Here is a 41,554-nt window from a genome sequence, read left to right as displayed (position 1 = left end):
GGCACTGTGCTCGGGGCCCCCCACCCCGGCCTCCGCTTCGCTCGGCCGACCCTACCCGCAAGGGGGAGGGGTTTCGCGGCCGCCGCGTGACAAATGCTACCAGCTCGCCGTGGCCTTCATCGTCGGCACGCCATCGGCATTGGCGGTCCACAGGTCGAGGCCGGTTGCGGTCTCGTTGGCGTTGACGCTGAAGTCGGCGCCGTCGAACAGCGGCTGCACGCCGCGATAGCTGAAGGTCTTCGGTACACTGCCTTTGAGCTTGGCGGCGAATTCGACCAGCAGCGCGGCCTGCATCGGGCCGTGCACGATCAGGCCCGGATAGCCCTCGACCTTGGTGACGTAGTCGCGGTCGTAGTGAATGCGGTGGCCGTTGAAGGTCAGCGCCGAATAACGGAACAGCAGCACCGGGTCGGCGAGATGGCTCTCGCGATGCTTGGCCGTCGGCGGCGCAGCCGCGGGTTTGGCTGGCGCTGCGGGAGCGGACGAGGGCGGCGGCACGTCGCGATAGACGATGTCCTGGCGGTCGCGGATCGCCACGCCGCGGAGCGTCGTGATCTCATGATTGACGGTGACGAAGCACAGCGTGCCGGTCGAGCCCTGCTTGATCGTCACGTCGCCGATCGTCGAGGTCCGGGTCACTTCGTCGCCAACCTTGAGCGCATCGAGGAACTGCAGTTCGCCGCCCGCCCACATCCGGCGCGGCAGCGGCACCGGCGGCAGGAAGCCGCCGCGGGTCGGGTGGCCGTCGGGGCCGAGCTGATCCATCGGGTACACCGGCTGGCCGAGGCACCAGTGCGCAGTGAACGGCGCGGCATCGCCGGTCTGCGGCTTGCCGATGTCGAGGAACAGCGTCGCGCGCAGCCCCTTCACGAGTTGCGGAGTGACGAGGTCAGTGGCCTGTTCGCTGCGGCCGATCCATTGCCGCAGATGATCGATGTCGAGCGCGTCGGTCATGTTGGTCCTCGCTTACTTGCGCTTGTCGCCGATGCCCGGCACCGCGCCGTAATGACGATCCTCGCCGACGACGATCGCCGCCGGCGCCGGATAGGTCACCTTGCCGTTCGGGGTGTCGACTTCGATCCGGCGCAGATGCGGATGGTGCGACAAATCTTCCATCGCGTTGACTTCGGCGAACGCGATGTCGGCGGCGGCCAGATGCTCGAGCAGATCGTCCCGGGTCAGCGAGCCGAAGATGTCGGCCACGATCTTGTCGGTGTAGGCGCGGTTCTTGACCCGCTCGACGCCGTTGCACAGGCGGGGATCGTTCGGCAGGTCCGGCTGGCGCAGCACGTCCGAGCACAGCTTCTTCCACTCTCGCTCGCTCTGGATCGAGATCAGGATGTCCTTGCCGTCCTTGGAGGTGAACACGCCGTAGGGCGCGATCGACGGATGGGCGAGGCCGAGACGCTTGGGCGGATTGCCGGCCTCGGCGTTGAGCAGCGGCACGGTCAGCCAGTCGGCCATCACGTCGAACATCGAGATCCGGATGTCAGCACCCTGGCCGGTGCGGCCGCGGCCGATCAGCGCTTCGAGGATAGCCGCATGCGCGGTGGCGCCGGTGGCGACATCGACGATCGACATGCCGACGCGCGAGGCGCTTTCCGGGCCGCCGGTGATCGAGGCGAGACCGCTCTCGGCCTGGATCAGGAGATCATAGGCCTTGCGATGGGCGTAGGGGCCGTCGTCGCCGTAGCCGGAGATCGTGCAGATGATCAGCTTCGGATAGTCCTTGCGCAGCCGCTCGCGGGCAAAGCCGAGCTTGTCCATCGAGCCGGGCTTGAGGTTCTGCAGCAGCACGTCGGCCGAGGCGATCAGCTTCTCCAGCTCGGCGCGGCCCTCTTTGGTCGAGAGGTCGACCACCGCGGATTCCTTGCCGCGGTTGAGCCAGACGAAGTAGCTGCTCTGGCCTTTGGCGGCGGCGTCGTAGCCGCGGGCGAAATCGCCTTCGGGCCGTTCGATCTTGATGACGTGCGCGCCGGCATCGGCGAGCCGCGAGCTGCAATACGGCGCCGCGACCGCCTGTTCGACGGCGATGACGGTCAGTCCTTCGAGCGGAAGCATCAATAGTCCCCACAGTGGTCATTCCGGGGCGCCGCGCAGCGGCGAACCCGGAATCCAGATGTTATCTGCGTGTCAGATTCCGGGTTCGCGCGTTCCGCGCGCCCCGGAATGACAAGCGTGTTGTCCGGCGGCGGGCGCACGCCGTGGGCGGCTGGCAATCAGTACGACCGCGGCATTCCGAGCACGTGCTCGGCGAGATGCGACAGGATCAGGTTGGTCGAGATCGGAGCGACCTGATACAGCCGGGTTTCGCGGAACTTGCGTTCGACGTCGTATTCCTCGGCGAAGCCGAAGCCGCCGTGGGTCTGGATGCAGGCGTTGGCCGCCTCGAACGATGCGTCGGCCGCGAGCATCTTGGCCATGTTGGCCTCGGCGCCGCAATCCATGCCGGCTTCGTACTTGCGGGTGGCTTCCTTCACCATCAGCTCGGCCGCGCGCATGGCGGCGTAGGCCTTGGCGATCGGGAACTGGATGCCCTGGTTCTGGCCGATCGGACGGCCGAACACGGTGCGGTCCTTGGCGTAGGCGCTGGCCTTGGCGATGAACCACTTGGCGTCGCCGACGCACTCCGAGGCGATCAGGATGCGCTCGGCATTCATGCCGGAGAGGATGTAGCGGAAGCCCTTGCCCTCTTCGCCGATCAGGTTCTCCTTCGGCACCTTCATGTCGGTGAAGAACACTTCGGTGGTGGCGTGGTTCATCATGGTGCGGATCGGGCGGATCTCGAGGCCATGGCCGCGCGCCTCGCGCATGTCGACCAGGAACACCGAGAGGCCCTCGGTCTTCTTGGTCACCTGATCCTTCGGCGTGGTGCGCGCCAGCAGGATCATCAGGTCGGAATATTCGGCGCGGCTGGTCCAGATCTTCTGGCCGTTGACGACGTAGTCGCCGTTCGCGTCCTTCTTGGCGAAAGTCTTCAGCGAGGTGGTGTCGGTGCCCGAGGTCGGCTCGGTGACGCCGAACGCCTGCAGGCGGAGTTCACCGCTGGCGATCTTCGGCAGCCATTTGGCCTTCTGCTCGTCGCTGCCGTGCCGCAGCAGGGTGCCCATGGTGTACATCTGGGCGTGACAGCCGCCGCCGTTGCAGCCGGCGCGCTGGATCTCTTCCAGGATCGCCGCCGCGGCCGACAGCTTCAGGCCGGCGCCGCCGTATTCCTCGGGGATCAGCACCGAGAGGTAGCCGGCCTCCGTCAGGGCGTCGACGAACGCCTTCGGATAGGCCATTTCGCGGTCGAGCTTACGCCAGTACTCGCCGGGAAACTGCGCACACAGTTTGGCGACGGCGTCGCGGATGTCGTGGTATTCGTCCTGCTCCGCGGCATGGTGTTTCATCGGCTGCGTCTTCTTTTTGGTTTTGGGGGGAGGGTCATGAGACCCGGACCGGCAAGGACTCGTAGCCCTTGACGAAGCTCGAATACACCCGCTTCGGCTCCCCGACAACTTCAATACGCTCGAAACGCTTGAGCATCTCCTCCCATACGATCCTTAGTTGCAATTCGGCCAGGCGCATCCCCACGCACCGGTGGATACCGAAACCGAACGAGAGGTGAATCTTCGGCCGCTTGCGGTCGATGATGAACTCGTTCGGTCGCTCGATCACCTCGTCGTCGCGGTTGCCGGAAACGTACCACATCACCACGCGGTCGCCCTTTCGGATGGTCTTGCCGCCAAGCTCTGTGTCGACGAGGGCGGTGCGGCGCATGTGCGCCAGCGGCGTCTGCCAGCGGATCACCTCCGGCACCATGGTGTCGATCAGCTTCGGGTCGGCTCGTAGTTTTTCGAATTCGTGCGGGTTCTCGTTCAGCGCCAGCACCGAGCCGGTCATGGTATTGCGGGTGGTGTCGTTGCCGCCGACGATCAGCAGCAGGATGTTGCCGATCAGATTGTCGCGGTCCATCGCGCGGGTGGCGTCGTGATGCGCCATCATCGACAACAGATCATTCCGCGGATCGGAATTCACCCGCTCGTTCCACATTCGGGCGAAATATGCGGCGCAGTCGTTCAGCTCGTCGCGGCGCTGCTGCTCGGATTCGACGACGCCGCTCTTCGGCAGCGCGGTGGCGACATCCGACCAGCGCGTCAGCTTGCGGCGCTCGTCGAACGGAAAATCGAACAGCGTCGCCAGCATCTGCGTCGTCAGCTCGATCGAGACGCGGTCGACGAAGTTGAAGGTCTCGCCCCGCGGCAGGCCGTCGAGCACCTTCTGGGTCCGGCCGCGGATCAGCACGGCGAGTTCGTCCAGATGATCCGGCGTGAACATCGGAGACACCGTCTTGCGCTGCGCCGAGTGCCGCGGCTCGTCCATCGCGATGAAGCTCGGCCAGTCGTAGCCGACCGGCGCGTCGCGGATCGAGATGCCGCCGAGCGTGGAGTCCGACGAGAAGATCTGGTGGCTGGTGTCGACATGCATGATGTCGTTGTACTTGACGACGCTCCAATACGGCTCGATCGGCGCGTTGGTGCAGTAATGCACCGGTTCTTCGGCGCGCAGCCGTTCGAACCACGGCCACAGCGTATCGTCGCGGAAGTGCCGCGGTGCGCCGGGATGGAAGTCCTTCAGCGGCGTCGCATAGGCTTCCTCGCGTGCCGCCCGCAGCCGCGCCGCTTTTCCGGTCTCGATCGTGCCGTGCATCGTCGTCCTCCCTGGCAATGTCATGGACGCGCCGCCGATCGGCGGCGTCGGTCGCGGTCGGATTGTTGGGTCCCGCCATGGTTGGGTCCGGCGGGTTCGGCCGTCCGATCAGATCGTCAACGGACGGCGGCGGCAAGGTGCCTTCGCGGCTCTTAATCCAGCCGTTCGGAAAAAATTGACGTGACGGTAGAAAGGCGGTCGGCCGCCGACTTGCGTCGACAAGCTGTGCGACTTGCTGCGGCGCCCACCTTTGGAGCCTTCTCAGGCTCGCGGCAGCGTGACATGGTGGGTGCAAACAAACATGGCGGTGCTGCCAGGCGCCGCTGAGCGGAGCGAGCCCCCAGCATGATTGCCAACGCGCAGAGCCTGTTCAATTTCGATCTCGGCGAGACCGCCGACGCGATCCGGGAGACCGTTCGCGACTTCGCTGCCAACGAAATTGCGCCGCGCGCCGAGGCCATCGACAAGACCAACACGTTCCCGCGCGACCTGTGGCCGAAGCTCGGCGCGCTCGGTCTGCACGGCATCACCGTCGAGGAAGACTACGGCGGCGCCGGGCTCGGCTATCTCGAGCACTGCATTGCGATGGAGGAAATCTCGCGTGCCTCGGCTTCGGTCGGGCTGTCCTATGGGGCGCATTCCAACCTCTGCATCAATCAGATCCGCCGCAACGGCAACGAGGCGCAGAAACAGAAATATCTGCCGAAGCTGATCAGCGGCGAGCACGTCGGCGCGCTGGCGATGAGCGAGCCCGGCGCCGGCTCCGACGTGGTGTCGATGAAGACCCGTGCCGACAAGAAGGGTGATCGCTTCGTCCTCAACGGCAACAAGATGTGGATCACCAACGGCCCGATCGCCGAAACCCTGGTGGTCTACGCGAAGACCGATCCGAACGCCGGTCCGCGCGGCATGACGGCGTTCCTGATCGAGAAGGGCTTCAAGGGCTTCAGCACTGCGCAGAAGCTCGACAAGCTCGGCATGCGCGGCTCCGACACCTGCGAACTGGTGTTCGAGGAATGCGAAGTGCCGGAGGAGAACGTGCTCGGCGAGATCGGCCGCGGCGTCAACGTGCTGATGAGCGGGCTCGACTACGAGCGCGCGGTGCTGGCCGCCGGCCCGCTCGGCATCATGCAGGCCTGCATGGACGTGGTGCTGCCCTATGTGCACGAGCGCAAGCAGTTCGGCGAGCCGATCGGCAACTTCCAGCTGGTGCAGGGCAAGGTCGCCGATATGTATGTGACGATGAATGCCTCGCGCGCCTACGTGTATGCGGTGGCGAAGGCCTGCGACCGCGGTGAGACGACCCGCGAGGACGCCGCCGGTGCCATCCTGTACGCTGCCGAACGTGCCACCCAATGCGCGCTCGACGCCATCCAGTTGCTCGGCGGCAACGGCTACATCAACGATTATCCGACCGGCCGCCTGCTGCGTGACGCCAAGCTCTATGAGATCGGCGCCGGCACCAGCGAGATCCGCCGCATGCTGATCGGCCGCGAGCTGTTCACCAAGACGGCGTGAGGCGTCACGCGTTGCAAGGGTGCCATCTTGGCGCCCTTGCTTTGACACCTGTAATCCCTATGGCTCCGCCCCTCGCTTGAAATCGGAGGGACAAAATGGACGCCAAGGAGGTCTCCGCGCACTGGGAGAGCAACGCCGAGACGTGGACGATGCTCTCGCGAGCCGGCCATGACCGATATCGCGATGCGCTGAATACGCCGGCTTTCCTCGCGATGTTGCCGCCGGTCGCTGGTCTGAAAGGGCTGGACCTCGGCTGCGGTGAAGGCACCAACACGCGCGCCGTCGCGCGGCTCGGCGCCTCGATGACGGGCCTCGACATCGCTCCGACCTTCCTGCGCCATGCTCGTGACTCCGAACGATGTGATCCTCTCGGCATCGACTACGTGCTGGGAGACGGCCTCACATTGCCGTTCGCAAACGGCAGTTTCGATTTCGTGACGGCCTTCATGTCGATGATGGACATGGTCGACCAGGCGGCTGTGCTTCGGGAAGTTGCGCGAATCCTGAAGCCGGGCGGGTTCCTGCAGTTTTCCATCCTTCATCCCTGCTTCGTTCCGCCGACACGCCGCAACATCCGCGATGCGCAGGGCGCTCCGGTGGCCGTCGAAGTGGCCGATTACTTCGACGAGAGCGACGGCCGTGTCGAACGGTGGTTGTTTTCCAGTGTTTCGCCCGAGCAGCAGGCCGCGCTGACGCCGTTTGCGGTGCCGCGCTTTCACCGCACGTTGTCGACCTGGGTCGCGATGATCGTCGGGGCAGGGCTGGTGATCGAGGCGTTCGGTGAGCCGATGGCGTCGGAGGAGGTCGCCGCGGCCGAGCCGATCGTGGCCGACACCCGCGTCGCGCCGATCTTTCTGCATGTCCGAGCGAGGCTTCCGAAGGCACCTTAGCGCGTCAGCCGGTTCACCTTGGCGACGTAGCTTCGGACGTCGGTGAGGACTTGCGGTAGCACGGCCTTGACTTCCGGCACCGTCATCCCCGGCCTGATCGCCGGGTGGTACAGGATGTTCAACAGGTACTGATCGTAGACGTCGAAATAGCCCTTCTGCACGTCGTCGTTGAACATCGTCCACGGCACCTTGTCGGTGTCGTTGATCGGGCCGAGCGATTGCAGCAGTTCCTCGTAGGCGCAGTCGCGGAACACGAAGTCGCCGTTGTCGATGGTGAGGATGACGTCCGAGCGCTCGATCTCGTACCGGTCGTTCTTGCGGAAGCCAGACAGGCACTGCGGATCGAGGCTGTCGCGGATCTCGCGGGCGCGCTCTTCGCCGTAGAACGTCGCAATGGTCTTGCCGAGATTGCGGTCGCGGACGAGGTGAACGGTAACGTTGGCCTCGTCGGGGTCGTCGGTCATCGCGATGTCGAGATGTTCGACCCGGCCTGCGATGTCCCTCACGATCCGCGCGAGTTCGGCGCGGCGGTGGGCTTGGCCGTCGCCCTCGGCATAGACCCGCACAGGGGCTTCGTACTTGCGGATGCGGTCGACCCGTCCCGCCATGTGGAATTCGGCGCCGAACGCAGTGCGGAAGAAGCCGTCGATGATTTGCTCGTCGGTGAAGTCGGTCTTCTCACTGCGCTGATGGCCGGAGAAGTCGGTCGCCTCGGCGGCGTCGGCCGGCGCCGCGGTGAGTTGGGCAATTGTGGCGACTACGACGTTCGCGGCGAGGGCCGCCGCGAACGCAAGTCGGAGATGCCGGGCATCGTATCGCATTGCGAAAGGCTGCCGCATTCCGGTCCGCGGCACAACCGGCAATTCAGCAGAGGCCGACTGTGCACGCGAATAATCGCCCGGATGCGTCAGTTCTTCACAACCACCACGGTGCCGACGCGGACCCGGTCGTACAGGTCCTTGACGTCGTCATTGGTCATGCGGAAGCAACCCGACGACACCGCCTGGCCGATCGTCTCCGGCTCGTTGGAGCCGTGAATCCGGTACAGCGTCGAGCCGAGATACATCGCCCGGGCGCCGAGCGGATTGTCCTCGCCGCCGGCCATATAGCGCGGCAGGTCGGGGCGGCGGCGCAGCATCTGGGCCGGCGGCGTCCAGCCCGGCCATTCCTTCTTGGCGGTGATGCGGTGGGTGCCCGACCAGCGGAAGCCGTCGCGGCCGACGCCAATGCCGTAGCGCAGCGCGGTGCCGTCGCCCTGGACCAGATATAACCGTCGCTCCCGGGTGCTGATCACGATGGTTCCGGGGGCGTAGTTGCCCTGGAACATCACGGTCTCGCGCGGGATCGGGTTGGCGCTGGGACCGGAGCGGTAGAACGGTCCGAAGCCCATCACCTCGCGCAGATCCATTTCCTGCGCCGAAGCTGTCATCGGTGCAGCGGTGGCGATCGAGAGCAGCGCAAGTGCGCTGGCGGCTAGTCGACGAACCATTCCGAACCTCGCAATCTTCGTTTCGCTCAGAACTGGCCACAATCGCGCCGATTGCGCAAGCCGGTGACGGTACGCCGCAGCACGCCGCGCGCCCGCCGCAGTCCTGCCGCGCGTCGTTCCCCTTTGACGAAGCGATGGAACAATGATTGATCGGGCGCAGAAATTGCAAATCGGGAGCGAAATGATGAATGGTGCCGAGAGTCTGGTGCGGACGCTGGTCAAGGGCGGCGTCGATGTGTGTTTCACCAATCCCGGCACGTCGGAAATGCACTTCGTCGCCGCGCTCGACCGGGTCGAAGGGATGCGCTGCGTGCTCGGCCTGTTCGAGGGCGTGGTCACCGGCGCGGCGGATGGTTACTACCGGATGAAGGGCAGCCCAGCCTCGACGCTGCTGCATCTCGGCCCCGGTCTCGCCAACGGCCTCGCCAATCTGCATAACGCCAAGAAGGCGGCCTCCGGCATCGTCAACATCGTCGGCCAGCACGCCACCTACCACATCGATTACAACGCGCCGCTGACCTCGGACATCGAGGGGCTGGCGCGGCCGATGTCGGCCTGGGTCCGCACCTCGCCGGACGCCAAGTCGGTGGCGCGCGACGGCGCCGCCGCGATCGCCGCGGCCAAGAGTTCGCCGGCGCAGATTGCCACCCTGATCCTGCCGGCCGACACCGCCTGGAACGAGGCCGACGGCGTCGCCGACGTGCCGGCCGACAGCCAGCGCCCGAGCTATTCGCCGCAAGCGGTCGAGGCCGCCGCCAAAGTGTTGCGTTCCGGCGAGCCGACGCTGCTGCTGCTCTCCGGCAATGCGCTCACCGAACAGGGCCTGGCGCTGGCGCAGCGGATCGCCGGCAAGACCGGCTGCAAGGTGATGGGCCAAACCTACAACGCCCGCATGGCGCGCGGGCAGGGGCGCTACTGGATCGAGCGGATTCCTTACGTCGTCGATGCCGCGCTGCCGATCCTGAAGCAGTTCCGCCACATCGTGCTCGTCGAGGCGATGGATCCGGTGGCGTTCTTCGCCTATCCGGACAAGCCGAGCCTGCTCAAGCCCGAAGGCTGCGAGGCGCATCGCGTTACCGAGATCGGCGACAATTCGGTCGCGGCGCTGGAAGCGCTGGCCGGCGCGCTCGGCGCCAAGGCGAGCGACGCGGCGCCGCAGAAGCTGGTGGAGATCGCCAAGCCGACCGGCGCGCTGACGCTGGACAACATCGCCCAGGCGATCGCGATGGCGATCCCGGAGAACGGCATCGTGATCGACGAATCGATCACCACCGGCCGCGGCTTCTTCCCGCCGACGGCTGCTGCCGCGCCGCACGACTGGCTGCAAAATCTCGGCGGCTCGATCGGCTTTTCGCCGCCGGTCGCGGTTGGTGCCGCGGTGGCGTGCCCGGACCGCAAGGTGATCTGCATGGTCGGCGACGGCAGCGCGATGTACACCGTACAGGCGCTGTGGACGCAGGCGCGCGAAAATCTCGACGTCACCACCGTGGTGTTCGCCAATCGCAAATATCAGATCCTGCGCGGCGAGTTCGACGGCGTCGGCGCCGGCAAGCCCGGCCAGCGCGCCGAGGACATGCTGACGCTGGATCGGCCTGACCTCGATTGGGTGGCGCTGGCCAAGGGCATGGGCGTGCCGGCCAAGAACGTGTCGACCGCCGACGAGCTGAACGCGGCGCTCGCCGCCGGCCTCGCCAGCGGCGGACCGAACCTGATCGCGGTGCAGATGTAACCGTTGCGGGCGGCGATGCCGCCCGCCGCATTCGCGTTTCGGGCAGTTGTCGAACAGGTGGCCGGCGGCGTAGCCTGCCCCTCGCGGTCGGGCATGTCCGCGGGTGGAGCAGGCATGAAGCGCTATCTGATCTTTGCGGCGATCGGTCCGTTCATCGGCGGTCTATTGCTGTTGTTCGCGTCGACCTATCAGTCGGGCTATTGGGCACACACCAACCTGACCGAGGTGCAGAAGTTCTTCGTCGTGTTGTTCAGGTCGCTGCAATACAGCTATCTGTTCGGCCTGCTGCCAGCGCTGATGATGGCGGCGATCGACGAGATCGTCTGCCACATCCGCCGGATCGGTCCGGTCGGCCGGGTGGTGATCGTCGGCGCCATCGGTTTCCTCGCCACCGCCTTCATGTACGGCAACCGTGGCGGCGACGCCGGCGTGCTGCAGTTCGTGCTGTACGGCCTCGTCGGCTTGGTGCCCGCGACGCTGTCGTCCTGGCTGGCATACAAATACTGCGCCCCCGTCGCTCCCGAGACCAAGCAGGCCTCGGCGTAAAAGCATAGCCGCGAGCCGTCCAATCTGAGCTGACGCCCGTGGCGCTTAGGATGGGGTGAGCGCCGGCAAAACCGATCCGGCTCATCGCCAGGCCAGCGATGAGCGTTTTCTGCCGAACTGACTGACCGGCGGCGGAGGAGATAACGACGGCTGGTCTGCGCCGCAGCGAGTACTCCGCCGCCCAGCGCTCAGCGTGCCGCCGCCGCTTCGCCCCAGCCGCTCAGTCCTTCGATCGCGTTGTCCTGCAGTGCGCTTTCCAGCTTGGCCTTCAGCTCGGCATGGCGTGCCCGCGCCGCGGCGGCGTGGTCGGACGTCATGCCGTTGTCGCGGGCGTGGACCAGCGGGCTGAGCAGCAGAAAGTCCTCGGTTTCCTTCTGCGTCAGGCCGGCGATCACCGTGGCGCCGCGGGCGTCCTTGGTCAGCGCTCGGATCTGTTCCAGCCAGTGCCGCAGCGAGCTCTGCTGCTCGAGCAACGCGTTGATCTTCTGATCGATGGTATGAGGCATGGACCGCTCCCTTCCCGACGATGGACAGATGCCATCTATCATCGTCGCTAAACGAGCGTGCAGTGCGGCCGCATTGTGCCAGATCAATTGGTGCGGTGCAGTGGTATGCGGCGTTGCGGCGCGGACGATGGTAGTCAGCTACGCAGATGAATAAGTCGGCGCGTGAACAATCGCCCGAGTGATCTTTCAATCAGATACCATCGACGGTCCAAGAACGAGCGGCGTTCCATGTAATCAATCTTCTGACTTTACAAAACGGTCATGTTCGTTTCCGATCTTGCTATCGATCATTTCTGCAATCTCGAGGCACGCCATCCCAAGGATGCGGACCGTCGTCGTCAGATCAAGAGCAATAGCCTGCTCCCGAGCGCCATCGACGGACCTTCGAAGCTGATTCAATTGATCAACGGTAGCCATTTTTAATCTCGGGGACTGTGGTGGCTCATGACGATTTGAAATACGAGCAGCCCGCCAATAGTCTTGGAATCGAGCTTGCCGCGCCGGCAGCAGGGTATTTTGCCTCACCGCGAGAGAGCCTCGAATTGGTTCGGGCGTTCTGCAAAATTTCATCGCCGCTCGAACGCCGCCGGGTGATCGAGTTCGCGCTAAGCATCCTGTCATGCCAGAAGTAAGTGCTCGGCAGGATTTGACCGCAGCTGCTCGGAATGCGCCACATGCCGGCGCTGCGGGCCACGACGCTTCAACACGCCGGCTTCGCCGATCATTGTTTGAACGGTCGACAGGGCGCTTTCGCTGATGTCGATCAGTGTCGCGATCGTCCAGGCGTTCTCCACCAGTGCCGGGACGCCGAGAGGTTTCAAGGCGAAACCCGCCTGCTGAAAGCGTGGCAGCCACCACATCTCGATAACCGCGCTGACTTGCGAGATCCCTTCATCCAGGCCGAACTCCTGAACGGCAGCCATCAGGCGAAGGTTCAAATCGCTGTCCCGCCGCTCGGGAACAATGAAATACCGCGACCACTCCCAAATATCCGGCGCCGATGGGCAGCCGCCGACGGTCGCGAGGTGAGGGAATACTTCGCCGATCATGGTGGGCTTCGTGGTGGGGTAGAGGCGGTGCCCTCCGATGACTCTCCCTTCGTCCATGGCCAGCAAATAGATCGTATCGTCGTCGTCATATTGATCGATTTCGCGGCCGTCCGGTCGCGCGAGTGTTTTCCACCCGCGCTCTTCGACGAAGATCTCGTGTCGGATCTGGAAGTGTTGCTCGATAGCGTCCTGGTATAGATGGCGGTTGCTCGCCGAAATTACATGAATCATTTCCACCTCCCCTGGATGAGCGAAGTGGAATGTCGAACAACAATCGCAGTATCGATATTGGGAAAAATCCCAGTGTCGTTCGCGCTAGGGAACGATCAAATTCTGACGAATGGCGATGGCGACGGCGTGGGTTTTGTTCGCGGCGCCCAGCTTTCGTCCGGCCGTGGAGATGTGCTCTTCGGCGGTGCGTTGCGCAATGCTCAGGATTTCGCCGATCTCCCACGCAGACTTCCCTCGCGCGGTCCAGATCAGCGCTTCACGTTCCCGATGCGTCAGTCTTGGCCCTGGCGGCGCCGGCGCGGCCAGAGTCCGAATGCGATCAAAGGCGTACATCGCCATCAGATGCAGCAAAGGCTTTGTGCGGGAGTTGAGCTCGATATTCGATCCGCCGAATGAGATGGCGGCTTCGTAGCCGGCAAGGCCGTGGATCGGGACGATGAAGCCGCGGACCATCCTGAAGTCGGCCGCGCGGTCCATGACCTCCGCAGCCCGCCGATCGTCTTCGCGATGATACGGCGCTTCCGACCATTCGAAGGGATTGATCGTCTGTCGCAGATGTCTGACGACTGGGTCGAAGCGGTCATAATTCCTTTGCGTGTAGAGTCTGAACCACTCGTCCGGCCAGCGCTTCGCCATCACCATCTGCGAGAACCGCTGATGGTGGTTGGGGAGAGCTGTGATGATAATGGTCTCGAAGCCGAAGGCGCCGAATCCGGATTCAATCGCCTGGAATGCTTCTGTGAGTGTCGTGAGGCCAGAGAGGCCTTCAATGAAGTCCAAGGCGTCGCGCCCATAATCGCCGCTGATCATGGTATTCCTGCACTGGACAGCTGCTCGAGGAATGGTTTGATGAGTTGCAGCGTACCATGGTGCTCACGAGGTGGGAAGCGACGGCGTCACAGCGCGTGCAGAAGCGTTCCAGGCCAATGAGCGCGGTGCACAAATGTGAGTTTGTTTGACCGACGTAGTTATCTAAATACCAGTTCGCCGGTCGGATGAGAATACCACTGGTGTCTCCTCGACCGTTTGCGGACCACGGGGCGCGCGGCTCGGCCGGAGTCGGTATTTACGCTATTTGTCCGCTACGTCGCGACGCTCAGAGCGAATCTATTTTTGATGGACGCGCGGCCGTGCCTCGGAGTCTCAAACAGGTACAACCTCATCGAGAGGGCGCGAAGCGCCGTCTCGAACCATGCGCTGCACCGCTCCGAGATCATCTCGCCTTCAATGATCGTCGCGGGCTGGTTCAGTCCCTGAACACAACGGTCTTGACGCCGTTGGGAATGACGCGGCCTTCGGTGTGCCAGAATACGGCGCGTCCCAGCACGCGGCGCTCGATGTCGCGGCCCTTGCGGACCAGATCGTCGGGCCGGTCCTGGTGGGAAATGCGCTCGACGTCCTGTTCGATGATCGGTCCTTCGTCGAGATCCGCGGTGACATAGTGCGCGGTCGCGCCGATCAGTTTGACGCCGCGGCTGTGTGCCTGGTGATACGGGCGCGCGCCCTTGAAGCCCGGCAGGAACGAATGATGGATGTTGATGCAGCGTCCGGCCAGCTTGGTGGAGAGGTCGTTCGAGAGGATCTGCATGTAGCGCGCCAGGATCACCAGATCGACGTTGCGCTCCTGGATGATCTTCCAGACCTCGGCCTCCTGCTGCGCCTTGGTCTGCGCCGTCACCGGTAGATAGTCGAACGCGATGCCGGTCAGGTCGTGGTGCAGATAGGTCTCGCGCGGGTGGTTGGAGACGATGCCGGCGAGATCGATCGCCAGCTCGCCGATCCGCCAGCGATACAACAGATCCGCCAGACAATGATCGGAGCGCGAGGTCATGATCAGGACGCGCATCTTTTGCGAACGTGCGCGCAGCGTCCAGCGCATCTGTAGCTCGTTCGCCAGCGGCGCGAACGCCTGTTCGAACGGCTCGATCGCGCCGTCCATGAAGTTGAAGCGGATGCGGGCGAAAAACTGATTGCTTTCGATGTCGTCGTATTGATGCGCTTCCTGGATGTTGCCGCCGTTTTCGAACAGGAGGCGCGCCACGGCCGCGACGATGCCGGGCCGGTTCGGGCAGGACGAGGTGAGGATGTAGCTGTCGTTGGACATGAGGAGAATCGGGCTCAGCGGGAGGGAGAGGTGGAGGCTCGCGGGGGCTGCGCATCCCAGCGGCAGCCGAATTCCGCAGCGCTGTCCCAGAAGCATTCGAGGAAGCTACCGGCGAGGCTACGGAACACGCTGAGTTCGAAGACCTGCTCGCCGTCGAGCCCGTCGGGACAGCGCCACAGCGTGACTCCGACATGGGCGGCGACCGTGGTGGCGGCGTCGCCGACCTTGAACGCGGCAGGATCGAGATCGATTGGAACGAGCTTGGCGAGGGTCGCCCCGACCGCGCGTCCGCCGACTCGAAAGATCGCGTGACCGCCGCTCTGATCCGATACCGACGCTAGCCCGGCGACGTCGGCCTTGAGCGAGCGGACGAATGACGGCCCTCCGTCCGGGGCGATCACCAGCCAGGTTTCGGGTCCGACGCCGACGAAGGACACCGATTGGGTGCGGCCGACCGCCGGCCGCTGCGGCAGATCGACGTGGAATCGGGCGGCGACGCGGGCACGCAGCGCGGCGTGCTGACCGCGGCGAGTCTGCAAGGTCGCCAGCGTGAGATTCTGGCGTTCGGTTATGACGACGCCGTCGCCCGAGGCCGATCGGGGCGGCACGAACGATGCCGAAGCCGGCTGCGCGGCGAGCTCATCCATGAAGCCGTTCTCCTTCCGGATCGAAGAAGACAGGAGCGACGATCTCGACCTCGGTGTCGCCGCGGCGCAGCGGGTCGTAGGCGCGCACGCGCTGGCCGATCCGCTGTGGGCCGTGTCTCAAAAAGCCCAGTCCGATCCAGTGGCCGCACATCGGCGAGAACGCCACCGACGTGACGTAGCCCTCGTCGTTCGCCATCGTCGGTGCCGCGCCGATCCCGAGGAAATGCGCGCCTGCGCGCAGCCGCTGCGAGCGATCGACTGGAACAATGCCGACCAGGGCGGGGCGGTCGGCGGCGATCAGCCCGGGTCGCTCCGCCAGCACGCGGCCGATGAAGTCCTTCTTCCGCGACATCATCCGTCCCAGCCCGAGATCGGCGGCGGTGGTGGTACCGTTGAGTTCGTTGCCGGCGACGTGCCCTTTCTCGATCCGCATCACGCCGAGGGCCTCCGTGCCGTAGGGCACCGCGCCGAAGGCGGCGCCGGCCTGCATCAGAGCCCGGATTGCGGCATCGCCGAACTGCGCCGGGACGGCAAATTCGTAGGCGAGTTCGCCGGAGAACGACACCCTGTAGATCCGCGCGGTAACTCCGCACCAGACGAATTCGGCGCAACCGAGATACGGCAGCGCGGCGTCGGACAGGTCGATCGAGCCGCCGAGCAGCCGCTCGAGAAGGTCGCGCGAGCGCGGGCCGGCGACGGCGTATTGCGCCCATTGTTCGGTGACCGAGACGAGCTGGACGTCGAGCTGCGGCCACAGCACCTGGCGGGCGTGCTCGAGATGCTGCATCACCGCACCGGCGTTGGCGGTGGTCGTCGACATCATGAAATGATCGTCGGCGAACCGTGCACAGGTACCGTCGTCGAAAGCGATGCCGTCCTCGCGCAGCATCAAGCCGTAGCGCACCTTGCCGACCGGCAGGGTTGAGAACGTGTTGGCGTAGATCCGGTCGAGAAAAATACCGGCGTCGCTGCCCTGGACGTCGATCTTGCCGAGCGTCGAGACATCGCAGACACCAACATTATCGCGCGCAGCCCGAACCTCCCGCCCAACAATCTGCAGCCAGTCGGTTTCGCCGGCTCGCGCGAACCATTGAGCGCGCAGCCACTGTCCGGCCTCGACGAAGCTCGCGCCCTGCTGCTCGGCCCAATGGTGGCCGGCGGTGCGGCGCGTCGGTCGAAACCGCTGGCCGCGGTGATGGCCTGCGAAGGCGGCGATCGCGACCGGCACATGAGGCGGCCGGAACATCGTGGTTCCGACCTGCGCCATCGAGCGGCCCGTCAGTCGGGCCATGATCGCCTGACCATTGACGTTGGAGGTCTTGCCTTGGTCGGTGGCCATGCCGAGCGTCGTGTAGCGCTTCAGCAGCTCGACTGACTTGAAGCCTTCCCGCGCCGCCAATGCGACGTCGTCGCTGGTAACGTCGTTCTGCAGATCGACGAACGCCTTGGATCGCGACGAGGCGACATGCCAGATCGGTGTGATGCCGGTGGGCTCGGCATCGGTCACAGGAACATCGACAGACGACGGCGTGAAGCCTGCCGCCTCGGCCGCAGCGGCACCCGCCGCCGCGCCGTCGCGGAGCGCGTCGCTCAGACCGAAGCGTCCGGCGGCGGCACCGACCGCCGCCATCCCAGGCGGCAACGTGCCGGGCACGAAGCTCGCCAGTGCATCGGACCATTCCGGGCGGCTGCCGAGATGCGTCGTCAGCCCGAGATTGGCGCTCCATCCGCCGGAGACTGCAAGCAGGTCGATCGCGTGCCGGCTGATCCGTCCCGCAACGTCCCGAACCGTGATGCCGTCGAGACGGAGCCGGCCGCTGGTGTCGATCACTTCGGCTCCCGGCATCACCGGAATCTGCGCCTCCTGCGCCCTGGCGATCAGCTGCGGCGAAATTTCCTTCCGACTGTCGACGATCGCGGCGACGTCGACGCCGGCACGCACCAGGTCGAACGCCGTTGTCCATGCGTCGTCGTTGCAGGTGAATACTGCGCAGCGGCGGCCGGGCGCGACCGCGAACCGGTTGAGATAGGTCCGCACTGCGGACGCGACCATCACGCCGGGGCGGTCGTTGCCGCCGAACACGATCGGTCGCTCGAGCGCTCCGCCGGCCAGCACGCTGCGGCGGGCGACGATTTTCCAGTAACGCTGCCGCGGCTGATGCGGCGCCGGCACAGCAAGATGGTCGCCGACGCGTTCCAGGGCGCCATAGGTGCCGCCGTCATAGACGCCGAACACCGTGGTCCGGCGCAGCATTCGCACGGTCGGCAATGCTCGCAATTCGGCGGCCACGTTCGCGGCCCACTGTGCGCCGCTGCGGCCCGCGATGTCGCGGACGTCGCCGTTCAAGCGTCCGCCGATCGCAAAGTCGTCGTCGCAGAGAATGACGCGCACGCCCGCGCGCCCGGCGGCCAGTGCCGCCATCAGTCCTGCCGCGCCACCGCCGATCACCAGCAGGTCGCAGAAGGCGTGGCATTTGTCGTAGCCGTCCGGATCAGCCTGGCCGCTGGCGCGGCCGAGGCCGGCGGCACGACGGATCGCCGGCTCGTAGATTTTCTCCCAGAACGAGGCCGGCCACATGAAGGTCTTGTAGTAGAACCCGGCGGCGAGCAGCGGCGACAGCAGCGAATTCACCGAAGTCACATCGAATGCCAGCGACGGCCAGCGGTTCTGGCTGTGCGCCTTCAACCCGTCGAACAATTCGACCGTCGTCGCTCTGGTGTTGGGCTCCCGCCGCGCGTCCTCGCGCAATTCGACCAATGCGTTCGGTTCTTCGGCCCCGGCGGTGAAGATCCCGCGCGGCCGGTGATATTTGAACGACCGGCCGACCAGCGTGACGCGGTTCGCGAGCAGCGCCGAGGCCAGCGTGTCGCCCGCAAAGCCCTGGTAGGTCGTTCCGTCGAACGCGAACGACATCGGCTGCGAGCGATCGATCAGGCCGCCAGCCGCCAGCCGCGCTGCTGCTACCTCATGCGCCGCGCCGCTCATGCTGGGTCACTCGCGAATGCGCTACCGAGCATAGCATGAGTGCGGGTGTCGCGCGTGACGCGCAGCCAGCCGCGGCAACCGTAGGCATGGTACCAGAGTTCCTGATGCGGTCCTGCCGGGTTGTCGCGCAGATAGACCGAGTCGTGGAAGCGCTGCGCCGCATCGGCTGCGGAGGGATCTGGGCGCGGCACCGGGTCGCCGAAGTACACGAACTCGCCGAGGTCGCGCTCGCCGCAATAGGGACAGTTGATCCGCATGGTTGCTTCTCAATGCAAATTGGGTTGGGCGCCACGGCCCTTTTCGTCGATCAGGTGCCCGGCCGCGAAACGATCGAGGCGGAGTTCGGTCGCGACCGGGTGGCTCGAGCCATTGGCGATCAGATGTGCGAAGCAAAGGCCCGAGGCGGGCGTCGCCTTGAACCCGCCGTAGCACCAGCCGGCGTTGAGGTAGACGCCTTCGATCGGAGCGCGGTCGATGATCGGCGAGCCGTCCATCGACATGTCGAGCAGCCCCGCCCAGTTGCGCAGGATGCGCACTCGGCCGATCGACGGCATCAGCGCCATGCCTCCTTCGCAAACGTCTTCGATCACCGGCAGATTGCCGCGCTGGGCGTAGGAGTTGTAGCCGTCGATGTCGCCGCCGAACACCAGGCCGCCTTTGTCGGACTGGCTGATGTAGAAGTGCCCGGCGCCGAAAGTAACGACGCCCGGAATCAGCGGCTTAATACCCTCGGAGACGAATGCCTGGATCAGGTGGCTTTCGATCGGGAGCCTCAGCCCGAGCATTTTGGCGACGCGCGAGGAGCTGCCCGCCACCGCCAGGCCGACCGAGCCGCAGCCGATCCGCCCGCGGCTGGTCTCGACCCCGACGACGCGGTCGCCGTCGCGGACGAAGCCGGTGACCTCGCAATTCTGGACGATGTCGACGCCGAGCTCGCTGGCGCCGCGCGCATAGCCCCACACCACGGCATCGTGCCGCGCGGTGCCGCCGCGGCGCTGCAGCAGGCCGCCCTTGATCGGAAACCTGGCGTTGTCGAAGTCGAGCAGCGGCAGCATTCGCCGCACGTCGTCCGCGTCGAGCAGTTCGGCGTCCGCGCCCGACAGCAGCATCGCGTTGCCGCGCCGGGCGAAGGCGTCGCGCTGCGCGTCCGAATGAAACAGATTCAGCACGCCGCGCTGGCTGACCATCGTATTGTAATTGAGCTGCTGCTCCAGGCTTTCCCAGAGTTGCATCGACAGTTCGTAGAACGGCTGATTGCCCGGCAGCAGATAGTTGGAGCGGATGATGGTGGTGTTGCGGCCGGCGTTGCCGGAGCCGATCCAGCCCTTCTCCAGCACGGCGACGTTACGGATGCCGAAGCGCTCGGCGAGATAATACGCGGTGGCGAGGCCGTGACCGCCGCCGCCGACGATGATCACGTCGTAGTGCGGGCGCGGCGCGGCATCGCGCCAGACCGGTTGCCAGCCGCGATGGCTGCGGAAGGCTTCGCGGGCGAGGGCGAAAAGCGAGTAGCGCATCGGGACCGCCGTTTCGTGCAACTTGTCGCGTGGAGCATCCGCTGCTATCCATCCCAGCGGATGGCAAGAAACGACCAAAAATTGACCGTGAGCGACAAAACGCAACGGCCGCTGCGCGTCGGGTTTCTGCTCGTCCCTGGTTTTGCGCTGATGTCCTACGCGTCCGCGATCGAGCCGCTGCGCGCCGCCAACGCGCTGGCCGGCCGGACGCTGTATCGCTGGCGCCACCTCGCCCTGCAGGGCTCCGGTGTGACGGCGTCGAACGGCGTCCGCATCGAAGCCGACGTGACCGCTTCCGAGGCCGGGCGACTCGACATGATCGTGGTGTGCGCCGGCGGCAATCCGCAGAGCTTCCAGCATGCGCCGACACTGGCATTCCTGCGCAAGGCTGCGCGTCACGGCGTGCGGCTCGGCGGCGTCTCGGCCGGCCCGTTTCTGCTCGCCCAGGCAGGTCTGCTCGACGGCTATCGCTGCACCGTGCATTGGGAGCACATCCCGGCTTTCGCCGAGACGTTTCCATTTCTTCGGCTCAGCCATTCGCTGTTTGAGATCGATCGCGACCGCTTCACTTGCGCTGGCGGCATCGCGGCGCTCGACATGATGCACGCGCTGATCCGGCTCGATCACGGATCCGCACTTGCGGCCGCCGTCAGCGACTGGTTCCTGCAGACCGACGTCCGGCGCGGCGAGGCGGCGCAGCGGCTTTCACTGACCGACCGGTTCGGCGTCCACCACCCGAAGCTGATCGAAACGATGGCGTACATGGAGCGCAATATCGAAGCCCCGCTCAGCCGCGCGAAACTGGCGCAGATCGCCGGGATGTCGCTGCGGCAGCTCGAGCGGCTGTACAGGAACGAACTGCGGACGACGATCCTGCGGCACTATGCGCGATTGCGCCTCGAGCAGGCCCGCCGGCTGCTGCGGCAAACCTCGTTGTCGATCGGGGAGATCGCGGTGGCGACCGGATTTGCCAGCGCGTCGACCTTTACGCGGCATTATCGCCGGCAGTTCGGATTGCCGCCGCGACACGAGCGTGTGCAGTTCTCCGGCGGTTCGCCGCCGTCGCGCGATGAGGGCGAGACGTAACGGGGGTACGGCCGGCGCGGCGCACGCCTCAATCGTTCTCGCGGACGTAGCAGATGATCGACAGAAAGCGGATCGGCAGCGTCACCATCTGCTCGGGCCCGTGCGGGGCGTCTGCATCGAAGAACAGGCTGTCGCCGGGCAGCATCGTGTAGCGCTTCTCCGCGTGCCGGTACACCACCGAGCCTTCGAGCATATAGAGAAACTCCATGCCGGGATGCTGGAACAGCGGGAAGACGTCCGACTCGCTGGTCAGCGTAATCATGTAGGGCTCGACGACCAGACGCGAGTTCTGGTCGCCGTTGTAGCCGAGCAAGTGATACTGGTGGCCACTGCGGGTGCCGCGCCGCTCGATCGCCAGGCCTTCCCCCGCCTTGACGAAGCTGACCGAGCGCCGCTCTTCGTATCGGCGGAAGAACGAGCTGACCGGAACGCTGAGCGCGCGCGCCAGCGCCTGCAACGTCGTCAGCGACGGTGACGTCATGCCGTTTTCGATCTTGGACAGCATGCCGAGCGAGATCCCGGCGGCTTCGGCGAGCTCCGAGATGTTGATGCCGAGCTGATTGCGGAAGTTGCGCACCTCGCGGCCGATCGCGACTTCCAGAATGTTATCGCGAGTTTGGTCGAGCGCGTGCGGGTCGGGGCTGTTGAGCACCTTGGCGGAGAGCAGCGGCGCTTTGATGCCGTCCGAGCGTTTCCAGTTGGCGACGTCGGTCGCCTCGCGCTTGGCTGCCGCCTTCGACGCCGGCTTCTTGGGGGATGACTTGATCGGTGACTTGGCCATGCTGTCGACTCCGCTGGGGACGAACTTCCGACATCCGTCACGCTGTCGTGCACCCGGCGGAATCCGAAGACGACGATAGCACGGCGCCGCGCCCGGACGAACCGATACCGCCGTCACGCGGCGCGAGTTTCATATAAGGAAATTTTGTTTATTGGTATTGAAATCGGCTGCGAGGCCTGTTAGGACTCCTTCGCATCGTCACCATGGCGTGCGGCGGGAGTGGGCTTCGATGTGCGGGATTGTCGGTCTTTTCATCAAGGACAAGGCGCTCGAGCCGCAGCTCGGCGAACTGCTCGCCGAGATGTTGTCGACGATGTGCGACCGCGGCCCGGACAGTGCAGGCTTCGCAGTCTACGGCGCCGACGAATCCGGGCTTTGCAAGATCACGCTGCAGTCGCCGGACCCTTCGGCATTTGCGGGACTCGACGTCGCCCTCGGCGAGGCGCTGGGTGGCAAGGTCGGCATGACCGTGCGTGATACTCACGCGGTGCTTCGCCTCGATGCCGCTCTGGCTGGCGCGGCCCGCAAGCTGCTGCGCGAACGCTATCCGCATCTACGGGTGATGGGCGTCGGCGAGCGCATCGAGATCTACAAGGAGGTCGGCTACCCGACCAGCGTCGCCGACCGGTTCGGCTTGGCCGGGATGCAAGGCAGTCACGGCATCGGCCATACCCGCATGGCGACGGAGTCGGCGGTGACCACGATGGGCGCGCATCCGTTCTCGACCGGAAGCGACCAATGCCTGGTCCACAACGGCTCGTTGTCGAACCACAACAATCTGCGCCGCGAGCTCAAGCGCGAGGGCATGACCTTCGAGACCGAAAACGACTCCGAGGTCGCGGCGGCCTATCTCACAGCGCAGATGGCCGGCGGCCTCAGTCTCGGCGACGCGCTGCAGAAAAGCCTCGGGGACCTGGACGGCTTCTACACCTTCGTCGTCGGCACCCGAGACGGGTTCGGGGTGCTGCGCGACCCAATCGCCTGCAAGCCGGCGGTGCTCGCCGAGACCGATCGATACGTCGCCTTCGGCTCCGAATATCGCGCGCTGGTCGGGCTGCCCGGCATCGATGACGCGAAGGTGTGGGAGCCCGAGCCGGCCACCGTGTATTTTTGGGGACGTTGAACATGCCGACAGTCGATCTCGCGGCAACCGATCTGCGCGCGCTCAATCAGGCGCTGCATCAGCTCAGTGCGGGCACCAACGAAACGCAGTGGGAAATCGTCAACCCGCGCGGATCGCACGCGGTGGCGGTCGGCGTCAACGCGCCGGTCGACATCACAATCCGCGGCAGCCTCGGCTATTACTGCGCCGGCATGAACCGGCAGGCCAAGGTCACCGTTCACGGTTCGGTCGGGCCGGGCGTCGCCGAGAACATGATGTCCGGTGAAGTCGTCGTCAAAGGCGACGCCAGCCAATATGCCGGCGCGACCGGCCACGGCGGCTTGCTGGTGATCGAAGGCAACGCCTCGTCGCGCTGCGGTATCTCGATGAAGGGCATCGACATCGTCGTGAAGGGCAATATCGGGCACATGTCGGCGTTCATGGCCCAGGCCGGCAACCTCGTGGTTTGCGGCGACGCCGGTGATGCGCTCGGCGACTCGATCTACGAGGCACGGCTGTTCGTGCGCGGCAAGGTCAAGAGCCTCGGCGCCGACTGCATCGAGAAGCCGATGCGGCCCGAGCATATCGAGATCGTCGGCAAATTATTGGCGCGGGCCGGCATCACGGATGTCAAAGCCGAGGAGTTCAAGCGCTATGGATCGGCGCGCAAGCTCTACACTTTCAACGTCGATCACGCGGACGCCTACGGTTAGTCGTTCAATCCATCATTCCCCCAGTCCATTGTCATCAGCGCGGCTTTCGTAATGTCCTACACAAATCCTCCGACCACTCCTCGCAAGTCGCACACCTTCGACGACTACACGCTGTCCGAAATCCGCCGTGCGGCGACCACCGGCATCTACGACATTCGCGGCGCAGGCGCGAAACGGCGGGTTCCGCATTTCGACGATCTGCTGTTTCTCGGCGCCTCGATGTCGCGCTATCCGCTCGAAGGCTACCGCGAGCGCTGCGATACCGACGTCGTTCTCGGCTCGCGCTACGCCAAGAAGCCGCTGCATCTGAAGATCCCGATCACCATCGCCGGGATGAGCTTCGGCTCGCTGTCGGCTAACGCCAAAGAGGCGCTGGGGCGCGGCGCGACTATCGCCGGCACCTCGACCACCACCGGCGACGGGGGCATGTCGACGGAAGAGCGCGGCCAGTCGCAGACGCTGGTGTATCAGTATCTGCCGTCGCGCTACGGCATGAATCCGGAAGACCTGCTGAAGGCCGACGCGATCGAGATCGTGATCGGGCAGGGCGCCAAGCCCGGCGGCGGCGGCATGCTGCTCGGCCAGAAGATCACCGACCGCGTCGCCGAGATGCGGACGCTGCCCAAGGGCATCGATCAGCGCTCGGCGTCGCGGCATCCGGACTGGACCGGGCCCGACGACCTCGAGATCAAGATCCTCGAACTGCGCGAGATCACCGACTGGCAGAAGCCGATCTTCATCAAGGTCGGCGGTGCGCGGCCCTATTACGACGTGGCACTGGCGGTGAAGTCGGGGGCCGACGTCGTGGTGCTTGACGGCATGCAGGGCGGCACGGCCGCCACCCAGGAAGTCTTCATCGAGCATGTCGGCATGCCGACGCTGGCCTGCATCCGTCCAGCGGTGCAGGCACTGCAGGATCTCGGCATGCATCGCAAGGTGCAACTGATCGTGTCCGGCGGCATCCGCAACGGCGCTGACGTCGCCAAGGCACTGGCGCTCGGCGCCGATGCGGTGTCGATCGGCACCGCAGCGCTGGTCGCGCTCGGCGACAACGACCCGCTGCGCGAAGCGGATTATCAGAAGCTCGGGACGACCGCGGGCGCCTACGACGATTGGCACGAGGGCAAGGATCCGGCCGGCATCACCACTCAGGATCCCGACCTGATGGCACGGCTCGATCCCGTGCTGGCCGGGCGCCGCCTCGCCAACTACCTCAAAGTCATGACACTGGAGGCGCAGACCATCGCCCGCGCCTGCGGTCACAATCATGTGCACAATCTCGAGCCCGAGGATCTGTGCGCTCTCACCCTCGAAGCCGCTGCGATGGCACGCGTGCCACTCGCCGGGACCGACTGGATCCCAGGGCGCGACCGGCTCTAACGACTGTCGTCAACAGCCAACGAAAGAGAAAGCGTCGTGTCCGAAGATCTGGCGTCCCTCGCGAAAGACCGCGGCATTCGCTACTTCATGATCTCCTACACCGATCTGTTCGGAGTCCAGCGTGCCAAGCTGGTGCCGGCTTCGGCGATCGCAGAGATGCAGCAGGACGGCGCCGGGTTCGCCGGCTTCGCCACTTGGCTCGACATGACGCCGGCGCATCCGGATCTGTTCGCGATGCCGGACGCGGCGGCAGTGGTGCAGTTACCATGGCGCAAGGAGGTGGCGTGGGTTGCGGCCGACTGTGTCATGGAGAACAAGCCGGTGCTGCAGGCGCCGCGCACGATCCTGAAGAACATGGTCGCCGCAGCGGCCGGGCAGGGGTTGCGCGTCAAGACCGGTGTCGAGGCCGAGTTCTTCCTGATCGATCCCGACGGCGCGGTGATCTCCGATGGAAAGGACAATGCGAGCAAGCCCTGCTACGACCAGCTGGCGCTGATGCGACGCTACGACGTGATCGCGGAGATCTGCGATCATATGCAGGAACTCGGCTGGAAGCCGTATCAGAACGATCATGAGGACGCCAACGGCCAGTTCGAAATGAACTGGGCATTCGACGACGCGCTGATCACCGCCGACCGGCACTCGTTCTTCAAGTTCATGGTGCGCTCGGTCGCGGAAAAGCACGGGCTGCGCGCGACCTTCATGCCGAAGCCGTTTCCGAATCTCACCGGGTCCGGCTGCCATATCCACGTCTCGGTGTGGGACGAGAGCGGCACCACCAACAAATTCCACGACGAGTCCGACGAGATGGGGCTGTCGCAGCAGGGCTATCACTTCCTCGGCGGAATCATGAAGCACGCCGAGGCGATCGCCGCCATTACCAATCCGACGGTGAACAGCTACAAGCGTATCAACGCGCCACGCACGATGTCGGGAGCGACCTGGTCGCCGAACACAGTGACCTGGACCGGCAACAACCGCACCCACATGGTGCGCGTACCCGGCAAGGGACGGTTCGAACTCCGCCTGCCGGACGGCGCCGTCAATCCCTATCTGCTGCAGGCGGTGGTGATCGCAGTCGGACTGAGCGGCATCGCCTCGAAGGCCGATCCGGGCAAACGGCTCGACATCGACATGTACGCGCTCGGCCACACCGTCAAGGACGCGCCGCGGTTGCCGCTCAACCTGCTCGACGCGCTGCGCGCGTTTGACAAGGACGACGCGCTGAAGGCCGCGCTTGGGACGGAATTCTCCGAAGCCTATCTCAATCTCAAGCGGAATGACTGGAATAACTACAGCGCTCAATTCACCGAATGGGAGCGCGCGACTACCCTTGATATCTGATCGCGCGGGGCATCCGAGCAAAGCGGATCATCTCCGCTTGTCACATGCCCGGATGTTCAGAAAATCATCGGCCGATTCTCGTCGCCATCGTGCGAATTCATCGGACCGACGAATAAGTGCCTGCTTCACGCCGAATTTGAATCACACCAGTAGCTGAGCTTGTCGAGGGGCATAGGTACGTGCGTTGTGTTCTGTCCCGCCTGGCCGCGGGTCCGATGACGCATTGTTTGCTGCCTGATCGCACTCTTGTGCGGCCCGGTGGTCTTGCTCCGATATCTGCTGACGTCAGTTGGGTGATGTCACCGTCGGCGCCTCAGTTCATTGCGGTGAAGTCGTAAGCTGTGACGGCGCTCAAGGTGAGCGCTCGCTGCGATGACGGTCGTTCAGTTTTGATGCCTGATCCAGCCCCGCAGACGCGGAGGGGCCAGGTCACCAACGTGGCGGGCATGCACCAGCATTCCAACGGGATACCCCATAGGGGAGGGCCAACGCAGCGAGCAAATCGGGCTGCTCACATGTCTAAGTAAGCCGGTCTAACGAACGGCGATAAGTGACTTCGTCACGATGAACCGCTCGCGTTCGATCACGGAATCCGGGAATATCTCTGCCATCGCGGCTTCGTCGAGCAAGTGCGCATCTTCGAGGATTGTTCGAGCTTCATCGACAGTATTGGCGCGGGGATAGAAGCCGCAGGCGCGCGCTTTGACGATTGCAATCCGCCAAGGCTCAGGCAGCCAATGGATGATAGGGGCACGAAAATGAGGTTCAATCGGAAACCAATAATTGGGTGTCTGAACATAGTGGCGAGGCGCGACGCGGCGAATCTCGGCGCCCATACGCTTCTGGTTCGACCAGCTCCCCACATGTTCAATGACGGAGTTCGAATAGACCAGATCGAACTCGTTGTCTCCAAACCGCGATAGGTCACACGCGTCGCCTATAACGCTCACAAACCGTGCATCAAGCACGTCTACCGACGATAGGTTCAGGAGAGTGACGTGGATTTGACGGTCGGCCCAGAGGTCCGATAAGGCCTGCCAGTGTTCCATATTGCCGCCGACGTCGATAATCCGGCAGCTTCCTTTGCGAGCGATGATCTCATCGGCGATCGAGAGAAACCTTGCGAAACGCTTGAGTCGGAAGCGATTTCGATAAACATCGGTAGGTCCCGTTCCTAAAAACATCGAATTGCTCACGCCGGTTAGGATTTTGAACGCATTCTGAACGAGAGAATTGGCATGTAACTCATTTACAACAGGTTCAGACCCATCCTACAGGTTCATCAGGCGTCATGATTCGTGGCGCGTCGGACACCGATTCTATGCGATCACGGCGTAACATTCTTGGAATCCAGGTTTTGGTTGCAACTCGCCGTGACGCAATTCTGGCCATCGACGAGCATTTCAGCACCAGCGAAACTCCACTCGTGACGTTCCTCAATGCGAACGTGTCGAACATCGCTGCAAAAGACCCTTCTCTGAAGCGAGCTCTCGACCGCAGCCTGGTGTTGAACGATGGCATTGGTATCGGATTATCTTCTCGTCTTCTCTATCATTCCGACTTTCCAGACAACTTGCAGGGCACCGATTTTGTGCCGCAATATCTCAAGGAGACTGGCCGAATATTCCGTATCTTTGCCCTGGGAGGGATCCCGGGCATTGCTGAACGTGCATTGGAGGTGCTGAAGGCCATCGCCCCGCAGCACCAATATGTCGGGTCGCATCACGGATTTTTCGATGCCGGTGATCCCGCGGAGCTCTATTCGATCATCCGTGCCTCAGGGGCCGACTTCATCTTGGTCGGCATGGGGACGCCTTACCAAGAAAAGTGGGCCGAGAAGTTCAGCACGACGTTCACTGGTGTCCCGATCATCTGTGTCGGCGGTCTCTTTGACTTTCTTTCCAAGCACCGGCCGCGCGCACCATTGTGGGTCAGAAAATTGCGATGCGAATGGGTGTTTCGGCTCGCGGTCGAGCCGCGGCGCCTATGGCGACGCTACTTGTTCGGAAATGTGATCTTCATTGCGCGTTTGGCAAAGGCTTACGTTCGGGGAGGACGAGTCTCAGGAGATCGGCAAGAGACAATGTGAGCATCAAGGCCGCTGCAAACAGCGACGCCTGGATCGCCACGAGCAACATCGGCGAGACGACAATTTCCGATAACAACAAGCACGTCCCGAGCAATATGCCGGCCATCGAAAAGATGCCGATCGCGGCTTTCCAGTCGATGGGAAGAGTATGGAGCTTTCGGCCGATCACCGCGCTGACGACGAATGCTGCACCATGACCAACCATTAAAGACGTGGCGCCCCCAACTGATCCGTACTGCGGAGTCAGCATGACTGCAAATACGGCCGAGGTCGCCACAAAGACGACCGCAATCAGAAGCTCGAGGAAAGCGGCGTTTGTAAAGTAGATGACCTGCGCGAAATAGAAACTCCGCAGCATCATGAACCCGAACGCTACGGCAAAGAACGGGATGATGCCATGGGCAAGCCCGGCGAAGTTTGCTCCCAGCAGCACGATAAATATCCGATTCCCGAACAGGACGAAGAATGTGGCACCGAACGCCGCCGCGACCACGCAGGCTCGAAAGGACGAGCGCATCACCGCATCGGATTCGGCCTGCCTGCCCTCATCGGCATATCTTTTGGCGACTGTGATCAGCGCCAGAGCGATCGATTCACCGACCACCATGTAGCTCTGCCGCATCATGTCGGCGACAACGCCGTAAGGCCCGAGCACTTCGTTGCCGACATAGTGCGAAACCAGAAAGCGGTCGATGGACTGTCCAAGGGCGAAGACGCCGAACGAGAGGATGAGTGGCCAGCCGTATCGTATGAGCGCAACCGATGGGGCTCGCGATGCTGCGATCCCGCGAAAATCCTGCAACCTCAGGAGACTGGGGATCGCGGCAAGCAGATGCCCCACCGACACGCCGAAGGCGAGCATGACTGCCGTGGGCTGCAGTTCGAGAGCAAGATAGCCGAGCAGAAATACGAACAGAGTTCGGCAAACCATGCTGAGTGCGACGGTCTTGACCTGCAGGCGCGTCCGGCTGACCTCCAAGGCAGCCTCATAGATCGTCATGCCGGCAAACAGGGAGATCAAGGACGTGGTGAACGAAAAATCCAGGGAAAGCAGTTCGCCCAGGCCCGTCAGCACCACGGTCACGGCGACCACGGCTACGGCCACAAGCCGGATGTAGGAGGCAACGAGGATGCCTTCTTGCGAAGCGCGGTAAACCCCGAAATATGCGAACTTCATCCACTGCGTACCGAAGCCGTAGATGATGATCGCCCAAGCAAACATCAAAATGTACGCGCCGTACTCCGACGGGCCAATCAAACGTGCAAACACCGCAACCGAGAGAAAATTGCCGATTGCCGCGATGGTCCGGGATCCGAAGTACAGGACCATGTTAGGGTTTTTCATGATGTGATGTGGCTGCCGTGGTCAAAATGGGTCCAAGCTCGTTATCCTCCACAGCCCTTTCACTTCTCTTCTGTTTGGCTGAACGCAAGCCAACAAGCGTTGCGATCTCACTGCAACGCCGGACGATATGCTTAACAGCTGATGAAGATGCTATCGGGATTCCATGCGCATTCTACAGATATTGCACACAAATCAACGCGGCGGGATCGAGACGCTCAGCACAACGGTCGAGCGAGGCCTGACGGCCAATGGCTTTCACGTCGACACCGTTCACATGTTTTCGAGCACGGGTCTCGGGGCCTCCCGCAAGGTTTTCGAGGCCGCAAGGTTCGCCCTCAGACTACTCAAAGACGACCACGATGCCATCATCGCCTATCAGGCGACGGCATCTGTCTTGACAGGAATCTGCGGCTTCCTAAGGGGATGCCGGCACCGAATCGTCCATCAGACCGCGGTTCCTTCGGAAACGGCATGGCCGGTGCGGCTCGCCGACAAGATTGTCGGTACTCTTGGTCTTTATACTAAGAATATTGCCAATACTCTCTGTACGCAGCGCGAATTCCGCCACTATCCAGCGTCCTACCGGCGGAGCTTGATCGTGATCGTTCACGGTCTCGACGTCCCGAGAGTCGGCCGCGACCGTCACGATACGCGCCAACGCTTTGGCATTCCGCAGCAGCGAAAAGCCATCCTCAATGTCGGACGCGTGAGCGCACAAAAGAACCAGAGCCTTCTGGTGGATGCACTTTCCCTCGTCGATGACGCCGTTCTTGTCGTCGGCGGCTATGGGGAAGACGCTGATACGGCGGCTTTGATGAACCGTGCAAAATCGCTTGGTGTCGCCGATCGCTTGCTTGTAACCGGACCTCTTGCCCGGGCTGACACGTTGGATCTCTACAGGGCTTGCGACCTGTTCGTATTCCCCTCGACCTGGGAGACGTTTGGCCTTGCCGCAGCGGAAGCTGCCATGGCGGGAATCCCGATGCTGGTGTCCGATCTGGCGGTGTTGCGCGAGGTTCTGGCCTCGAAACAATCGCCGGTCACCTTCCTTCCGCTCAATGACGCCGATACCTGGGCTGCAGCGATCCGAACGATGCTGGCAGCGCCGAGCCCGCCGGACCTGCTTGCGGAATTCAGTGAGGAGATCCGCACCCGGCTCTCCGTGGAGACGATGATCGGCCACTATGTCGAACTGCTGAGACCGAACGCGGCGGATGCACGGATCGTGTCGTGAGGTGGTTGTTTTTTGCAGTTCTGTGTTTTGTCTGGGCGGGCTTGGCCCAGGCCAGTCCGTTTCACAAGGGAGCCAGTCTTCAGGTCTATACATTTCCGGCGGCGAGGGACGGCCGTTATGAAGATGAACCGTATCCCGATCGGGCCGGCGCGGTCGCCCATTTCCAGATCGCCCAATTACGCGGTCTCGGCCTCGACCATGTGCGGCTGCCGGTAGACGTTGGCCCCTTGCTCGACGATCCGGACGGACGGCAATGGCTACAATTCCGCGGCCCGTTTATTGCCCTGATCGAACAACTGCATCGCGCGGGACTGGGAACCATAGTCACCCTGGTGGCACCCTCGCGGGCCGGAGGAGTTCCGCAGGATCAGCTCGATGGCTTAGGCGGCGCACGTTTCACCCGCTATGCGGCATTGGCCGAGCGGTTCGCTGCCGAACTCGCAGGACTCCATATCGACGCCCTCGCACTGGAGCCGATGAACGAACCGCAAGAAATGTGTGTTCGTGAGGGAGATACCGACTGGAGCGTCTACCAGGATGCTCTAATCGACCGGCTGCGCGCAAAGGCCCCGGTTCTCTGGCTGGGCCTCACCGGCGGCTGCTGGTCCAAGATCGAAGGTCTGAGGCATCTCAAGTCGGCATCACTTCACCACTCCAACACGTTTATCAGCGTCCACTTCTACGATCCGTTTCTCTTCACGCATCAGGGCACCAATTGGACGCTGGATATTATGCCGCTGATTGCCGGGCTGCCCTATCCGGTTCATTCGGACAGGAAAGAGGCCGGGGCGGCCGAGGTGCGGGCGCGGGCGGCCGAAAAGGCGAAAGCCATGCGAGCGAGCGAACAGCTCGTGGCGCGAGCCAATGCGGCAATTGATCAATATTTTCAGCATGATGGTGATTCTGCGTCAATCCGTCGGAAGCTGGCCGAACTGGATGCATGGTGCCGTCGGAACGGGGTGGCGCCTGAGCGGGTCGTCTTTACGGAGTTTGGCGCCACCAAGTCGGACGTTGATCGGACCTCTCGCCTCCATTGGCTTCGAGACGTTTCGAGTGCCATCGAATCTTATGGCTGGGCATGGACGCTGTGGGTGCTCCGCGATGGACCATTCGGCCTGGATGATGCCCACGGCCAACTCGATCCTGCGCTGCTGCGATCCATTGGGCTCGGGCGCCGGTGAGGCTTCAACGTCTTGAAAGGACTGTATCTTGCCGGGGTTCAGGAGTCGTTAACCATCCCGCGCGACATCGGTGTGTTTGGCAGGCTTGACTAATTCTTCAACAACTTGCGTCAACCTATTCGACACAATGCCAGTCGCTCACCCAACTGAAAACGATCGTTCGTTGAGGTCGTCGTCGTTCGACCTGCGTCGAGCCATCGAAATGCTCAACCAGAGCGGTTTTGAGATCGCTGTGGCAGTGGTCGTCTGCCTCGTTCTCGCGATCGCCTACGTTCTGTTTGCGACGCCGAAATACACTGCTTCGGCACGCATTCTTCTCGACCCAACCGGCTTGCAAATTATTGGAACCGATCTCGCCCCTCCTGGCGCACGCGATACCAATTCCATCGAGGCCGAGAGCCAAGTCTACGTCATTGCATCGGGAAACGTGCTCGCGGGCGTGATTGCCAAAGAGAAGCTCGATACGAATCCCTATTTCGGCGCGCGATCACCCGGCATCTTCAAATCGGTCCTGATCGAACTTGGCATATTAAGTCCGATCGAACCGCATGTGATGGCGCTGCGCGAACTCGAGCGCGCAGTCACTGTGTCGCGGAGCGCCAATTCGTTCGTTATTACGGTGAACGTTCAAACCGAAGATCGCGACACGTCGGCGCGGATCGCCAATGCGATCACCGACGTCTATCTGGAAGACCAGGCGCGTGCGCAGGCCGAAACCGCGCGTCGGGCGGCGGCCGCACTGGATGTCCGTCTTGGCGCTTTGCGACTTCGCCTTCACGAGGCTGAAGAGCGCTACGAAATGTATCGCCGCGAGAACGGCATCGTCATTGTTAACGGTCAGCCGCTTCTCGAGCAGCAAGCCCGCGACAGTGCCGGTTTTGTCAGTGCCGCCGAGCAGAAGGTCACCGAGCTCCGCTCCGCGCTGGAGCAAATCCGCAAGGCCGGCGGTGGAGATCTCGAAAGTCTTCCAGAAGCGTTTCGCGGAGGTACGCTCGAAACCCTGAAAAACCGATATGCAGCAGCACGGCAGGTAGAAACCAACATCTCCGCCTTATTGGGCCCGCGTCATCCCGATATGGTGACGGCGGTTTCGCAAACGGCGGAGGCTCGACGGCTGCTCACGCAAGCGATCCAGAACGCCATTCAATCTACCGTCGCTGATCTTGATCGCGCACGCTCCACTGCGGCGGGGCTCAAATTGCGCCTGGGCAGCACCACCCGGGAGCTCGACGCCAGCAATGAGGCCTCGGTCAAGCTGCGGGAACTCGGACGTGAAGTCGAGGCCAGCCGCGGAATATATGAGGCATTTCTCAATCGCTCGCGTGAACTCACCGAGCGTGAGCGGCTCGATACGTCAAATACCAGAGTTATCGGTCGCGCGACCCGGCCTATCGATCCCAACGGTCCGCCGGCCGTCCTCATTCTCGCCGCAAGCATCATCCTCGGCCTCGGTCTCGGCGTCACCTGGGCTTGGCTTCGCGCGCAGTTCGTCGGGCCCGATCCTGCCGCCCGAAAGCAATGACCGAGGTCAGCGATCGACTGGACTCAATCGGCAGCGGCCCAAGTTCGGGAACGGTCGCCGCGGTCGGCATTGTGCTCGCGGCGCTCACCTTCAATTTTGTGCTCAGTTTCGTCAATGCGAGCGTTTCCCACGTCGGCTCCGGCACGGTGATCGCAGCGGAGTTGTTGCTGATAGGCGCCGCCGCACTGATGATCTTTAACCGGAGCGATAGCTTCGTGATCGTCGGTATCGTGCTGACAGCCTGGCTCATTTTCGAAATGATGATCCGCTATCAGTACGATCCAAAGACAATTCGTGACGCATTCATTCCGATCATCTTCTTTTATCTTGGTCGAAACTACGGAACCTCGGCCTCCGCCGATCGGCTGGTCACCATTGCAATTCTGATCGTTTTGGCCGGATCGCTGTTCGAGTGGGCGTTTCTCGACGCCTATCTGAAATACTTTGATGTAATGGGGTACTATATTGCGCGTGGTAGCCTCGATGCCAGTTCCGCAACCGGCGAGCCTGGGCTTTTCGTGAGCGGTTTACGCTTCGAGGGGCGAACGCTGCTGCCGATCCTCGGTGAACACAGAGTGTCGTCGATCTTCCTCGAACCGGTGTCTGTCGGGAATTTCGGAGCGATCGCCTTTGCATGGACGCTGCTCCGTGATCGCGGAAAGCCGGCTGTATTGATTGCCAAGACGCTGGGTATCGCCGTCATTCTTGTCCTCGGCGACGCGCGCTTTGGGGTCTATTTATGTGGCGTCGTTCTCTTGACATATATCGTTGCGCCGTTGGTAAGGCCCACGATGGTGTTCTCGCTTCCGTTTCTCGTTGTCGTTGGCCTGTTATGGTATGCGGCAGCGAGGACTGGAGTCGCCTGGGACAACACCACGACGGGCCGGTTTCTGCTCAGCGGACAACTGCTATCGACGCTCGATCTCGGCCAGGCGCTCGGTCTGAAGGTCTCGACTGTCGACTTCGACGATTCGGGCTATTCCTACATGCTATCCCGACTGGGGCTGGTCGGTGCAGCATCCCTTTGGGCGCTCTATGTCTTCGGTTGCCCCGCTGAAACTCTAACATCCTGGCGTTTCAAGCTCTTCGTCTGCGTCTATCTGATCCTACTGCTCTCGATCAGCACGTCGTCTGCAACTATCAAAACCGGCGCACTGCTCTGGTTCCTTGCAGGCACCGTCGCAGCTGGCCAGCGCTCTGCGCCGCAAGCCGTGACGGCGTAAGGTGCGCTTTGGGGGAGGAGACCCCGGACTCTAGCGCACGAGCCGTCGCGCGAGCGACAGCATACGAGGGGAGTGCGATAGCAAGACAGACAGCGCGCGCCCCACAACACTGAAGCCGCACAAAACCCACCACATTGGTGTTTCGACTGTTCCGAAATCGCGCTTGTATGGTTGATCGCCGATCGTCAGGTCAAATTCTGCATCGCCTCGGGAGATGCAGTCTTTGATCGCATCTTCAATGACGAGGAGCCCCAGAGAGGCATTGCGATAATTCAGATAATCGAACCCTGTCAGTAGCAGATGAAACCTATCGTTCCATGCTGCCCCGTAGGCGATGCTGACTGGCCGGTCATCCAGCGTCATAACGTAGGCACGAAACATCGGGTCGCGCGCAACCTCGCAATAGAAACGAAAATAGCGCTCTTCGTTGAGTAAATCTCGCTTGTCGTGGCCTTTGAACCTGAACCTCCGAAACTCCAGAATTTGATGGAGTGCTGCAATGATCAGATCTGGATCTTCGATGATCTGGGTCTTGAGGTGGCCTTTTCTTCCAATGCTTCTGCGCTTCTTATCCAACGATCGGCGCAAAGATCGCGGCATAGCTCGTTCGCGCCAGTCGTCAAATGATCGCCCGAGTGCGGTGGCGTGGGCATTGATACCCAAGGGGCGCCGAATCACCTCTCCGAGGACGTCAAATGTCGCCAACGCGGGGGCCCGGACCTTTCGCACGATTAAGAGGTCGCACTTGCGGAAAGCTCGCCGAAGCTGAGAGGTGAGAGCGTCGTCGTCGCGGAACGATTTTAGATCTTCTGTCGTCGCGACAATCGAGCAATAGTCACTCACTCCATAGTCCGCGAATACAGCAACGCTGATGCCGAGATGCCGATGAATTGCGAGCGGAATGACGCCAATCAGCCGCTGGCTCAGCCCGTCTCGAATCGTGATGATGAATGGCTGAGCGGCGCGCTCGAGCACAAGCTCCGCATAAAGACGAGCGAGCCATAATGGACTCTGAAACGGCGAAGCATCGCTTCTCGAAAAGAGAGACCGATATTCTTCGGACAAGAAGTCGAAGTCTCTGACCTCGCTCACAGCCCAATGAATGACGCTCGATTTCATACTAGCTACAGATCAGCCACAGAGAGATGGATCTCAGGGGATCTATGGTGTGTATCAGATGTGTCGGCAGAATTGTCAAATAGTCGTCGCTTCACACAATTCGACAAAGGCTGCGTCAGCATCATCGGACGATCGAGTCTGATTCGCAGTAGAACTGACCTGCCGCTGAGATTCGTCTCCAGTTGGAGTTCGAGTGTGGCTCTGACGAGTGAGCTGCTTCCGGTTCAGTGGACGATCAGTTCAGCGAATCTCAGCCTGCTTTCGAGCTTGGCGGGCTGAGATATCCGATCGTCGAATGAGGTCGGGTCGCGTTGCAGAGCCTCTCGATATCATCGAGCACCGCAGCTTGGCCTTCGTCGCGAGTGCGAGAGGTCTCGCGGGCGATGCGTTCAGTCTTGAGTGCGGAGAAGAAGCTCTCCATCGCCGCATTGTCCCAGGCATTGCTGGACCTGCACATGCTGCAAACGATGCGGCCATCGGCCGTCAGAGCGGCTCGCTTCGGTATTGGCTTCCTGATCGGAATGGCGCAGCAGAGCGTTCGGCTTGCCGCGGCGGCGCTCGACAAACTCTTGAGCTCTGCTGCTGGAAAGCGCAGGCGTTCGCTGCGAAGAAAAATGGAAAGGATGTTCAGCGGGTTAGATGGTGGGCGCACAAGGGATCGAACCTTGGACCTCTCCCGTGTGAAGGGAACGCTCTCCCGCTGAGCTATGCGCCCGGGACCGGTCGATGACAGGGGCCGCGAAGCGGCCGGTCGAAGCACCGTAGAGGCGCGATTTACGAAGTGCGGGGCGGGGGTGTCAAGCGGCAACGGCCGGCTTGGGCAGATTTGCCCAGCTTGATCGGTGAAGGCGTGGTTCAGCCGGCCTGACGGGGGCGCGAGGACTGGGACTGCAGGGCGCGGATACGGTCCGCCAGCGTGCTGCCGGCGACCACGGGGGCGACTGCGGCGCCGGTGCCTTTGCTGCCGTTGGCAGCCTTGCCACCCTTGGCTGATTTGGCGGGCTGCGCCGTCAGCATCGCCTGGATCGGCGAATCCGGGCCCTCCAGCGTGATCGCCAGCTTGGCGACCTCGGCGGCGATGTCGTTGATCCGCTCGCGCAGCAGCGCGTTCTCCTTGCGCTCGGTCTCCCACGAGGTTTCAGCCTGCTGCCGCAGCGACACCAATTCACGCTGCGCCTTGGCGCGGTCGTCGCGGGCCTCGGTGAGCTGGTCTTCGAGCGTGGCCTTGTCCTTGCGGATGCGGGCGAGGTCGGGCGCGCCGGTGCTGGCGGCGTCGAGCTCGTTGCGGAGTTCGCCGACGGTGCGCAGCGCGGCTTCGTTGGCGGCGCGGAGCTGATTGTTTTCGAGTTCGCGCTCGGCGAGCCGCTTGGTCTGGGCGGCGAGCTGGTCTTCCAGCGTGCGAGTGCGACTGCCGAGCAGTTCGGCTTCCTTCACCTGCAGGACCAATTGCCGGTCGAGATCGCCGACCCGCAGGCTCAGGGCCTCGACCCGGGCGCGGGCGTCGTCGAGATCGCGCGAGGTCGCGGCGGTTTCGCCACGTTGGGTTTCGAGCCGGGTCCGGGCATCGGCGAACGCCTTCTCGGCGTCGGTGATCCGGGCCCGCAGCTCTTCGAGCTGGGTCCGCAGCGTCACCAGTTCGACCTGCCTGGTATCGGCCAGCGTCGACCGCTCGGTCAGCTCGGCGCTGATCCGGACGATGTCGGCCTGCCGCTCGGCCAGCGTGGCCTCGGTGCCGCGCAGCTCCTCGGTCCGGGCGGCGAAGTTCTGCTCGGCGGTACGAAGCTGCTCCTGCAACGAAGCTTCGCTCGCCTTCAGCGTCTCGATCGCGGCGTCCTTCTCGGCGAGTTCGAGCTTGAGGCGATTGATCGCGTCGGTCTTGCGGCCGATCTCGGCGGCCTGGCTTGCGGTCTTGTTCTTGAGCTGATCGACGCTGAGCTCGAGCCGCCGCGCCGACATCGCGAATTCGGCGCGGATCTGGTCCTTGTCGGCCTGGATCTCGGCCATCGACAGCGGCGTCGCCGCCTCCAGCCGCTTGGTGGTCAGCCGTACCGCGCGATTGTGCACCAGCGGCGCGATCATCAACGCGAGCAGCATCGCGACCAGAAAGCCGATTGCCAGATACATGATCTGTTCGACCATCGATGTCTCCCACACGCGCTTTGGACGATGCGCGCGCGGCCCGCTGAGCTGGACACGGATCGCGTCGGCGCAGATTCGAACGTTGAAACCGCTGATGGCGCGGGCGAAGCGTTGCCGTCCGGCCGCAAATCCATGGCGGCACAATGCCATGACCGGCCACCTCAGCGCCAGTGCGTTGCCGCAGCCGCGTGAGATTGCGGTGGGCTACGCGCCCCGGCTGTGGTCCGGGGCGCCAGCCCGGGTCAGAACGGATTCCAGGTCGCGTTCGGCGTGAACTTCAGATAGCCGATATTGGCGCCGAGCCGCAGTCCGATGCCGGACTGGATCGGCACCAGCACGATGCCGTTGGCGGTCAGCGCGGTCATGCCGAAGCCACCGACTACATAGGCCGAGCCGTCGATGCCGCCGAACCGCTGGTAGATCGCGTTGGTCGAGGGCAGGTTATAGACCAGCGTCATGGTGCGGGCGCCATTGCCGCCCCAGTCGAAGCCGACCGACGGGCCCTGCCAGTACACTTTCAGATCGCCGGCGTTTTTGGTGTACAGCGTGCCTTCGCCGTAACGCAGGCCGGCCACGAACGCGCCGGAGCCTTCCTCGCCGAGCACATAGCCGTTGGGCAGGCCCCATTGGCTCACCGCACGCTCGATCACCGAGGCGAGCCCCCGTGAAACGTTGCCGAAGAAGCGGTGGCCGGCGCCCATCAGTTCTTCCGGCCCATAGGTGTTCGGGCCGGCCTGGGACCGCGGCGGCAATGGCTGCTGCTGCGCCACGGCCGGTGCATTCAGGGCTGCCAGCGCAACAAAGGCCAGCGCGGCGCGACGCGTCACGAAGCTCATGGATTTCACCCCTGGGTCTTCAAATCCCTTGTGCCGCTTTAACCGGATGCTGACGTGCATCCTTTAGCTAGCGGCACTTGTCCCCGACTCGGAACGTTATCGGCAGCAACTATGACGGCACAGCGGCAGGAACGAAACCGGATCCGCCTTGGAATCGCCTGGATCGGGCTGCTGGCGTTCGGTATGGCCGTGGCCGTACCGTCACCCGGCGCACAAGCCGCGACCACCCAGCGGGTGGTGGCCGACCGCAACACCGGACTTGCGATCGACGGGTTCGATCCGGTGGCCTATTTCACCGATCATCGTCCGCGGCAAGGCCAGCCGCAGTTCGAAGCCGCTTCCGGCGGCGCGGTCTGGCGGTTCTGCAACGAGGACAACCGCAAGTTCTTCCTCGCCCGGCCCGACATCTATGGCCCGCAATTCGGCGGCTACGATCCGGTGGCGGTGGCGCGCAGCGTGCCGCTCGCCGGTAACGCGCTGGTCTGGCTGATCGTCGGCCAGCGGCTGTATCTGTTCGACCGCGACGAAAACCGCCGCGCCTTCGCGGCCGATCCGGAGCGTTATCTGCACGCCGCCCGCGACCGCTGGCCCGCCCTGCTGACGACGCTGGCCGAATAGGCCCCGCCGCTATCGCCCGTCACGATCGCCCCAGGCGATGAACTCCGGCACGATGAAGTTCGGCCGGGGCGCGTCGAAACGCAGCGGTGCGCCGCTGGCGTCGGTCATTTTGCCGCCAGCCGCCAGCACCACTGCGGCGCCGGCTGCGATGTCCCATTCGCAGATCGGCGCGAGCCGCGGGTAGATGTCGGCTTCGCCCTCGGCGATCCGGCAGAATTTCAGCGACGACCCCAGCGTGACGTGCATGGCGCCGGGGCGGGCGCCGATGAAGGCGACGGTGGCGGCATCGAGATGCGAGCGACTGACGGTGGCGACCCACGGCAGGCCGGGCTTCGGCAGCTGACGGGTGCGGATCGGGCTGGCGGTGAAGCCGGCGCCGTCCGCGGCGATCGTCAACCGTTCGGCACCGTGACCGACCACGCCGCGCCACGCCAGTCCGAGCGCCGGTGCGCCGACGATGCCGAGCACCGGCAGGCCGTCGCTCACCAGCGCCAGATTGACGGTGAACTCGTCGCGGCCGGCAATGTATTCCTTGGTGCCGTCGAGCGGGTCGACCACAAAGAAGCTGCCGGTGGTCGGTCGTCCGTTGCCGCAGCATTCTTCCGATAGGACCGGCACGCGCGGCGCAATCGCGGCCAGACCTTCGGCGATCACCCGGTCGGCGGCGAGATCGGCCGGCGTCACCGGCGAGCCGTCTTGCTTGTGCGAGACCTTCGTGTCGCGCGGAATCGCCATAATCGCCGCGCCGGCGCGCAGCACCAGATCGGTGAGCGGCGGGAGCAACGCGAAGGCGTGATCGGACGAGACGGCGGCGGTGTGTTCGAACGCGGCAGTCATCAGGCTGTGTCATCCTCCGTCAGTGGGCCGGTTCGCGCCGGACCGTTGTGTTGGCACAGCCTGCGGCTGCAGTGTATCAAGCCATTAACCAAGGCTGATTCGTCTTGCGAGCGGTTTTCCGAGGAACAGACTGATGTCCGACGCCCAATCTCCCGCTGTGCAGGCTCCCGCTCCCGATGCGTTGGAGCTGGCCGCGCTGCTGTGCTCGCGGGTGTGTCACGATCTCATCAGCCCGGTCGGCGCCATCGTCAATGGCCTGGAGGTGCTGGATGACAGCTCCAAGCAGGAAGATCGCGATTTCGCGCTCGACCTGATCCGCAAGAGCGCCAAGACGGCGTCGGCGCGGCTGCAGTTCTGCCGGTTGGCGTTCGGTGCCGCGGGCTCGGCCGGCGCGCAGATCGATCTCGGCGACGCACAGAATATGGCGCGCGGCCATCTCGAAGACGACAAGACCAAGCTGACTTGGAATCTGCCGCGGCTGCTGCTCGCCAAGAATCGGGTCAAGCTGCTGCTCAACATGCTGATCATCGCGCAGCAGACGATTCCGCGCGGCGGGATGTTGACGGTCGATCCGATCGGCGAAGGCGATGCCTTGTCGTTCCGCATCGTTGCAGCGGGGATTAACGCCCGCATGCCGCACAACATCCTCGACTTGCTCAACGGTACTCAAAGCGGTCCGATCGAGTCACACGGCGTTCAGCCGTACTACACGCGGCTGCTGGCGCAGGCCTGCGGATTGACTGTGTCGCTGGCTCCTGAAGGCGATACGATGGTGGTAACTGCGTGCTGAGACGCGCAGCGACATAGTAAACGTTGTCTTGACGCGTTTCCTCGGAAACCTACGAAGCCGCTAACTGTTTGAATTTCCGCCGCATCAGTTTGCGGCCCGCAACCAATATTAAACGCTTTCCGCACACAGTGGCCGCATTAGTCGGGCATTGGCGACGGTCGCGTGCCCGCGTGCAATGAAGGCCACGCGTATGGACGATCTTCTTCGTGAGTTTCTGACGGAGACCTTCGAGAGCCTTGACACGGTCGACAATCAGTTGGTCCGGTTCGAGCAGGAGCCGAACAACGCGAAGATATTGGACAATATTTTCC

Annotated in this window: 39 protein-coding genes, 1 tRNA gene and 1 pseudogene; 17 read left to right on the top strand and 24 right to left on the bottom strand. The window is 63.4% G+C overall.

Going from position 1 to position 41,554, the window contains the following annotated elements; all coding sequences use genetic code 11:
- Positions 1–96: 96 nt before the first annotated feature.
- From DY468_RS16785 to DY468_RS16770, 4 genes are all read right to left on the bottom strand, one after another.
- A complete protein-coding gene (locus DY468_RS16785; RefSeq protein ID WP_164605944.1) occupies positions 97–954 on the bottom strand; it encodes an HTD2 family dehydratase in 858 nt (285 codons plus the stop codon).
- 12 nt (positions 955–966) lie between these two features.
- Positions 967–2,061: a CaiB/BaiF CoA transferase family protein gene (locus DY468_RS16780; protein WP_164605943.1), complete on the bottom strand. Its 1,095-nt coding sequence runs from the start codon at positions 2,059–2,061 to the stop codon at positions 967–969.
- Positions 2,062–2,219: 158 nt separating this feature from the next.
- Positions 2,220–3,392, bottom strand: a complete 1,173-nt coding sequence (locus tag DY468_RS16775; RefSeq protein ID WP_107354801.1) for an acyl-CoA dehydrogenase family protein — start codon at positions 3,390–3,392, stop codon at positions 2,220–2,222.
- A gap of 34 nt (positions 3,393–3,426) precedes the next feature.
- Entirely contained in the window at positions 3,427–4,692 is a 1,266-nt protein-coding gene (locus DY468_RS16770; protein ID WP_164605942.1) for a cytochrome P450, read from the bottom strand.
- Positions 4,693–5,037: 345 nt separating this feature from the next.
- Here DY468_RS16770 and DY468_RS16765 point away from each other — a divergent pair, with 345 nt between their 5' ends.
- Together DY468_RS16765 and DY468_RS16760 are read left to right on the top strand one after the other, a co-directional pair.
- Complete coding sequence (locus tag DY468_RS16765) at positions 5,038–6,210, top strand: isovaleryl-CoA dehydrogenase (protein WP_164605941.1); 1,173 nt, start codon at positions 5,038–5,040, stop codon at positions 6,208–6,210.
- A gap of 95 nt (positions 6,211–6,305) precedes the next feature.
- On the top strand, positions 6,306–7,100 hold the full coding sequence (locus DY468_RS16760) for a class I SAM-dependent methyltransferase (RefSeq protein ID WP_164605940.1): 795 nt from the start codon (positions 6,306–6,308) through the stop codon (positions 7,098–7,100).
- Here the strand turns inward: DY468_RS16760 and DY468_RS16755 are convergent.
- Both DY468_RS16755 and DY468_RS16750 read right to left on the bottom strand, forming a co-directional pair.
- A complete protein-coding gene (locus tag DY468_RS16755; RefSeq protein WP_164605939.1) occupies positions 7,097–7,921 on the bottom strand; it encodes a DUF2927 domain-containing protein in 825 nt (274 codons plus the stop codon). The genes DY468_RS16760 and DY468_RS16755 overlap by 4 nt on opposite strands.
- A gap of 86 nt (positions 7,922–8,007) precedes the next feature.
- The gene (locus tag DY468_RS16750; RefSeq protein ID WP_164605938.1) at positions 8,008–8,589 is read right to left on the bottom strand and encodes a L,D-transpeptidase; all 582 of its coding nucleotides are present in this window, start codon (positions 8,587–8,589) and stop codon (positions 8,008–8,010) included.
- A gap of 184 nt (positions 8,590–8,773) precedes the next feature.
- Here DY468_RS16750 and DY468_RS16745 point away from each other — a divergent pair, with 184 nt between their 5' ends.
- Together DY468_RS16745 and DY468_RS16740 are read left to right on the top strand one after the other, a co-directional pair.
- Positions 8,774–10,318: an acetolactate synthase large subunit gene (locus tag DY468_RS16745; protein ID WP_164605937.1), complete on the top strand. Its 1,545-nt coding sequence runs from the start codon at positions 8,774–8,776 to the stop codon at positions 10,316–10,318.
- Between the two features lie 114 nt (positions 10,319–10,432).
- Complete coding sequence (locus DY468_RS16740) at positions 10,433–10,864, top strand: DUF5413 family protein (protein ID WP_164605936.1); 432 nt, start codon at positions 10,433–10,435, stop codon at positions 10,862–10,864.
- A 188-nt stretch (positions 10,865–11,052) separates the two neighbouring features.
- On the opposite strand, the gene DY468_RS16735 is transcribed toward DY468_RS16740, so the two are convergent.
- Positions 11,053–11,370: a hypothetical protein gene (locus DY468_RS16735; RefSeq protein ID WP_164605935.1), complete on the bottom strand. Its 318-nt coding sequence runs from the start codon at positions 11,368–11,370 to the stop codon at positions 11,053–11,055.
- A 234-nt stretch (positions 11,371–11,604) separates the two neighbouring features.
- Entirely contained in the window at positions 11,605–11,787 is a 183-nt protein-coding gene (locus tag DY468_RS16730; RefSeq protein WP_164605934.1) for a hypothetical protein, read from the bottom strand.
- Between the two features lie 20 nt (positions 11,788–11,807).
- On the opposite strand from DY468_RS16730, the gene DY468_RS16725 reads away from it, so the two are divergent.
- Positions 11,808–12,002, top strand: coding sequence for a hypothetical protein (locus tag DY468_RS16725; RefSeq protein WP_164605933.1), 195 nt, complete (start codon positions 11,808–11,810; stop codon positions 12,000–12,002).
- On the opposite strand, the gene DY468_RS16720 is transcribed toward DY468_RS16725, so the two are convergent.
- The 7 genes from DY468_RS16720 to DY468_RS16690 form a co-directional block, all read right to left on the bottom strand.
- Positions 11,988–12,650, bottom strand: coding sequence for an acyl-homoserine-lactone synthase (locus tag DY468_RS16720; protein ID WP_164605932.1), 663 nt, complete (start codon positions 12,648–12,650; stop codon positions 11,988–11,990). The genes DY468_RS16725 and DY468_RS16720 overlap by 15 nt on opposite strands.
- A gap of 84 nt (positions 12,651–12,734) precedes the next feature.
- Positions 12,735–13,460, bottom strand: a complete 726-nt coding sequence (locus DY468_RS16715; RefSeq protein ID WP_164605931.1) for a LuxR family transcriptional regulator — start codon at positions 13,458–13,460, stop codon at positions 12,735–12,737.
- Positions 13,461–13,896: 436 nt separating this feature from the next.
- Entirely contained in the window at positions 13,897–14,754 is an 858-nt protein-coding gene (gene purU, locus DY468_RS16710; protein WP_164605930.1) for a formyltetrahydrofolate deformylase, read from the bottom strand.
- Between the two features lie 14 nt (positions 14,755–14,768).
- Entirely contained in the window at positions 14,769–15,401 is a 633-nt protein-coding gene (locus tag DY468_RS16705) for a sarcosine oxidase subunit gamma (protein ID WP_164605929.1), read from the bottom strand.
- On the bottom strand, positions 15,394–18,387 hold the full coding sequence (locus DY468_RS16700) for a sarcosine oxidase subunit alpha family protein (protein WP_164605928.1): 2,994 nt from the start codon (positions 18,385–18,387) through the stop codon (positions 15,394–15,396). The genes DY468_RS16705 and DY468_RS16700 overlap by 8 nt, the downstream gene beginning before the upstream one ends.
- Positions 18,384–18,644, bottom strand: a complete 261-nt coding sequence (locus DY468_RS16695) for a sarcosine oxidase subunit delta (protein WP_164605927.1) — start codon at positions 18,642–18,644, stop codon at positions 18,384–18,386. The genes DY468_RS16700 and DY468_RS16695 overlap by 4 nt, the downstream gene beginning before the upstream one ends.
- Before the next feature lie 9 nt (positions 18,645–18,653).
- The gene (locus tag DY468_RS16690) at positions 18,654–19,904 is read right to left on the bottom strand and encodes a sarcosine oxidase subunit beta family protein (RefSeq protein ID WP_164605926.1); all 1,251 of its coding nucleotides are present in this window, start codon (positions 19,902–19,904) and stop codon (positions 18,654–18,656) included.
- Positions 19,905–20,054: 150 nt separating this feature from the next.
- Here DY468_RS16690 and DY468_RS16685 point away from each other — a divergent pair, with 150 nt between their 5' ends.
- On the top strand, positions 20,055–20,990 hold the full coding sequence (locus DY468_RS16685) for a GlxA family transcriptional regulator (RefSeq protein ID WP_246701006.1): 936 nt from the start codon (positions 20,055–20,057) through the stop codon (positions 20,988–20,990).
- A gap of 28 nt (positions 20,991–21,018) precedes the next feature.
- Here DY468_RS16685 and DY468_RS16680 read toward each other — a convergent pair whose 3' ends face one another.
- The gene (locus DY468_RS16680; protein ID WP_164605924.1) at positions 21,019–21,771 is read right to left on the bottom strand and encodes a helix-turn-helix domain-containing protein; all 753 of its coding nucleotides are present in this window, start codon (positions 21,769–21,771) and stop codon (positions 21,019–21,021) included.
- A gap of 229 nt (positions 21,772–22,000) precedes the next feature.
- Between DY468_RS16680 and DY468_RS16675 the strand changes: the two genes are divergently transcribed.
- Genes DY468_RS16675 through glnT form a run of 4 tightly spaced genes read left to right on the top strand, consistent with a single transcriptional unit; the run spans position 22,001 to position 26,310 of the window.
- The gene (locus DY468_RS16675; RefSeq protein ID WP_164605923.1) at positions 22,001–22,894 is read left to right on the top strand and encodes a class II glutamine amidotransferase; all 894 of its coding nucleotides are present in this window, start codon (positions 22,001–22,003) and stop codon (positions 22,892–22,894) included.
- Between the two features lie 2 nt (positions 22,895–22,896).
- On the top strand, positions 22,897–23,586 hold the full coding sequence (locus DY468_RS16670) for a protein GlxC (protein WP_164605922.1): 690 nt from the start codon (positions 22,897–22,899) through the stop codon (positions 23,584–23,586).
- Between the two features lie 51 nt (positions 23,587–23,637).
- The gene (locus DY468_RS16665; protein WP_164605921.1) at positions 23,638–24,966 is read left to right on the top strand and encodes an FMN-binding glutamate synthase family protein; all 1,329 of its coding nucleotides are present in this window, start codon (positions 23,638–23,640) and stop codon (positions 24,964–24,966) included.
- A 36-nt stretch (positions 24,967–25,002) separates the two neighbouring features.
- Positions 25,003–26,310, top strand: a complete 1,308-nt coding sequence (gene glnT, locus DY468_RS16660) for a type III glutamate--ammonia ligase (RefSeq protein WP_164605920.1) — start codon at positions 25,003–25,005, stop codon at positions 26,308–26,310.
- A gap of 533 nt (positions 26,311–26,843) precedes the next feature.
- Here glnT and DY468_RS16655 read toward each other — a convergent pair.
- Complete coding sequence (locus DY468_RS16655; RefSeq protein ID WP_164605919.1) at positions 26,844–27,494, bottom strand: class I SAM-dependent methyltransferase; 651 nt, start codon at positions 27,492–27,494, stop codon at positions 26,844–26,846.
- Positions 27,495–27,601: 107 nt separating this feature from the next.
- Between DY468_RS16655 and DY468_RS16650 the strand changes: the two genes are divergently transcribed.
- Positions 27,602–28,399 carry a WecB/TagA/CpsF family glycosyltransferase gene (locus tag DY468_RS16650; RefSeq protein WP_164605918.1) on the top strand — a complete coding sequence of 266 codons (798 nt, stop codon included), beginning with the start codon at positions 27,602–27,604 and terminating at the stop codon, positions 28,397–28,399.
- On the opposite strand, the gene DY468_RS16645 is transcribed toward DY468_RS16650, so the two are convergent.
- Positions 28,329–29,729 carry a lipopolysaccharide biosynthesis protein gene (locus DY468_RS16645; protein ID WP_164605917.1) on the bottom strand — a complete coding sequence of 467 codons (1,401 nt, stop codon included), beginning with the start codon at positions 29,727–29,729 and terminating at the stop codon, positions 28,329–28,331. The two genes, DY468_RS16650 and DY468_RS16645, sit on opposite strands and share 71 nt — an antisense overlap.
- Before the next feature lie 178 nt (positions 29,730–29,907).
- Between DY468_RS16645 and DY468_RS16640 the strand changes: the two genes are divergently transcribed.
- The 4 genes from DY468_RS16640 (at position 29,908) to DY468_RS16625 (ending at position 34,904) form a co-directional block, all read left to right on the top strand.
- Positions 29,908–30,978 carry a glycosyltransferase family 4 protein gene (locus DY468_RS16640; RefSeq protein ID WP_164605916.1) on the top strand — a complete coding sequence of 357 codons (1,071 nt, stop codon included), beginning with the start codon at positions 29,908–29,910 and terminating at the stop codon, positions 30,976–30,978.
- A complete protein-coding gene (locus DY468_RS16635; RefSeq protein ID WP_164605915.1) occupies positions 30,975–32,159 on the top strand; it encodes a glycoside hydrolase family 5 protein in 1,185 nt (394 codons plus the stop codon). Before DY468_RS16640 ends, DY468_RS16635 begins: the two co-directional genes overlap by 4 nt.
- Positions 32,160–32,286: 127 nt before the next feature.
- Positions 32,287–33,681: a GumC family protein gene (locus DY468_RS16630; protein ID WP_283808784.1), complete on the top strand. Its 1,395-nt coding sequence runs from the start codon at positions 32,287–32,289 to the stop codon at positions 33,679–33,681.
- Positions 33,678–34,904 carry a surface polysaccharide polymerase gene (locus DY468_RS16625; protein ID WP_164605913.1) on the top strand — a complete coding sequence of 409 codons (1,227 nt, stop codon included), beginning with the start codon at positions 33,678–33,680 and terminating at the stop codon, positions 34,902–34,904. Before DY468_RS16630 ends, DY468_RS16625 begins: the two co-directional genes overlap by 4 nt.
- A 30-nt stretch (positions 34,905–34,934) precedes the next feature.
- Here DY468_RS16625 and DY468_RS16620 read toward each other — a convergent pair whose 3' ends face one another.
- The 5 genes and pseudogenes from DY468_RS16620 to DY468_RS16600 form a co-directional block, all read right to left on the bottom strand.
- The gene (locus DY468_RS16620) at positions 34,935–36,023 is read right to left on the bottom strand and encodes a GNAT family N-acetyltransferase (RefSeq protein WP_164605912.1); all 1,089 of its coding nucleotides are present in this window, start codon (positions 36,021–36,023) and stop codon (positions 34,935–34,937) included.
- A gap of 250 nt (positions 36,024–36,273) precedes the next feature.
- Positions 36,274–36,577: pseudogene (locus DY468_RS16615) on the bottom strand (integrase core domain-containing protein); the annotation flags it as partial.
- An 86-nt stretch (positions 36,578–36,663) separates the two neighbouring features.
- Positions 36,664–36,738: transfer RNA gene (locus DY468_RS16610), tRNA-Val, on the bottom strand.
- A gap of 140 nt (positions 36,739–36,878) precedes the next feature.
- Entirely contained in the window at positions 36,879–38,162 is a 1,284-nt protein-coding gene (locus DY468_RS16605) for a coiled-coil domain-containing protein (RefSeq protein WP_164605910.1), read from the bottom strand.
- A 242-nt stretch (positions 38,163–38,404) separates the two neighbouring features.
- Entirely contained in the window at positions 38,405–38,998 is a 594-nt protein-coding gene (locus tag DY468_RS16600) for a DUF1134 domain-containing protein (protein ID WP_164605909.1), read from the bottom strand.
- 111 nt (positions 38,999–39,109) lie between these two features.
- Between DY468_RS16600 and DY468_RS16595 the strand changes: the two genes are divergently transcribed.
- A complete protein-coding gene (locus tag DY468_RS16595) occupies positions 39,110–39,616 on the top strand; it encodes a YHS domain-containing (seleno)protein (RefSeq protein WP_164605908.1) in 507 nt (168 codons plus the stop codon).
- Between the two features lie 9 nt (positions 39,617–39,625).
- Here the strand turns inward: DY468_RS16595 and DY468_RS16590 are convergent, their stop codons facing one another.
- Positions 39,626–40,453, bottom strand: coding sequence for a 3'(2'),5'-bisphosphate nucleotidase CysQ family protein (locus tag DY468_RS16590; protein ID WP_164605907.1), 828 nt, complete (start codon positions 40,451–40,453; stop codon positions 39,626–39,628).
- Between the two features lie 133 nt (positions 40,454–40,586).
- Between DY468_RS16590 and chpT the strand changes: the two genes are divergently transcribed.
- Positions 40,587–41,243: a histidine phosphotransferase ChpT gene (gene chpT / locus DY468_RS16585; protein WP_164605906.1), complete on the top strand. Its 657-nt coding sequence runs from the start codon at positions 40,587–40,589 to the stop codon at positions 41,241–41,243.
- Positions 41,244–41,554: the final 311 nt, after the last annotated feature.

Source organism: Rhodopseudomonas sp. BR0M22 (genome assembly GCF_010907035.1).
Taxonomy (GTDB): Bacteria; Pseudomonadota; Alphaproteobacteria; order Rhizobiales; family Xanthobacteraceae; genus Rhodopseudomonas.
This window is presented reverse-complemented; position numbering and strand designations above follow the sequence as displayed.

Bases quoted from the DNA above. Each gene is read 5' to 3' on its own strand.
- DY468_RS16700 (WP_164605928.1), bottom strand. From the start codon at position 18,387: ATGAGCGGCGCGGCGCATGAGGTAGCAGCAGCGCGGCTGGCGGCTGGC.
- DY468_RS16780 (WP_164605943.1), bottom strand. From the start codon at position 2,061: ATGCTTCCGCTCGAAGGACTGACCGTCATCGCCGTCGAACAGGCGGTC.
- DY468_RS16605 (WP_164605910.1), bottom strand. From the start codon at position 38,162: ATGGTCGAACAGATCATGTATCTGGCAATCGGCTTTCTGGTCGCGATG.
- DY468_RS16740 (WP_164605936.1), top strand. From the start codon at position 10,433: ATGAAGCGCTATCTGATCTTTGCGGCGATCGGTCCGTTCATCGGCGGT.
- DY468_RS16595 (WP_164605908.1), top strand. From the start codon at position 39,110: ATGACGGCACAGCGGCAGGAACGAAACCGGATCCGCCTTGGAATCGCC.
- DY468_RS16690 (WP_164605926.1), bottom strand. From the start codon at position 19,904: ATGCGCTACTCGCTTTTCGCCCTCGCCCGCGAAGCCTTCCGCAGCCAT.
- DY468_RS16770 (WP_164605942.1), bottom strand. From the start codon at position 4,692: ATGCACGGCACGATCGAGACCGGAAAAGCGGCGCGGCTGCGGGCGGCA.
- DY468_RS16695 (WP_164605927.1), bottom strand. From the start codon at position 18,644: ATGCGGATCAACTGTCCCTATTGCGGCGAGCGCGACCTCGGCGAGTTC.
- chpT (WP_164605906.1), top strand. From the start codon at position 40,587: ATGTCCGACGCCCAATCTCCCGCTGTGCAGGCTCCCGCTCCCGATGCG.
- DY468_RS16745 (WP_164605937.1), top strand. From the start codon at position 8,774: ATGAATGGTGCCGAGAGTCTGGTGCGGACGCTGGTCAAGGGCGGCGTC.
- DY468_RS16785 (WP_164605944.1), bottom strand. From the start codon at position 954: ATGACCGACGCGCTCGACATCGATCATCTGCGGCAATGGATCGGCCGC.
- DY468_RS16715 (WP_164605931.1), bottom strand. From the start codon at position 13,460: ATGATCAGCGGCGATTATGGGCGCGACGCCTTGGACTTCATTGAAGGC.
- DY468_RS16705 (WP_164605929.1), bottom strand. From the start codon at position 15,401: ATGGATGAGCTCGCCGCGCAGCCGGCTTCGGCATCGTTCGTGCCGCCC.
- DY468_RS16675 (WP_164605923.1), top strand. From the start codon at position 22,001: ATGTGCGGGATTGTCGGTCTTTTCATCAAGGACAAGGCGCTCGAGCCG.
- DY468_RS16655 (WP_164605919.1), bottom strand. From the start codon at position 27,494: ATGTTTTTAGGAACGGGACCTACCGATGTTTATCGAAATCGCTTCCGA.
- DY468_RS16665 (WP_164605921.1), top strand. From the start codon at position 23,638: ATGTCCTACACAAATCCTCCGACCACTCCTCGCAAGTCGCACACCTTC.
- DY468_RS16625 (WP_164605913.1), top strand. From the start codon at position 33,678: ATGACCGAGGTCAGCGATCGACTGGACTCAATCGGCAGCGGCCCAAGT.
- DY468_RS16720 (WP_164605932.1), bottom strand. From the start codon at position 12,650: ATGATTCATGTAATTTCGGCGAGCAACCGCCATCTATACCAGGACGCT.
- DY468_RS16760 (WP_164605940.1), top strand. From the start codon at position 6,306: ATGGACGCCAAGGAGGTCTCCGCGCACTGGGAGAGCAACGCCGAGACG.
- DY468_RS16680 (WP_164605924.1), bottom strand. From the start codon at position 21,771: ATGGCCAAGTCACCGATCAAGTCATCCCCCAAGAAGCCGGCGTCGAAG.
- DY468_RS16650 (WP_164605918.1), top strand. From the start codon at position 27,602: ATGATTCGTGGCGCGTCGGACACCGATTCTATGCGATCACGGCGTAAC.
- DY468_RS16730 (WP_164605934.1), bottom strand. From the start codon at position 11,787: ATGGCTACCGTTGATCAATTGAATCAGCTTCGAAGGTCCGTCGATGGC.
- DY468_RS16735 (WP_164605935.1), bottom strand. From the start codon at position 11,370: ATGCCTCATACCATCGATCAGAAGATCAACGCGTTGCTCGAGCAGCAG.
- DY468_RS16765 (WP_164605941.1), top strand. From the start codon at position 5,038: ATGATTGCCAACGCGCAGAGCCTGTTCAATTTCGATCTCGGCGAGACC.
- DY468_RS16600 (WP_164605909.1), bottom strand. From the start codon at position 38,998: ATGAGCTTCGTGACGCGTCGCGCCGCGCTGGCCTTTGTTGCGCTGGCA.
- DY468_RS16645 (WP_164605917.1), bottom strand. From the start codon at position 29,729: ATGGTCCTGTACTTCGGATCCCGGACCATCGCGGCAATCGGCAATTTT.
- DY468_RS16670 (WP_164605922.1), top strand. From the start codon at position 22,897: ATGCCGACAGTCGATCTCGCGGCAACCGATCTGCGCGCGCTCAATCAG.
- DY468_RS16755 (WP_164605939.1), bottom strand. From the start codon at position 7,921: ATGCGATACGATGCCCGGCATCTCCGACTTGCGTTCGCGGCGGCCCTC.
- DY468_RS16620 (WP_164605912.1), bottom strand. From the start codon at position 36,023: ATGAAATCGAGCGTCATTCATTGGGCTGTGAGCGAGGTCAGAGACTTC.
- purU (WP_164605930.1), bottom strand. From the start codon at position 14,754: ATGTCCAACGACAGCTACATCCTCACCTCGTCCTGCCCGAACCGGCCC.
- DY468_RS16750 (WP_164605938.1), bottom strand. From the start codon at position 8,589: ATGGTTCGTCGACTAGCCGCCAGCGCACTTGCGCTGCTCTCGATCGCC.
- DY468_RS16590 (WP_164605907.1), bottom strand. From the start codon at position 40,453: ATGACTGCCGCGTTCGAACACACCGCCGCCGTCTCGTCCGATCACGCC.
- DY468_RS16775 (WP_107354801.1), bottom strand. From the start codon at position 3,392: ATGAAACACCATGCCGCGGAGCAGGACGAATACCACGACATCCGCGAC.
- DY468_RS16640 (WP_164605916.1), top strand. From the start codon at position 29,908: ATGCGCATTCTACAGATATTGCACACAAATCAACGCGGCGGGATCGAG.
- DY468_RS16685 (WP_246701006.1), top strand. From the start codon at position 20,055: ATGTCCTACGCGTCCGCGATCGAGCCGCTGCGCGCCGCCAACGCGCTG.
- DY468_RS16630 (WP_283808784.1), top strand. From the start codon at position 32,287: ATGCCAGTCGCTCACCCAACTGAAAACGATCGTTCGTTGAGGTCGTCG.